This window comes from Arthrobacter sp. 05T442, assembly GCF_056395945.1.
The window spans coordinates 57,672-114,935 of the sequence record NZ_JBFTKM010000002.1 but is presented as its reverse complement, the minus strand read 5'-3'; the positions used below and the strand labels follow the sequence as shown (position 1 = coordinate 114,935).

Annotated in this window: 47 protein-coding genes, 2 tRNA genes, 2 pseudogenes and 1 riboswitch (2 of these 52 running past the window's edge); of the genes and pseudogenes, 19 read left to right on the top strand and 32 right to left on the bottom strand. The window is 66.2% G+C overall.

The features are described from left to right. The 8 genes and pseudogenes from ppsA to AC1DES_RS03590 form a co-directional block, all read right to left on the bottom strand. On the bottom strand, positions 1-68 hold the 5' portion of the coding sequence (gene ppsA, locus AC1DES_RS03625) for a phosphoenolpyruvate synthase (protein ID WP_476894311.1). Its footprint begins 2,335 nt before the window's first position; only the first 68 of its 2,403 coding nucleotides appear in the window; the start codon lies at positions 66-68; the stop codon falls past the left edge of the window. 151 nt (positions 69-219) lie between these two features. Further along, a complete protein-coding gene (locus tag AC1DES_RS03620) occupies positions 220-1,038 on the bottom strand; it encodes a pyruvate, water dikinase regulatory protein (protein WP_476894310.1) in 819 nt (272 codons plus the stop codon). 27 nt (positions 1,039-1,065) lie between these two features. Then, positions 1,066-1,482 carry a GNAT family N-acetyltransferase gene (locus AC1DES_RS03615; RefSeq protein WP_476894309.1) on the bottom strand — a complete coding sequence of 139 codons (417 nt, stop codon included), beginning with the start codon at positions 1,480-1,482 and terminating at the stop codon, positions 1,066-1,068. A 500-nt stretch (positions 1,483-1,982) separates the two neighbouring features. Further along, a pseudogene (locus tag AC1DES_RS03610) lies at positions 1,983-2,628 on the bottom strand (PfkB family carbohydrate kinase); the annotation flags it as partial. Then, positions 2,617-3,352: pseudogene (locus tag AC1DES_RS03605) on the bottom strand (IS30 family transposase); the annotation flags it as partial. The pseudogenes AC1DES_RS03610 and AC1DES_RS03605, both read right to left, overlap by 12 nt. Positions 3,353-3,469: 117 nt before the next feature. After that, entirely contained in the window at positions 3,470-6,019 is a 2,550-nt protein-coding gene (locus AC1DES_RS03600) for a GH32 C-terminal domain-containing protein (RefSeq protein ID WP_476894498.1), read from the bottom strand. Between the two features lie 355 nt (positions 6,020-6,374). Beyond that, positions 6,375-6,668: a putative quinol monooxygenase gene (locus AC1DES_RS03595; RefSeq protein WP_476894497.1), complete on the bottom strand. Its 294-nt coding sequence runs from the start codon at positions 6,666-6,668 to the stop codon at positions 6,375-6,377. Positions 6,669-6,722: 54 nt separating this feature from the next. After that, complete coding sequence (locus AC1DES_RS03590) at positions 6,723-7,721, bottom strand: LacI family DNA-binding transcriptional regulator (RefSeq protein ID WP_476894496.1); 999 nt, start codon at positions 7,719-7,721, stop codon at positions 6,723-6,725. A 165-nt stretch (positions 7,722-7,886) separates the two neighbouring features. On the opposite strand from AC1DES_RS03590, the gene AC1DES_RS03585 reads away from it, so the two are divergent. From AC1DES_RS03585 to AC1DES_RS03570, 4 genes are all read left to right on the top strand, one after another. Continuing rightward, the gene (locus AC1DES_RS03585; RefSeq protein ID WP_476894308.1) at positions 7,887-9,005 is read left to right on the top strand and encodes a substrate-binding domain-containing protein; all 1,119 of its coding nucleotides are present in this window, start codon (positions 7,887-7,889) and stop codon (positions 9,003-9,005) included. A 93-nt stretch (positions 9,006-9,098) separates the two neighbouring features. Continuing rightward, positions 9,099-10,145 (top strand): ABC transporter permease, encoded by a 1,047-nt coding sequence (locus AC1DES_RS03580; protein WP_476894307.1) that lies wholly within the window; start codon positions 9,099-9,101, stop codon positions 10,143-10,145. Further along, on the top strand, positions 10,142-10,936 hold the full coding sequence (locus tag AC1DES_RS03575) for an ATP-binding cassette domain-containing protein (protein ID WP_136323685.1): 795 nt from the start codon (positions 10,142-10,144) through the stop codon (positions 10,934-10,936). The genes AC1DES_RS03580 and AC1DES_RS03575 overlap by 4 nt, the downstream gene beginning before the upstream one ends. A 104-nt stretch (positions 10,937-11,040) precedes the next feature. Then, on the top strand, positions 11,041-11,991 hold the full coding sequence (locus AC1DES_RS03570) for a carbohydrate kinase family protein (RefSeq protein WP_476894306.1): 951 nt from the start codon (positions 11,041-11,043) through the stop codon (positions 11,989-11,991). Between the two features lie 466 nt (positions 11,992-12,457). Here AC1DES_RS03570 and AC1DES_RS03565 read toward each other — a convergent pair whose 3' ends face one another. From AC1DES_RS03565 to AC1DES_RS03525, 9 genes are all read right to left on the bottom strand, one after another. Next, the gene (locus AC1DES_RS03565; RefSeq protein ID WP_476894305.1) at positions 12,458-13,456 is read right to left on the bottom strand and encodes an aldo/keto reductase family protein; all 999 of its coding nucleotides are present in this window, start codon (positions 13,454-13,456) and stop codon (positions 12,458-12,460) included. A 74-nt stretch (positions 13,457-13,530) separates the two neighbouring features. Further along, positions 13,531-15,036, bottom strand: a complete 1,506-nt coding sequence (locus tag AC1DES_RS03560; RefSeq protein ID WP_476894304.1) for a glycoside hydrolase family 32 protein — start codon at positions 15,034-15,036, stop codon at positions 13,531-13,533. Between the two features lie 101 nt (positions 15,037-15,137). Then, complete coding sequence (locus AC1DES_RS03555) at positions 15,138-16,058, bottom strand: carbohydrate kinase family protein (RefSeq protein WP_476894303.1); 921 nt, start codon at positions 16,056-16,058, stop codon at positions 15,138-15,140. 114 nt (positions 16,059-16,172) lie between these two features. After that, positions 16,173-17,123: an ABC transporter ATP-binding protein gene (locus AC1DES_RS03550; protein ID WP_476894302.1), complete on the bottom strand. Its 951-nt coding sequence runs from the start codon at positions 17,121-17,123 to the stop codon at positions 16,173-16,175. Next, positions 17,120-18,157 (bottom strand): ABC transporter ATP-binding protein, encoded by a 1,038-nt coding sequence (locus AC1DES_RS03545; protein ID WP_476894301.1) that lies wholly within the window; start codon positions 18,155-18,157, stop codon positions 17,120-17,122. Before AC1DES_RS03545 ends, AC1DES_RS03550 begins: the two co-directional genes overlap by 4 nt. A 3-nt stretch (positions 18,158-18,160) precedes the next feature. Beyond that, positions 18,161-19,099, bottom strand: a complete 939-nt coding sequence (locus tag AC1DES_RS03540) for an ABC transporter permease (RefSeq protein WP_476894300.1) — start codon at positions 19,097-19,099, stop codon at positions 18,161-18,163. Between the two features lie 13 nt (positions 19,100-19,112). Next, complete coding sequence (locus AC1DES_RS03535; protein WP_476894299.1) at positions 19,113-20,090, bottom strand: ABC transporter permease; 978 nt, start codon at positions 20,088-20,090, stop codon at positions 19,113-19,115. 138 nt (positions 20,091-20,228) lie between these two features. Further along, positions 20,229-21,905, bottom strand: a complete 1,677-nt coding sequence (locus tag AC1DES_RS03530) for an ABC transporter substrate-binding protein (protein WP_476894298.1) — start codon at positions 21,903-21,905, stop codon at positions 20,229-20,231. 53 nt (positions 21,906-21,958) lie between these two features. Next, on the bottom strand, positions 21,959-22,999 hold the full coding sequence (locus AC1DES_RS03525) for a LacI family DNA-binding transcriptional regulator (RefSeq protein ID WP_476894297.1): 1,041 nt from the start codon (positions 22,997-22,999) through the stop codon (positions 21,959-21,961). 703 nt (positions 23,000-23,702) lie between these two features. Here AC1DES_RS03525 and AC1DES_RS03520 point away from each other — a divergent pair. After that, the gene (locus AC1DES_RS03520) at positions 23,703-26,519 is read left to right on the top strand and encodes an ABC transporter transmembrane domain-containing protein (RefSeq protein ID WP_476894296.1); all 2,817 of its coding nucleotides are present in this window, start codon (positions 23,703-23,705) and stop codon (positions 26,517-26,519) included. 240 nt (positions 26,520-26,759) lie between these two features. Here AC1DES_RS03520 and AC1DES_RS03515 read toward each other — a convergent pair. After that, a tRNA-Ser gene (locus AC1DES_RS03515) sits at positions 26,760-26,849 on the bottom strand. Between the two features lie 138 nt (positions 26,850-26,987). Here AC1DES_RS03515 and AC1DES_RS03510 point away from each other — a divergent pair. From AC1DES_RS03510 to AC1DES_RS03495, 4 genes are read left to right on the top strand one after another with little or no spacing between them, the layout of a single operon-like run. Then, positions 26,988-28,034 carry a zinc-dependent alcohol dehydrogenase gene (locus AC1DES_RS03510; RefSeq protein ID WP_476894295.1) on the top strand — a complete coding sequence of 349 codons (1,047 nt, stop codon included), beginning with the start codon at positions 26,988-26,990 and terminating at the stop codon, positions 28,032-28,034. Between the two features lie 4 nt (positions 28,035-28,038). Beyond that, positions 28,039-28,437 carry a 6-pyruvoyl trahydropterin synthase family protein gene (locus AC1DES_RS03505; RefSeq protein ID WP_476894294.1) on the top strand — a complete coding sequence of 133 codons (399 nt, stop codon included), beginning with the start codon at positions 28,039-28,041 and terminating at the stop codon, positions 28,435-28,437. Between the two features lie 10 nt (positions 28,438-28,447). Further along, on the top strand, positions 28,448-29,605 hold the full coding sequence (locus tag AC1DES_RS03500) for a glycosyltransferase (RefSeq protein ID WP_476894293.1): 1,158 nt from the start codon (positions 28,448-28,450) through the stop codon (positions 29,603-29,605). 4 nt (positions 29,606-29,609) lie between these two features. Beyond that, positions 29,610-30,851, top strand: a complete 1,242-nt coding sequence (locus AC1DES_RS03495; RefSeq protein ID WP_476894292.1) for a DNA glycosylase AlkZ-like family protein — start codon at positions 29,610-29,612, stop codon at positions 30,849-30,851. Between the two features lie 34 nt (positions 30,852-30,885). Here AC1DES_RS03495 and AC1DES_RS03490 read toward each other — a convergent pair whose 3' ends face one another. Further along, positions 30,886-31,389: a nucleoside deaminase gene (locus AC1DES_RS03490; RefSeq protein ID WP_476894291.1), complete on the bottom strand. Its 504-nt coding sequence runs from the start codon at positions 31,387-31,389 to the stop codon at positions 30,886-30,888. A 75-nt stretch (positions 31,390-31,464) separates the two neighbouring features. On the opposite strand from AC1DES_RS03490, the gene AC1DES_RS03485 reads away from it, so the two are divergent. From AC1DES_RS03485 to AC1DES_RS03470, 4 genes are all read left to right on the top strand, one after another. After that, positions 31,465-32,295 (top strand): phosphatase PAP2 family protein, encoded by an 831-nt coding sequence (locus AC1DES_RS03485; RefSeq protein WP_476894290.1) that lies wholly within the window; start codon positions 31,465-31,467, stop codon positions 32,293-32,295. Between the two features lie 12 nt (positions 32,296-32,307). After that, positions 32,308-32,943, top strand: coding sequence for a uracil phosphoribosyltransferase (gene upp / locus AC1DES_RS03480; protein ID WP_120954329.1), 636 nt, complete (start codon positions 32,308-32,310; stop codon positions 32,941-32,943). Positions 32,944-33,043: 100 nt separating this feature from the next. Further along, on the top strand, positions 33,044-33,421 hold the full coding sequence (locus AC1DES_RS03475) for a VOC family protein (RefSeq protein ID WP_476894289.1): 378 nt from the start codon (positions 33,044-33,046) through the stop codon (positions 33,419-33,421). Between the two features lie 79 nt (positions 33,422-33,500). Next, a complete protein-coding gene (locus tag AC1DES_RS03470) occupies positions 33,501-34,181 on the top strand; it encodes an HAD-IA family hydrolase (RefSeq protein WP_476894288.1) in 681 nt (226 codons plus the stop codon). Positions 34,182-34,205: 24 nt separating this feature from the next. Here AC1DES_RS03470 and AC1DES_RS03465 read toward each other — a convergent pair whose 3' ends face one another. From AC1DES_RS03465 to AC1DES_RS03440, 6 genes are all read right to left on the bottom strand, one after another. Beyond that, the gene (locus tag AC1DES_RS03465) at positions 34,206-36,209 is read right to left on the bottom strand and encodes an ArnT family glycosyltransferase (protein ID WP_476894287.1); all 2,004 of its coding nucleotides are present in this window, start codon (positions 36,207-36,209) and stop codon (positions 34,206-34,208) included. A 6-nt stretch (positions 36,210-36,215) separates the two neighbouring features. Further along, positions 36,216-38,162 (bottom strand): glycosyltransferase family 39 protein, encoded by a 1,947-nt coding sequence (locus AC1DES_RS03460; RefSeq protein ID WP_476894286.1) that lies wholly within the window; start codon positions 38,160-38,162, stop codon positions 36,216-36,218. Continuing rightward, a complete protein-coding gene (locus AC1DES_RS03455; protein WP_476894285.1) occupies positions 38,163-39,590 on the bottom strand; it encodes a bifunctional glycosyltransferase family 2/GtrA family protein in 1,428 nt (475 codons plus the stop codon). A 173-nt stretch (positions 39,591-39,763) separates the two neighbouring features. Then, a complete protein-coding gene (locus tag AC1DES_RS03450) occupies positions 39,764-40,498 on the bottom strand; it encodes an aggregation-promoting factor C-terminal-like domain-containing protein (RefSeq protein WP_476894284.1) in 735 nt (244 codons plus the stop codon). Next, a riboswitch (cyclic di-AMP (ydaO/yuaA leader) is annotated at positions 40,497-40,657 on the bottom strand. (Overlaps the previous gene by 2 nt.) A 128-nt stretch (positions 40,658-40,785) precedes the next feature. Further along, a complete protein-coding gene (locus AC1DES_RS03445; protein ID WP_476894283.1) occupies positions 40,786-42,351 on the bottom strand; it encodes a HAMP domain-containing sensor histidine kinase in 1,566 nt (521 codons plus the stop codon). Between the two features lie 3 nt (positions 42,352-42,354). After that, entirely contained in the window at positions 42,355-43,095 is a 741-nt protein-coding gene (locus tag AC1DES_RS03440) for a response regulator transcription factor (protein WP_476894282.1), read from the bottom strand. A 237-nt stretch (positions 43,096-43,332) separates the two neighbouring features. On the opposite strand from AC1DES_RS03440, the gene AC1DES_RS03435 reads away from it, so the two are divergent. The 4 genes from AC1DES_RS03435 (at position 43,333) to AC1DES_RS03420 (ending at position 47,156) form a co-directional block, all read left to right on the top strand. Next, entirely contained in the window at positions 43,333-44,229 is an 897-nt protein-coding gene (locus AC1DES_RS03435) for a hypothetical protein (RefSeq protein ID WP_476894281.1), read from the top strand. 588 nt (positions 44,230-44,817) lie between these two features. Beyond that, entirely contained in the window at positions 44,818-45,681 is an 864-nt protein-coding gene (locus AC1DES_RS03430) for a winged helix-turn-helix domain-containing protein (protein ID WP_476894280.1), read from the top strand. 254 nt (positions 45,682-45,935) lie between these two features. Beyond that, on the top strand, positions 45,936-46,463 hold the full coding sequence (locus AC1DES_RS03425; protein WP_476894279.1) for a SixA phosphatase family protein: 528 nt from the start codon (positions 45,936-45,938) through the stop codon (positions 46,461-46,463). Positions 46,464-46,592: 129 nt separating this feature from the next. After that, positions 46,593-47,156, top strand: a complete 564-nt coding sequence (locus AC1DES_RS03420) for a hypothetical protein (protein ID WP_476894278.1) — start codon at positions 46,593-46,595, stop codon at positions 47,154-47,156. 49 nt (positions 47,157-47,205) lie between these two features. Here AC1DES_RS03420 and AC1DES_RS03415 read toward each other — a convergent pair whose 3' ends face one another. From AC1DES_RS03415 to AC1DES_RS03395, 5 genes are all read right to left on the bottom strand, one after another. Beyond that, positions 47,206-47,913, bottom strand: a complete 708-nt coding sequence (locus AC1DES_RS03415; protein WP_476894277.1) for a hypothetical protein — start codon at positions 47,911-47,913, stop codon at positions 47,206-47,208. Positions 47,914-47,937: 24 nt separating this feature from the next. Next, positions 47,938-48,570, bottom strand: coding sequence for a TetR/AcrR family transcriptional regulator (locus AC1DES_RS03410; RefSeq protein ID WP_476894276.1), 633 nt, complete (start codon positions 48,568-48,570; stop codon positions 47,938-47,940). After that, positions 48,567-50,612 (bottom strand): YhgE/Pip family protein, encoded by a 2,046-nt coding sequence (locus AC1DES_RS03405; RefSeq protein ID WP_476894275.1) that lies wholly within the window; start codon positions 50,610-50,612, stop codon positions 48,567-48,569. The genes AC1DES_RS03410 and AC1DES_RS03405 overlap by 4 nt, the downstream gene beginning before the upstream one ends. After that, the gene (locus AC1DES_RS03400; protein WP_476894274.1) at positions 50,609-51,292 is read right to left on the bottom strand and encodes an ABC transporter ATP-binding protein; all 684 of its coding nucleotides are present in this window, start codon (positions 51,290-51,292) and stop codon (positions 50,609-50,611) included. Before AC1DES_RS03400 ends, AC1DES_RS03405 begins: the two co-directional genes overlap by 4 nt. A 223-nt stretch (positions 51,293-51,515) precedes the next feature. Then, the gene (locus AC1DES_RS03395; RefSeq protein WP_476894273.1) at positions 51,516-52,988 is read right to left on the bottom strand and encodes a dihydrolipoyl dehydrogenase family protein; all 1,473 of its coding nucleotides are present in this window, start codon (positions 52,986-52,988) and stop codon (positions 51,516-51,518) included. 121 nt (positions 52,989-53,109) lie between these two features. On the opposite strand from AC1DES_RS03395, the gene AC1DES_RS03390 reads away from it, so the two are divergent. Beyond that, positions 53,110-53,844 carry a FadR/GntR family transcriptional regulator gene (locus tag AC1DES_RS03390; protein ID WP_476894272.1) on the top strand — a complete coding sequence of 245 codons (735 nt, stop codon included), beginning with the start codon at positions 53,110-53,112 and terminating at the stop codon, positions 53,842-53,844. Between the two features lie 164 nt (positions 53,845-54,008). Here the strand turns inward: AC1DES_RS03390 and AC1DES_RS03385 are convergent. Beyond that, a tRNA-Arg gene (locus tag AC1DES_RS03385) sits at positions 54,009-54,082 on the bottom strand. 277 nt (positions 54,083-54,359) lie between these two features. Between AC1DES_RS03385 and AC1DES_RS03380 the strand changes: the two genes are divergently transcribed. Next, positions 54,360-56,192, top strand: a complete 1,833-nt coding sequence (locus AC1DES_RS03380; protein ID WP_476894271.1) for a phosphoenolpyruvate carboxykinase (GTP) — start codon at positions 54,360-54,362, stop codon at positions 56,190-56,192. Between the two features lie 418 nt (positions 56,193-56,610). Here AC1DES_RS03380 and AC1DES_RS03375 read toward each other — a convergent pair whose 3' ends face one another. Continuing rightward, positions 56,611-57,264: the 3' portion of a globin domain-containing protein gene (locus tag AC1DES_RS03375; protein ID WP_476894270.1), read on the bottom strand. Its footprint extends 507 nt past the window's final position; 654 of the gene's 1,161 nt are visible here — the last part of the coding sequence; the start codon falls outside the window, past its right edge; its stop codon occupies positions 56,611-56,613.

Here is a 57,264-nt window from a genome sequence, read left to right as displayed (position 1 = left end):
TTCTTGCCGCCGACCCGATCCAGGTCCTTGAGTCCGAGTTCTGAGAACCACAGGATATCTGTCGTCATAGTTACTGCTCCTTTGCAGAGGGTGGCATGCAGGGGCGCCGCCCCGCTCGCGGCGATTGCCGGTTGATGGGCGCAAGTCCTGTCCACAGTGACAGGTCTTTAGCGCTGTTTCCACATGACGTGCGCCACACGGGGTTTGTGAAAATTTTCCCTAATGCTTGAGGTTCATCCGTTGCAGGATTGTCGCCGCCATCTCCTCCACGGAGACGCTGGCTGAATTCAGGTACGGAATCCCATGTGAGACGTACAAACGCTCGGCGCTGCGCAGCTCGAAGCCGCACTGCCGCAGCGAGGCATACGGTGAGCCCCGGCGCCGTTCGGTGCGGATCTGGCTGAGCCGCAGGGGGTTGGAGGAGAGGCCGAAACACTTCGAAACGAAGGGCCTCAGTGGCTTGGGGAGCCCCTCCTTTTCAAAGTCCTCGTCCACCAGAGGGAAGTTGGCGGCGAAGATCCCGTGCTGCAGCGCCAGGTACATCGTGGTGGGTGTTTTGCCGCAGCGGGACGGCGCCACCAGGATGACCTGCGCCTTTTCGAGCGCACGCAGGCTCTGGCCGTCGTCGTGCTCCATGGCATATTCGACGGCGGCCATCCGGGACTGATAGCGCGCCGCGTTCCCAAGGCCGTGCGCCCGTCCGGGTTCGCCGCTGGCCGGCGTGCCGAGGGCGTGCTCCAGCTGTCCGACATGGGTCCCGATGAGGTCCACGATGATGCCCTTGCACGTCGCCAGGGTCTGCCGGATGTCGGTGCTGACCGCAGTGGAAAAGACGATCGGCTGGAGGCCGGTGGCGGCGAGGCCGTCGATGATCTTGACGACGGAGCGCGCCTGTTCGGCTGTGGTGATGAAGGGGATTGTGATGCGGTCAAAATTGTTCTCGGGGAACTGCGTCAGCAAGGTGTTGCCGAGCGTTTCTGCCGTGATGCCCGTACTGTCCGAGAGGAAGTAGACCGGGCGGGGAGCGTCATTGGTCATGAACGCATTCTCCACCACCGCGCAGCCTCATTCCCCACCCACGAGCCGCCACATTCCGGTCAGGCCCGGCTGAACGGCGAAACCCGTGCCCAAATACAACTGTTCCGCCTCAGGGGTGGAGAAGAGCCCGAGGAAGGCTGTTCCCCCGGCCAGCGCCGTCACTTGGGCACGGAGCCGCTGCATGATGGTCGTGCCCAGGCCCCGCCGACGATGCTGCGGGTGCACGGCGACGTCCTGGACATAGAAGAAAAAGGCCCCGTCCCCGACGGCGCGTCCCATGGCCACGATGTTTCCGCCCTCGTCCAGGACCACCGTGCCGCAGCAGGATCCCGCCAGCGAACCGGGCATGGCCTCCCAGCGGAAGGAGTCCTCCCAGCCGACGTGGCCCGCCAGTTCCCGGTGTTCGGTGACGGTCGCCACACGGTCAATGGTTGTGTAAGACATGGGAAGAATCGTGCCATGCAGGAAGCGCCGGGTGCCTCCACCCCGGGGTGGACACGCCAGGAGGGCGGGTCCGCACGCGACCCAAGGTTTTCCCAAGGTTAAATCACGCCAGCGCATTGCGAAGTGCCCGGCCCGGATTTAGCCTGACGGTGGGACGTGCACTCCGACATCGCTTGAATGTCCGAGCAGCCAACGTCCCGCCACGGATGGTTCCATCGCAGCCGAGTGATGGAGCCGTCCGTGGCCCGTTAACGGCGGCTGGTCAACGGCGCCGACGGGCTAAGCGCCCGTATTTCATCTCACGGACGAGTTCTGAAGGACTCCGCCGTGGGTGACCGAGTTCCCATAGGCCAGTTAGCTGATGTGCATGCCGGAGGAACCAGGTTTGCGGTATTCCATTCTCGTAATGCGTTTCGGAGACAGATGCTGCCGGCGGCTGCCGGCGCGGAAGCAGTGCAGGTGGATTTTGACTTGTCGGAAGGATGGTCTTGGGACCCGTATTAGGATGCTGGCTGCAGATGGGTCCGGAGTTCCTGTAGGGTCGGTGGATTTGCGCCCGGGCGCCGCACGGTGATGGCGGCGGCCATGGTGCTGTGCGTACCCGCTGTTCCAGGACAGCGGGCGCGAGGCCATCGGTCCCGCGGGTGAGGAGTCCCAAGATGAGGGCTGACATATACGAGTCGCCGGCGCCGATCGTGTCAGCGACCCCGGATTCTATTGAAGGGATGAACAGCTGCGTTGCAGCGGTGGCGAGCAGTGAACCCCGTGAGCCTTTGGTAATGGCCGCCAGCCCCGCACCCAACCCCAGGATATGCGCGGCGGTGTCAGCCAAGTCCTTCCGGGGGTAGAGCCATTGGGCGTCCTCATCGCTGAGTTTGACGACGTCGGTCAGCTGAACCAGGTCCTCGAAGATGGACTTTGCCTCGGCATGGCTGCGGAGCAGGGCAGGCCTGATGTTGGGGTCATAGGTGATGATGCATTCGTGCCGGCACTGCTGCAGGAGTGCCCTGACCGCGTCCGCGCCCGGTTCGAGAAAAGTGGCGATCGATCCGGCGTGACCTTCGGGACATAGGCGGGAGCGACCGGTTCCAGAACCCAGGAAATGTCGAAGTCGTAGCTGGCGGACCAGTCCGTGGCGAGCGTCGCCCTCCCAATGCCCTGGCACCGCACGGTCCTGAACCTCCGCGGGACGCTCGGAGATATTGATCATCCCCGTGATCAGGTTCTTCCGCTGGCCGGCCTTCCTGCAGGGCTGCCTGAGTGCACGTCCGGTGCGTAAACACGCGGCCAGATCACGGTTGAGTGCTCCGCGGGACTTAACGTAGAGGGACTGGTAGATGGTCTCAGGTGACAGCCGCATCTCCGGCTCATCGGGAAACTCAACCCGCAGGCGTCCTGCGATCTGCTCCGGCGAGTACTTCTTTTTCAGGTCCTCCTCCACCTTCGCACGCAACACCGTGTTCGTGTGCAGTTTCGCCGGTTTCGGCCGCGAAGCCCGCTCATACGCCAGAGCGTGAGCCGACGTCGCCCGGTAAGGCAACCCGGCCACCGAATTGCGCCGAAGCTCCCTAGACACAGTCGAGGCAGATCTGCCGGCCACGGCCCCGATCCAGCGCAGCGAGTGTCCCTGGGCGCGCAGCACCGCGATCACTTCACGCTGGGCGAAGGTCAGGCACCTGCCCTTCAAATCCCGGCCCCGGCGTGGCCTGACACCCCCGGCCTCGGCCAGGACCCGTCGCCCAGTCCGCCTGCCCGTATTGATCGGCACAACAGCCTCAGTGATGGAATCACCGGCCTGCATCCCGGCCCAAAACAGCTGCAGAAGATCCGGTCTTACGTAAATCGAATACCTCGCCATGGCAACACCCATCCGCTAAGTGTTGCAATCACCGCAAGAACCCAAGAAAGGCTGAAGGGACTGAACCCGGTACGGTACCGGGCTCAGTCCCTTCAGCCGCAACTCTTAGGGAACAAACCAGACGTTGAGTTACTTCTTTTCTGGGAGGAACATGGCCCTGTCCAAGGGTGTTACGGTGAGTGATTTGAGCTGGGCGGTCCCGCCTTCTGCGAAGAGGGCCATCTTGTCGGCTCCGGCGTTGGGGAATACCTGGTCAGTGATGGTCCGCAGACCGTTCTGAGCGAATACCTCTACGGATGAGTGGTCGAGATAGATCCGCATGGTGATGTTGCCGTTCTTGTCCAGGACAATGGAAGCGTTCTCAACGGAGGCGAATGCCGGGTGGAATACCGTGTTGCCGGATTTCGTACGGTCGACGAACATTTTTCCGGTCGTGGCGTCGTAACCGATGACTGTTGAGGAGTTTCCGTCGCCCAGAACGGTGATGCCGGATTTTTTCGCCGTAGTGGGGGCGAAAGTAATGTCCACCTGCTGGACCTGTCCCGAGGCCGCAGCCGGCAACTGGTGGGCCCCTGCGGAAATCGGGCCGCCCTTGTTGTCCTTGTAGGAGACTTTTCCGTCGAGTTTGTCGACTTGCTTCACAGCGCTTTGGCTCAGCCGGGGGCCGTCGGGGGTCTGCGTCAGGGTGACCTCGCGAGGAAGTGCCATGGCGCTGCGCCACGGGCTGGTGGGGATGTCGTTCGCATAGTCCCAGTTGTTCATCCAGCCCAGCATGACCCGCTTGTTATCGGGCATGTTGCCGAAAGACACGCTGGCGTAGAGGTCCCGACCGTAGTCCAGCCAGTCGTAGGACTGCAGGCGGCTTGTCGCTGCTGTGGAACTCGCCATGAATTCGTCAGCGAGGATATGCCCCCAGCCGAATCGGTTGTTGTCGACGACTTTGATCTGCGCCTGTTGGCCAACGAATTCCTTAACATTCCAGGATGCCCAGTCCAGCGATTCACTGTCGTTGCCTGTGGCCGTGCGGACCACCTTTCCGTTGACAACCAGGTTCACGGTCTCTTCATCGGACCTGGGAACAGCGGCGGTGTCGGTGAGCATGACATGGTCAAGGGTCAGGTGTCCCCACCCGCCGGTAGCTTGGTCAACGACCCGCAATTGTGCATTCTGTCCCGCGAATTCTGAGACGTCCCAGCCCTTCCAGTTCATGACTCCGGAATTATCTCCTGCCAGGGAACGGACCACCTTTCCGTTGATGAGCAACTGGACAGCCAGGATCTGTCCAGAGTCCGCAGAGCGGTTGCCGCCGCCGACAAGCATGCTCATGAAATTCTTGGTGAGGGGGAATTCCGGTGATGTCAGGGTGCCCTGCCGGTCATCGCCGGGTGTGGTTCCCGTCTCGAAAGTGTTGATCCGCTTGGTCCCGATGAAAAAGTCCCCGCCACTACTAGCGGGCTGGAAGTTGGGTGTCAGATCGCCGGTTCCGGTCCAGCCTGAGTCGGCCAGTGTGGTACCTGCGGGAACCTCGAAGCCGTTGAATTTAAGCTCCCCCTCGGGTGGTGTGTTGTCCAGCTTGTCGGAGACTCGAGGGTGCTTGCCGCCACCCACGAGGAAGTTCAAATAATCGTCGGACACCGTAAAGGTTGGTGACTGCATGGACCCAAGCGGCCAGTCACCGTCATTGAATGAATTGATGAGGCCTGGGGCGCCGAAGCCGGACACCGGGCTCTGGCCGGCAATTGCACCGGAGGCGGGGGCATTACCGAAGGGCCCGTTCTTCCAGTTGCCCGGCTCGTTGTTCACGGTCCAGCCGTTGTAGCTTCCGTCGTTGAATCCGGCCAGAACCTTGCCGGGAGGAAGGGTATCCACGGGTTTGGTCGTCTCGGAGGTGAAGGTGGTGCCGTCGAAGTTGCCCACGAAGTACTGGCCGGCGGAGCCGCCAGCCACGCCGCCGGGGTTGACGTTGACGACCATGACCCACTTGATGTTGTTCTTGTCGCCGTCCACGGCCAGGGGGAACATGTCGGGGCATTCCCATTGGCCGCCGGTGGCGTTGGCGGGCCCGAATTCGCTCAGGGCCGTCCAGTCCTTAAGGTTGGCGGATTTGTATAGTACGACCTTGTGGTCCTGGGCTTCGACCGCCGTCATTACCCAGTAGCCGCCGCCCCCTGGCTTGTCGTACCAGAAGACCTTCGGGTCCCGAAAATTGGCGGAGTTCCGGTTCAGCACCGGATTGCCGGAGTATTTGGTCCAGGTCTGGCCGTCATCGAGGCTGTAGGCCAGAGACTGAGCCTGGAGACCGTGGTTCGGGGAGGCGTCCTTGTAGGCGCTGGTGAAGACAGCGATCATCGGGGGGTTCTTTTTTGTGCCGAAGCCGGACGTATTGTCCTTGTCCACAACGACGCTGCCAGAGAAGATATCCTGCTGAGCATCGGCCGAGATGGCCAGGGGTTGCTCCTTCCAGTGGACAAGGTCCGTGGACGTGGCGTGGCCCCAGGACATGTTCCCCCAGGTGTTACCGGAGGGATTGTGCTGGTAGTACATGTGATAGACACCCTTGTAAAAAACAAGGCCGTTCGGGTCGTTCATCCAGTTTTTTGCGGGCGTGTAGTGAATGGCCGGGCGGTAGGGTTCATCACCGAGCCCTGTCGCGGCCGACGCCGAGAGGGAACCCGCCATGGCCGCGACCAGCGTCAGTCCTGCGAGTTTTAGTGCAGAAACGGCATGCGTCCTGCGGGTGGTCGTTCTTATCATCTGCTTGTTTCGCCCTTCGTTGCGCGTGCCTGCGATAGACAACGTTGTCAGTGCGATGGACAGTAAGTTATGTACAGCAGACAAGTCAACGATTCTGACCGGCCTATGTATGAGAGCGCAGTCCCTCTACTTAGGCAGGGTTACGCATAGGCGGGGCATCCGGCATTCCCCTCCAACGGACGGATTGGAAGGGTGCTTTTCGGTACGTGGGGTCCATCCACTCCCTTCAGGGGACCCGGACGCCGTCATATGGAAGGGTGCCGGGGGTCGTGGCCGCCGGCTATTCCACCGGTAGGAGCCAGGTTAGCTCCGAGCCATCGCCTTCGATGTGGCGGGCCAGTTCCTCATTGAATCTGGCGCCGTAGTCGGCGCGGATGTGTTCCTGGAATGCGGCTTCGTCACGGTAGACCTCGAAGACAAAGTACTCCCGGGGATTTTCTTCCCGCGTATAAGGAAGGAAGAGCTGGTTGCCCTCTTCTTGACGGACGTGCCGGGTCAATTCGAGCATCATTTCCGCGACACGGGCTTCGCTGCCCGGTTTGACGGTGAACTCGGCGTACAGGGTTTTGGTCATCATGATCCCTTTCAGGTCAGGGTGTTTGGCGGCTGTTCGGAAAGTTCCCCGGCGTCAGGCCGGAGGGCGTAGCTCTCCGGTGCCTCTTTGTATCAGCTCGGACGGGACAACATAGGTATGCGCAGGCTCCGGGTCGCCATCAATCCTGGCCAGCAGCCGTTCCGCTGCCAGCTTCCCGATTCGCTCGGGGTGCTGGGCGATGACCGTCACGCCGGGATCCATCATGTCGGCAAGGGTGAAGTCATCGAACCCGATCAAGGCCACGTGTTTGCTTAGCCCGAGTTCTCTGAGAGCACGCATGGCGCCGAACGTGATGAGGTTCTGGCTGGAGAATATCGCCGTGGGTGGTTCCCCGGCAGTGAGAAGTTCCAGCGTGGCCAGCCTCGCCGATTCCTCGTCGTGAAGGTTTTCACGGACGGGAACCGTCGAGGTGGGAATTCCGTGCCGGCCGATCTCCTCCATGAACCCCCGCCGGCGTTCGCGCGCGGTCTGGATGTCTGTGCGGTCCCCCAGATAGGCGAGCCTGGTGTGGCCGTGGCTGATCAGGTGTGCGGCCGCCTTGGCGGCGCCGGCGGCGTTGTCGGTTACGACAGCATCTGCTTCCATTCCTACCGGCTCACGGTCGATGAAGACCAGGGGCAGATCACGGGAATGCTCCGGGATTACGTACGCCTGGCTTCGGGCGATTGGTGTGAGGATGAGCCCGTCGACGCGCCGGCCAAGAAACGCTGTAACAATTGCCTGCTCCCGCCGGGGGTCATCATCGAGACTCGCGGCAAAAACGGCTATCCCTCTGGTCCCCAGCGCATCTTCAATTGCCCGGTTGATCTCGCTGCTGAAGGGGTTGGAGACACTTGGCAGCAGGAGTCCGACGGAGAGCGTTCTCCTGCCCGCGCGGCGCAGGCTGCCGGCCGCCATGTCCAGCTGGTAGTTGAGTTGCCGGGAAGCGCTGAGCACCTTTTCCCGGGTGGCTTCCGACACGCCGGGTTCGTCATTGATCACCCGGGAGACGGTCTTGATTCCGACGCCGGCAAGGGCAGCCACGTGGCGCATCGTCGGACGACTGGCGGAAAGGGCCGGCTGGCTACGATCGGACATCGTTGTCAAGAAAATCGCTCCTTCTAAGCTGCGTCTATTGACTCTCAAGTGTGATGCTGGTTACATCGTACATGACATCGTTGTCGAGGCCAGTGAGGGCCTCAAACATCAGGAGATTCAATGTTGAGTTCCACAGCGCCTCGTTCAACAACCACCCGCCTCTTGTCTGCAGCAGCAGTCCTGACTTTGGGAGCGCTCAGTCTTACTGCCTGTGGCGGAAGTTCCACCGGGACGTCTGCCAGCGGAGGCACCGCTGACGCAAAGATCGGCGTATCGCTGATCGTAAAGACCACGTCCAACCCGTACTTCGTAGCAATGGAAGACGGCGCGAAAAAAGCAGCCGAGGGGGGCAATATTGATCTGAAGCTGGCAGCCGGCAAGTCCGACGGCGACGAAGACACCCAGATCCAGGCGATCGAGAATGCCATCTCCAAGGGCGACAAGGGCATCCTCATCACCCCGAACGGGCCCGCCGTTGTCGACGCGATCAAGAAGGCCCGCGACGCAGGCTTGTACGTGATCGCTCTAGACACCCCGCCGGACCCGGCCAGCGCAGTGGACATCACCTTCGCGACCGACAACTTCGCGGCCGGCAAACAGATCGGGCAGTGGACCGCGGCGCAGCTGGATGGCAAGAAGGCCACTATTGCCTTGGTCGATCTGTTCAGCGACAAGGTCGTTTCGGTTGACTACAACCGCGATCAGGGATTCCTGACCGGAATGGGCATCGACACCGCCGACAAGACGAAGAACGGTGACGAGGCCAAGACCGGCAAGTACACGGGCGGTAAGGGCGGGGACTACGAGATCGTCGGCAGCCAGGCCTCCCAGGGCGCCGAGGACGGCGGCCGGACCGCGATGGAAACCCTGCTGTCGAAGAACCCCAACATCAACGTCGTCTACACCATCAACGAACCGGCCGCTGCGGGCGCCTACGAGGCGCTGAAGGCTGCGGGCAAAGAAAAGGGCGTGCTGGTCGTCTCCATCGACGGAGGCTGCACCGGCGTGAACAACGTCAAGTCCGGAATCATCGGCGCCACCGCCCAGCAGTACCCCGTCAAGATGGCCCAGCTGGGCGTCCAGGCCATCCACGACCTGGCCACGTCAGGCAAGAAGCCCTCGGTCTCAGCGGGCCTGGACTTCTTCAACACCGGCTCCGCACTGGTCACTGACAAGGCAGTTTCCGGGCTGGATAGCATCGACACCACGGCCGCTTCCCAGATCTGCTGGGGCAAGTAACCCCTCTCTTTGCGGGGGAACGTGCCAAGGCGTCTCCCCGCAGCTCGCAGCACGACAACAGTTACCGAACATGGAAGTTCAGGAGTAATTCAAGTGACCCAGCAACAGACCGCCGGCCCGCCGAGCACCGGGCATGCTGATTTGGCCGAGGAATTCCTCGACCGCCAGACACCTCTCAGCAGAATCCGCAACATTCTCCACCGCTACCCGGCCCTCAGCCCCGCCATTGTCCTGCTGATCGCAGTGGTGGTCTTCGGTCTCCTCAATGACCGCTTCCTGCGGGTAGAGAACCTGTCCCTGATCACGCAGCAGGTAGCGGTGGTGGGCACCCTGGCCATCGCGCAGACCCTCATCATCCTGACCGCCGGCATCGACCTCTCCGTCGGCGCGGTCATGATCCTGTCCTCGATGGTGATCGCCCAGCTCGCGGTCAGCAACGGTATTCCCGGGCCGCTGGCACTCGTTGCAGGTCTCGCTGTCGGTCTCGCCGCCGGCGCGCTCAACGGCTTCCTGGTCACAAGATTCCGGCTTCCACCGTTCATCGTCACCCTCGGAACGCTAAACATTTTCGTCGCCCTAACGCTGCTCTACTCAGGCGGCAGCACGGTCCGCGGATCCGCGATGCCAGGTGTCCTCACCTGGCTGGGAAGCACGTTCCCGATCGGGCCCGTCCGCATCTCCACAGGCGTCGTCATGATGCTCCTGCTCTACGCCGTTGTCGCCTTCATCCTGGGCAAGACGGCCTGGGGACGGCACGTCTACGCCGTGGGCGATGACAAGGAGGCGGCCCGTCTCGCCGGCATTCCCGTCAGCCGCGTCCTCATGAGCGTCTACCTTGCCGCAGGAGCAGTTCTTGCCGCCGGCGCCTGGATCCAGATCGGGCGCACCAACGCCGCCAGCCCAAACGCCGGGGTGGATCTGAACCTGGACTCCATCACCGCCGTCGTGATCGGCGGAACCAGCCTCTTCGGCGGCCGCGGCTCCATCTGGGGTTCACTGCTCGGAGCGCTGATCGTCGGAGTTTTCCGAAACGGCCTCTCCCTCGCCGGCCTGGACGTCCTGTACCAGACCCTCGCCGTAGGCATCCTGATCATTGTTGCTGTGTCTATCGACCAGTGGATCCGAAAGGTCAAGTCATGACCATGACAGAATCTGCAGCCTCCCATACCGCCACCCGCGAGCCCATCCTCAAGGCCAGGAACCTCGTCAAGACCTTCGGCCGCGTCGTCGGCCTCGATGGCGTCAGCCTGGACCTCTACCCGGGCGAAGTGCTGGCCGTCATCGGCGATAACGGTGCCGGCAAGTCCACGCTGATCAAGTGCCTTACCGGCGCCGAAATACCGGACACTGGAGAACTCTACGTATCGGGGAAGCAGGTGCACTTCAAGCGGCCGCAGGACGCCCGGGTCCACGGCATCGAAACGGTCTACCAGAACCTCGCCGTCTCACCGGCACTCGATGTTGCCTCGAACCTGTTCCTCGGCCGTGAAGAGCGACTCCCCGGCCCCTTGGGGAGCCTGTTCCGGATGCTCGACACCAAAGGCATGCGCCGGAAGGCAAAGGAAGAGCTGACCCGTCTGGGCATCTCCACCCTCCAGGACGTCACAGTGCCGGTCGAGAACCTCTCCGGCGGCCAGCGCCAGGCCGTCGCCGTCGCCCGCGCCGCAGCGTTCGGTTCAAAGGTGGTAGTGCTGGATGAGCCGACGGCGGCGCTCGGGGTTCGGGAATCGAACCAGGTCCTGCAGTTAGTCCGGGACCTCCGGGACCGCGGCCTGCCGGTCATCCTGATCAGCCACAACATGCCCCATGTGTTCGACGTCGCGGACCGCATCCACATCCAGCGCCTGGGCAAGTGCGCCGCCACGATCACCCCGCAATCACACACCATGACCGACGCAGTTGCGATCATGACCGGTGCAGCCACCGCCTGAACAGCTGCCGCCTGCCACTAATCAGTCCGCGGACCCCGTTTATCGGTCCGCGGACTGACGTGGCTCGGACAGGCCCCGCCACCAGCTTCCACGAGAGACAGACCATGGATTACCTCAAGACAGCCCGGCACGACGCTCACCAGATGCTCGACGTTATGGTGGTAGGCGAAGCGCTGATCGACGTGGTCACCACGTCACACGACAAAGTGGAACACCCGGGCGGCTCTCCGGCCAATGTCGCCTATGGACTCGGCCGCCTCGGCGTAGCCACCGGTCTGCTCACGGCCATCGCCCAGGACGCGCGGGGGACCTCCATCGAAAACCATCTCCGCAGCGCGGGAGTCACACTCCTGCCAGGATCAAAATCCCTCGCCCGGACGGCATCGGCAACCGCAACCCTTGAACCCGACGGCTCCGCCAAGTACGACTTCGACATCACCTGGGACCTTGCCCCGACAGCCCCCACCTACTTCCCAAAAATACTGCACACCGGGTCCATCGCCACGTTCCTTAGTCCCGGTGCAGGCGCCGTGAAATCGCTGCTCGAGCAGGCGCACAAAGACTGCATGATCACGTATGACCCGAATATCAGGCCCGCCCTGCTCGGCAGCCACGCAGAAGCGAAAGCCACGTTCGAAGAGCTCGTGCCCTTAACCGACGTCGTTAAACTCAGCGACGAGGACGCCCGGTGGCTGTACCCTCACAAGAGCCTGGACGAAACTGCAGCCCACATCCTCGGTTTGGGTGCCGAACTTACCGTCACCACCCTGGGCGCCGACGGCTCACAATTCACCACCTCCGCCGTTAAGATCAGCATTCCTGCCGTGAAATCCACAGTTTCCGACACTATCGGCGCGGGGGACTCCTACATGTCCGCACTGATCCTGGGCTTTCTCACCCGAGGAACCGAAGGCTTCGCCCCAGCTGTCCTGGAGCAGCTCGGACACACTGCAGCTGCAGCCGCGGCCATTACCGTACAGCGCCCGGGAGCGAACCCCCCCACCCTGGAAGAACTCAACATGGCGCTCGGAGCCCTTCCGGGCGTGTCCGTATAGCAGTGGGGTACGCCTTACCTTGACGTGTATCGGGCCGAGGAAGACCACCGGCGAGCCCAACAAGCGGTACTGCCAGGCGGGCCTTCCCCCAACGATCTGCGTCCACGAAATAGCGTCCCCTGACGGTCTGGAGCCGAACACGCGCCCCGTGCGCTGCGATTTCACGCACGTAATGCCCCTCCGCGCTCAGCCAGAACCGGATCTCGTCCGCGCTCGACAGCGGGATATCGGCCCCTCTCGGTCCGTGTGTGGTAGCACGTCGATCACCGCTGGCCTGATCTCCGTCAGCACGGACTTGGAGCCGTCGCGTAGTCGGCTTTTGCTCATGATCAGTCCCACCCGCCCGGTGCCAGGCCAATCCGGGTGCGCCCTTGTTCACACACTCGCTCAGACATCCCAGGCCGCCAGACGCCGTTATTGCCGTCAGACGGGCCTATGGCTTTCCTGCGGAGATCCGTTTGTCGTTTCATGGGCGAGATTTGAAGGACTCCACTTTCGCGGGGTCATGCTCAGCGACCGGGTCCAGGATGTCGTCGACCTGTGCCAGCAGTACGGGGTCCAGTTTCACTCCGGCTGCGGTGGCGGTGTCTTTGAGCTGTTCCGGGCGGGAGGCGCCGACGATGGCGGCCGAGACGTTGGGGTTTTGCAGTACCCAGGCGACTGCGAGTGCCGGCATGGACAGGCCTGCGTCCGCGGCCAGCGGTCTGAGCTGCTGGACGCGGGTGAGGATGTCCTCGGTCAGGTAGCGGTTGTCTGACTTGAGCTTGCCGTTCTCGCCTGTGAAACGGGATGCTGCCGGCGCAGCTTGGCCGGGGACGTATTTTCCGGTCAGGACGCCCTGTGCCATGGGTGACCAGCAAATCTGTCCCAGGCCCAGCTCCTCGCAGGTGGGGACGACTTCTTTTTCGATGACCCGCCAGAGCATGGAGTACTGGGGCTGGTTGGAGACGACGTGGATGCCAAGTTCCCGGGCGAGTGCGACGCCGGCGCGGATTTCGTCCACGGTCCATTCGGAGACGCCGATATACAGGGCTTTTCCCTGCCGGACGACGTCGGCGAAGGCCTGCATGGTCTCTTCCAGCGGCGTGTCGTAGTCGTAGCGGTGGGCCTGGTAGAGGTCCACGTAGTCGGTCTGCAACCGCTTCAGCGAGCCGTTGATCGATTCCATGATGTGCTTGCGGGACAGCCCGCGGTCATTCCGACCCTCGCCGGTGGGGAAGTAGACCTTGGTGAAGATCTCGACGCTTTCGCGCCGCACACCGGCGAGAGCTTCACCGAGCGTGTGTTCTGCGCGGGTGCCAGCGTAGGCGTCGGCGGTGTCGAAGGTGGTAATGCCCAGATCCAGGGCCTGCCGGACGCAGGCCGTGGCCTCGTCCTGGTCGATTTGCTCGCCGTGGGTGACCCAGTTCCCGTAGACCAGCTCGCTGATGTACATTCCGGATGAACCAAGTTTGCGGTATTCCATGCTCGTGTTTCTTCCATGTCTTGTTGCTACGGCCGTATTCCGGTTTGCGGGGTGCCATCTGTGGCCCGCTTGGCCTATGCCAGGGGCGTGATCGTCAGGCTCTCGAGTGTTGCGGAGCCGCCGTGGGCGTAGATGGAGACTCCGGTGCTTGTTTTGTCCGGGAATATCAGGTCGGTGAGCACCAGCTCGCCGCGTTGGGCGAAGACTTCAACGGAGCAGTGGTCGACGTAGATCTTCAGGCTGTATCGGCCGTCCCGGGGGTCAACTGGCGCGGTGTCAACGGAGGCGAATCCATCGTGGAAGCCGGTGTCGCCGGAGACGGCCCGGTCGAGGATGAGTCGGCCCTGGGCGGGATTGATGCCGATTCGGGTTCCTTCCGCGCCGCTCCCTCGAACGATGAGGCCGAATTCTTCGGCCGTCCCTGCCGTGAACTCGGCTTCGATGAGCTGAACCGTGTCTGTGGCGGCTGGGATCGGGCGTGTTTCCTCAACTAGACGGATCGGGCCGGCCTTAACTGCCGGCGCCTGATCGCGGCATACGGCTTCCTCTACGACGTTCTGGACCAGCCTGGTGCGGCCGCCAACGGTGGCAAGGGAGAGTTCCCGGGGCAGAGACATTGGGCTCCGCCAGGGTGAAGTCGGGATCTGGTTGGCATAGTCCCAGTTGTTCATCCAGCCGATCATGATCCGTCGGCCGTCAGGAGCGTCGTTGAAGGAGACGGCGGCGTAATAGTCCCGCCCCCAGTCCAGCCAGTTGTATTCCTGTAGGCGGTCGGGGTCCTGCTCCCCGCTGGTGACGGTGGAGTCGGAAGTGAAATTGACGCCGTCGAAATCTCCTGTGAAGTATTGCCCGGCTGACCCGCCGTTCGGGCCGCCGGGGTTCAGATTCACCGTCAGGACCCATTTCAGCTCCAGCGGGTTGCCGTCCACGGGCAAAGCGAACAAGTCCGGGCATTCCCAGATGCCGCCGGTGGCGTTAGCAGGGCCGAAATCGCTCAGGTGTTCCCAGGTTTTCAGGTCCTCGGACTTGTAGAGGACTACTTTGTAGTCGTGGGCCTCGACGGCCGCCATCACCCAGTAGGAGCCGGCCCCGCCGTCATAGCGGAAGACTTTTGGGTCACGGAAGTTGGCAGAGTTGCGGCTGAGCACGGGATTGCCAGCGTATTTTTTCCAGGTGAAGCCGCCATCCAGACTGTAGGCCAGCGACTGCGCCTGGACGCCGTGCAACGGCGAGGCTTCCTTGTAGGCACTGGTGTAAATGGCCACCAGCGGGGGCGCCGTCTCGGTGCCGAACCCGCTGCTGTTTTGGCTGTCGAACACGATGCTGCCGGAGAATATGTCCTCCTGCTCGTCGCAGGCAATCGCGACAGGCTGTTCGGTCCAGTGGGCGAGGTTCTCCGACGTCGCGTGGCCCCAGGACATGTTTCCCCAGGTGTTTCCGAAGGGGTTGTTTTGGTAGTAGAGGTGGTAGAGGCCCTGGTGGTGGATCAGGCCGTTGGGATCATTGAGCCAGGTGTTTCGGGCCGTGTAGTGCAGGGCGGGCCGGAAGGCTTCCGGGTGTGTGGTGGTCGCGGCCGTCATGGGAGGTGCACTCGTTTCAGGTTCGGAATGGGGCAAAGAAAGGGCCAGGATCTGACGGTGATCGTCAGGTTGGCCGCGGTGTTGGAGACGGAAAGCGGTGGTCAGCTGACCAGGGCCTGCATTTCCGCCAAGGAGGGCAGGTCCGCCCCTGGACGGCCCACCGTAATGGCGGCTGCCATGGATGCCGTGCGGGCGATCTGTTCGAGAACGGGCGGAGCCAGGCCCTCGCCTCCGCTGGTCAGGAGCCCCAGGATGAGGGCCGCCATGTAGGCATCCCCTGCACCGATGGTGTCCGCGACAACGGTTTCCACGGAGGGGACACTGATTTCTGTCTCTGCGGTGAGCAGGAAGGATCCTTCTGATCCGCGGGTGACCACGACCAGATCCGTGCCGAGTCCGCGTATGTGGCGGGCAGCCTCCTCCGGCGATTTGCGCGGATACAGCCATGCGGCGTCCTCGTCGCTGAGTTTCACTACGTCGGTGAGGGGAACGAGCTCTTCGAAGATGGTTCTGGCTTCGTGTTGGCTGCCGAGCAGTTCGGGCCGGATGTTCGGGTCATAGGTGATGGTGCTGATTCCTGCGCAGTGCTGCAGGAGGGAATTCACGCCTGAGGCTCCCGGTGCGAGGAAGCTGGCGATTGACCCGGTGTGCAGGAGCGTGGGCAGGTACGTCGGGGCCACCGGTGGGAGCTCCCAGACGAGGTCGAAAATATAGCTTGCGGACCCGTCGTCGGCCAGTGTTGCTGTGGCAGTCGATGTTGCGGCGGCGGACTGGCAGCCCGGGAGGATATAGACGCCTGCACCGCTGAGATGGCTGCTGATGGCGGCTCCCCGGCTATCGGTACCGATTGATGTCAGGAACCCGGTTGAAACATCTAGACGGGCAAGTCCGTAGGCCACATTGGCGGGTGAGCCCCCCGGGTGCTCGGTGACGCCGTTCCCCGTGTGGACCACATCGATAAGTGCTTCGCCGATAACGATCACCTCGGGTTGGGCGGACAGTGTGGCAGGGGGGTTCGTCATGGGGTTCTTTCTGGGTTTTCGGCAGCCTGCAGTGAAGCTGCGCGCGGCTAATAATTTCGCGGGGAAAGCGGCCTCTCGGACGGCGGATTGGGCCGTCAGCCGGGGAGGGTGACGTCAGCGCGCGGATTCCGGTACTTTCAGCGCCCAATGGGATGCGCTGAGGGTGATCCGTTCGCCGGTGCCCCGGGGAGTGTTCCGTCCTGGTGCGTCCCTCTTCGCTGGGCGGACGGTGTGGGTCCTGCGGGCGTCGGGTACCGCGGAGAGCAGCAGCTGTGTGTACGGGTGATGGGGGGCGGCCATCAGCTCGATGCTCTCGCCGCCCTCGACCAGCTCCCCGGCGCACATCACCATGGTTGTGTCCGCGATGTAGCGTGCGGATGCGAGGTCGTGGGTTATATACAGCATGGACACCCCCCGTTCATCGCGGAGTTTGCGCATCAGATTGAGAATGCCGATGCGGACCGAGACGTCGAGCATCGAGGTGGGTTCGTCGGCCAGTATGATTTCCGGTTCGACGGCCAGGGCTCTGGCGATGGCGACGCGCTGCCGCTGTCCGCCGGACAGCTGATGGGGGTATCGGTCCAGCATCTGTTCGCCCAGGCCGACTGTTGCCATTAGTTCACGCAGTTTGAGTTTGAGGGCCTGCGGGCTGTCGTTTTCTCCGTGAAGTTGCAGGGGACGCGTCAGGAAGTGTTCGATGCGGTGTGCCGGGTTGAGGGATCCGAAGGGGTCCTGGAAGACCATTTGGACCTTACTTCGGTATTTCATCGACGCCCGGCGACGTTCGGTGGCAAAGATGTCTTCTCCGTCGAGGATGAGCTGGCCCCCTGTGGGTTGTTCGAGGCGGGCGAGGATCCGGGCGATGGTGCTCTTTCCGCTGCCGGATTCCCCGACGAGTGCCACAATCTCGCCGCGGTTGATGTCAAAGGAGACGTCGTTGACGGCACGTACGGTCGAACGGAAGGGAAAGCTTCCCAGGTGGTAGTCCTTGCTCAGGTTGCGGACTTGGACCAGGGGCCCGGTCGCCGTTTCCGGGCGGGATGAGGTGCTGTGTGCGGGGATCATCGGGGTGACCTTTCGCGGGGGAGGACATATTCGGGTACGCGCAGGCAGGCCGCATCGTGGTTTTCGGCTCCTGGAAGGAGCCGCGGCTCGATGGTGCGGCAGGCATCTATTGCCAGCGGGCACCGGGGGTGGAAGCGGCACCCGGTGGGGGGGTGGGCCATGTTTGGCGGGGCGTCCGGGATGCCTGTCAACTCCACTCTCGGGCCGGTCAGCGGAGGGAACGCTCCCATGAGGGCGTTCGTGTAGGGGTGGAGAGGGTTGTCCAGCAATTCCTTGGAGGGAGCGATCTCGACCAGCTTGCCCGCATACATCACCGCCATGCGGTGGGAGAGCTCGACCATGAGGGAGATGTCGTGGGTGATGAACAGAATGGAGAACCCAAGCCGCTGCTGAAGTTCCTTGATCTGGTGCATGATTTCCTGCTGAACGACCACGTCCAGGGCCGTGGTCGGTTCGTCCATGATGAGAAGGGAAGGTTTGAGCGCCAGTGCTATCGCGATCACTGCCCGCTGGCGCATTCCGCCGGAGAGCTGGTGGGGGTAGGACTTGAGGCGGTCAGGGCTGATGTCGACAAGTTTCAGCAGCTCCGCGGCACGTTCGCGGGCGGCGTGCTTGGGCATCCTTTCGTGCGTGGTGAAGACATCGATGATCTGATCACCGATGGTCATGACGGGGTTCAGGGAGTTCATCGCGCTTTGGAAGACCATGGCGACGTCCCGCCACCGGGTGCGTCTCAGTTCTTCTTCGCCCAGGTCCAGGAGATTCCTTCCGGCGAGCTCGATGGACCCGCCTGTGATCTTTGCCGGGGTCTGCAGAAGCCGCATGATCGCGTTGGCGATGGTGGACTTGCCGCAGCCTGATTCGCCGGCGAGGCCGAACACTTCTCCGGCGCCGATATCGAAGCTGACACCATCCACGGCGGTGACGTTTCCGCTCTCCGCCGTGTATTGAACCTGCAGGTTCTTCACGCTCAGCACGGGGCCGGCCGGGGGACGGCCGACGTTTCCCCGGTCCTTTTCAGTCAGGGTTTCCATCTGTCAGCCTTTCTTTTCCGCGCGCAGGCGAGGGTTGGTGATCTCATCAACGGCGTAGTTGACCATGGCCAGGGCAAATGCGACGACGGCGATGGCAACACCTGAGGGCAGAAGCACCCACCAGTCGCCGGTCATCAGGGCGCCGTCGTTGTTTGCCCAGTAAAGGTTGGTTCCCCAGCTGACGGACCCGGTATCGCCGAGCCCCAGGAACTCCAGGCCGGCCTGGGCGCCGATGCCGTAGATGACGCAGCCGAGCAGGGTGCTCATGACGATGGAGGCCATGTTGGGCAGGATTTCCCGGAACATGATGCGCCAGGCCTTCTCGCCGGTCACAACGGCCGCGGCCACGAAATCCTTGCTGCGCAACGACAGGGCCTGGGAGCGGAGCACACGGGCGCTGCCTGCCCAGCCGGTGATGATCAGGACGATGACGACGGTGACGGGGCCCGGCGGCAGGAACGCGGCGAGAACGACCAGGAGCGGAAGTCCGGGGATGAGCAGGAAGATATTGGTCAGCAGTGAAAGTAATTCGTCGATGGCTTTGCCGAAGTAAGCGGAGGCGATGCCAACCAGACAACCGATGAAGGTCGCCGCTAGACCTACGATGAATCCGACCGTCAGCGAGCTGCGCGATCCCCACAAGGTGAGGGCCAGCACGTCCTGGCCCTTGGAGGTGGTTCCGAGTAGGTGGTCAGCGGACGGTGCCAGGGACGCTTCGGGGCCGAAGTCGGAGGGGTTTCCCGGTGCCAGGAGGGGTGCCAGCACCGCCAGGAGGGCAAATATGACCAGGATGGCCAGCCCGAAGAGGGCTTTCTTGTTCGTGAGGATGCCGTGGACGAAGCCGCCGTGGGCCAGACGTCCGGGTGCCGGAGGTTCCGGTAGTAGGACGGCGGGGTTGCCGGCCGTGGTGGTCGCGGTAGGGGTTGAGTCTGTAAGTGACATAGGGGACCTGTTTCTAGCTGACCCGGACCCGGGGGTCCAGCCGTACGTAAATGATGTCGACCAGGAAGTTAGCTGCCAGCACGGCGGCGGTGATGGTGAGGAAGATGCCTTGGGTCAGCGGGTAGTCCAGCGCCTGGACGGAGGTCAGAAGCTGGTAGCCGATGCCCGGGTACGCGAACACGGTTTCGGTAAGGAGAGCGCCGCCGACGACGAAGCCAAGGGACATGCCGAACGACGTCACGGAGGGCAACATGGCGTTCCGGGCAGCGTACTGGAACATGATCCGTCCCGGACGTAGTCCCTTGGCCCGGGCCATCGTGATGTAGTCCTCAGCGGTGGTGGCGATCATCGTGTTGCGCATCCCCAGCATCCACCCGCCGATGGAGACCAGGACAATGGTCAGGGCCGGGAGGATCAGGTGAGTAGCGACGTCGCCGATGTATTCAAGGGAGAACGAGGGGCTGAGGCCTGTGGAAAAGGCATGGCTCAGAGGCAGCCAACCCAGGGTTATCCCGAACAGATATAGAGCGGCCATGGCCAGCCAAAAATAGGGAAATGATCCTACGAAAATCAGCAACGGAGGAAAAACGGAATCCAGGAACTTTCCCCGCCGCCACGCTGCCAGAACGCCGAGGAAATTGCCTAGAATGACGGCAATAACCAGGGAGGTGCCGCCGAGCAGGAGGGTCCATCCGATTTGTGATCCGATCACCTCCGAAACGGGGGACGGGAACCTGGAGAGCGAGATGCCCATGTCCCCGCGGAAGATGTTCCCGATGTAGGCGAGGTACTGCTCCCAAAGGGGCCGGTCGTCCAGGCCGAAGAGCCGCCGGAGCGCATCCACCTGGTCCGGGCGCATCTGAGCCTGCACCTGGGAGAACATTCTGCTGACAGGGTCCCCGGGCATCAGCCTGGGGAGGAAGAAATTCAAGGTGATGCAGGCCCAGAAGGCGATGATGTAGAACCCCAGGCGGCGGAGGAGGAATACCATGATTCCGCTTCTTTCTTGATGATTGTTGCGCCGCCCGGGGATCGGTCCGGGTCCGGCAGGTGGTAACGGTGCGGGTGCCGTGTGTGCGGCGGCTTTGGTGGCTGTCCGGGTTCGGTTGCCCGGACAGCCACCAGATGGCTACTGCGCCGGCTTGAGTGAGGTCAGAACCAGCACTGTGGTGGCGGAGCGGGCCGAGAGAGTGGCATACGGGTTGTCGTTGCTGGGCCAGCCCGTGAATCGCTGGTCGGTGTAGGCGCCCCATGCCGGGCCCGAGAACAGCGGGATCACCGGGGCGACGTCGTTGAAGCGTGTCTCGAGGGAGTTGACGAGGGTCTTCTGCGCTGTCGGGTCGGCCGTTGCCGCCAGCTTGTCCAGGGTTGCGGTCGCTTCCTGGTCACCGAATCGGTGGTAGTTTTCGTTGGCCTTTTGGCCGACCGGTACAACAACGTTCTGTGACATTACGCCGCGGTAGAACTCATACGGCGTTGCGCCGGCGTTGCTCCAAACGATGCCGCTGTCGAAGGATCCGTCAGTGTATCCGGAGACGACCTGGGACCAGTCCGGGGAGTTGACCTCGACTTTCACGCCAAGTTTTTCCATGTTCTTGGAGATGATCTGGCCGACGGAAAGCCAGTCCGAAGATGCCGATCCTACAGAGAACTTGAACTGGAACGGCTTGCCGTCCTTGAGGATGCGGATGCCGTCGGTTCCCTTCTTGTAACCGGCTTCATCGAGCATCTGGTTGGCTTTGTCCACGTTCAGCTTGGTCCAGTCGCAATTGTCAACGATGCTCTGGTCCCGCCAGCTGGCGTAGGTGTCGCTGAGGCCGGTGCAGTCGGCCGGATGCGTGTAGCCCGACATGCCCAGGTTGTCGACCTGATCGCGGTCCACGGCCATGCTGAGTGCTTTGCGTACGACCGGATCGTTAAAGGGGGCCTTGGTGGTGTTCAGCTGCCAGTTGATCGTGCCACCGGTCGTGGGGTACCAGAAGTGCCGGTGTGCCGGATCTTTGTCGACAAAGGTTTTCTGGATGTTGGGGATGAACTGGTCGCTCCAGTCCACGTCACCGTTCTGCAAGGCGAGGTTGGCCCCGGAGTTGCCGGCGAAGGCCAGCATCCTGATGCCGGTGAGCTGCTGTTTCTCCGGCTGCCAGTAGTTGGGGTTCTTATCCAGTTCGAATGACTGTGTCTGGAAATGGGAGACCTGGGTGTAGGGGCCGGTGCCTACCGGATTGTCGTTGGTGGCCTTGGCCGGATCCGCGATCTGGGACCAGACATGCTTGGGGGCGATGACCTGCTGGCCGACTTCGTAAAGCCCGGGAGCGTAGGCCTTGTTGAAATCGAAGCGGACGGTGTGCGCATCGACGGCGGAGACCTTGGCCAAGTAGTCGAATCCGCCCTGAATCTTCTTCTGAAGGTCAAAGGTATACACAACGTCATCGGCAGTCAGGGGTTGTCCGTCCGACCACTTAACCCCGTCGCGGAGCGTGAATGTCACTCCCTTGCCGTCTTCGTCCGCCTTCCACGAAGCGCCGAGCCACGGTACAGGCTCCCCCTTCACGGGATTGACGATCAGCAAGGGTTCGAAAACCGACTGCTGCGTCATCGGAAGGGCATTCGGGGAGAACGGGTTGAAGTTGCTGGTGAACGTTGCGGTGTCCTCCCGGGGGATTGTCAGGAGCCCGTTGGACGCGCTCCCACCCTTGGCTGTGCTCCCGGATGTGTTTCCGGCGCCGCAGCCGGTGAGAGCCAGCGCGCCGATCGCCAGTGTGGCTGCAACAACGGTCAGTGACCTCTTGGGGTTGATTTTGGGCATGAGGGAGCTCGTTTCGTCGGTGAAAGGGAGATGAGGTTAGCGGGAAGTGAACATCAGAACGCCGGGACCGGCAGGCGCACGGATGTACGCTCCACCAGAGGGCATTCGACAACGCGTTGGAGCGGGGCCAGATCACGGTTCGCTGCCAGTTTGGCCAGCATCGCGACGCCGGTTGCCCCCATTTGCCGGAACGGCAGCGCGACGGTCGTCAGGCTTGGCCGCAGGTAGTTGGCGATGATTTCCTGGTTGTCGAAGCCAACCACGGAGATATCGTCACCAATACGCAGCCCCCGTTCCTTGATGGCGTCGTAAGCGCCCATGGCCATGCGGTCAGTGGCGCAGAATATCGCTGTTGGGGGCCGGGTGCCATCCAGGAGGGCAGCTGCTGCGCGGTAGCCTTGGTCTGCCTCGCCGTCCTCGTTGATTACCAAGCTCTCATCCAGGCCGATGCCTGCCTGTTCAAGTGCTCGGACGTAACCGGCCCGGCGGCCGATGGCGGCCGGAATGACGGGATCAAGGTTGATGAGCCCTATCCGGTCGTGTCCGGCCCGGATGAGCCTCATCGTGGCAACATAGCCACCCTGAGCCTCATCCGGAATGACGGAATGCAGTTTTGTTGCTTCGTCAAAGCAGTGAACCAGGACCGTCGGCACTTCTTCCGCAACTGCAGGCAGCCGCACACCCCTATGCCAGCTTGTTGCATAGATCAGACCCTCGACGCGGTGCTCGAGCATCGTCTCGATGGCCCGCCGGTCGGCGTCACTGCTGCCGTCGGTGCTGGCGATAAGAAGCGTCTTACCCTCCCGAGCGGCCTGTTCCTCGGCGCCGCGGACAATGTTGGCGGCATATGGCGCGACCACGATTTCCGTGATCAGCCCGTAGAGCTTGGTCTGCTTGGATGCCAACGCGCGGGCTCCCGCGTTCGGGCGGTAGCCCAGGTCGGTCACAGCCTGGTGGACGCGGTCACGGGTTTCTTCTGGAATGCCGTTTCCCGTTCCGCCATTCAGGACAAAGGAAACCGTCGTCCGAGAAACTCCGACATGGTTCGCGACATCCTGCATCGTCACTTTGGCCTGCCGTGGGTTCGTCTCCATTGACCGTCCGATGTCTGGTGAGTAGGGATGAATATTGGATGAGAGTCTAACCGAATCTACTGTTGCGCGTTACTAACGCGCGTTAGTTGATGTGAGATAGAACATATCCTGCGTTTGGTTGGGGTGTCAAGCACTGTGGCCGCCACCGTAACAAGCATTCGTCTGCCTGCGTAGCGGGTGACAGCGCACGTTGATGGCGCCGATGAGCTGTGAGCCGAGGATCCACCGGATCGATACGCGGTTCAGCGGAGCTGAACTCGCGTTGGTCGAGAAGGCGGAGACTGGGCGGCCGTGCCTCCTCCGGTTGTTCTCACTGCGGTGCAGCTCAGGGTGCTGGACGCTGCCCGGGTCGACGTGAAGCGGGCCGGAGTGAATCAACCAGTTGAGTCGCCTCGGGCATCGGGGCGTGCTGAACCTCGGGGCCCTCACCCCCGTGGTCGACGAACTGCCGGAGCATCACGAGCGCATGGTCAAAGCGCTCAGCGCGAAGGAGTACCCGTGAGCATCACGACGGGGCTCCAATCTATGACCTGGGCACCAGCGCGGCCTAGACAGGCGGCGGCGTAGGCGGTACACATTGAGCGGGCCATCTGCGTACAGGGGGAGGGTGCTCAATGGGGATCGCCGACATCTCGGATCTGCGGGAGACGGACACCGTTGAGCCGCGGCCGGGTGCAGAGACCCGCTTCAACCCCGTCGCCGCATGCGGTCGCTTCGCCCGGCGCTGCCGGCGCTGGGGCTTCCCCGGGCGACGGCGTCCCAGATGTTTGTGACTTTTTGGCGGTTCCGCCGCGCCTTGGCACCGCGTGCCGCGGCGTTGGCCGCCGGAGCCGCCCTGGTGGTCCTCGCGGCTGCCCTCCAGGTGGCCATGCCGTGGCCCCTGAAGGTCATTGTCGATGATGTGCTCAAGACTCCTGGCGCTGCGAGCCAGAACGAGTTTCTGCGAACGTTCGGGGCGGCCGGGCTGGAAGGTCAGCAGCTGCTGTTTGTGGCAATTGCGTGCCTGTTGGTGTTCACCCTGGTCAACGCGGCGGCCAACTATCTTGGGGCGCGGCTGCTCAACGGCGTCGGAGAGCGGGTCATGGCATCCATCCGCTCCGAGGTGTTCACCCACCTCCAGCGGCTGTCCCTGTCCTTCCACGACAAGCAGAGGCTCGGGGATCTGGTGACGCGGGCGACCACGGACATCGACTACGTGCGCGCCATGATCATCTCAATGCTGGCGGTCCTGGTACCCAACATCCTCATTCTGGCTTTCATCACGACGATCTGCGTGGTGGTTGATCCGGGCTTCGCCATGATTGCCCTGGCGGTCTCACCGGTGCTGTTCGCGACGGTGCTGATGTACCGCCCCCGCATCAAGGCGGCGTCCCGGGCCGCGAGGAGGAGGGACAGCGACATTGCCTCCACGATGACGGAAACCTTCTCCTCGGTGCGGGTTATGCAGTCCTCCTCCAGCGAGGCGCGTCATGAGGCCGATTTCCAGCTCCGCAATGCCGCGCGGATGAATGCGGGCCTGAGACTGGTCCGGCTCCAGGCAGCACTGTCCCCGCTGGTGGATGTCATCGTCACATTCGGCACCGTCGTCGTGCTGTGGGCGGGTGTGCAGCGGGTGCTGGACGGTTCGATGACGCTGGGACTGTTGCTGGTCTTTCTGGCGTACCTTAAGGCCCTTTACGATCCGATGAAGGAACTTTCCAAGCTGACGACGGTCATGAGCCGGGGTCAGGTCAGCGCGGAGCGGCTCCAGGACGTCCTCAGCACCGCCCCGGCAATAGCGGACCCCCCTGGTGCCCCGCCGGCGCCGCGGCTGGCGGGCCTGGTGGAACTGCGAGATGTCGACTTCCACTACGACGGTTCCGAGGTGCTGCACAGGATTAACCTCCGTGTGGAGCCGGGCCGGATGATTGCGCTGACCGGGCCCACCGGTGCGGGCAAGTCAACGGTGGTCAGCCTTATACCGCGGCTCTACGACGTGACGGGCGGCGCCGTTCTCCTGGACGGCATGGACGTCCGCGAACTCCAGTTGGCCACGGTGCGCCAGCAGATCTCGATGGTCCTGCAGGAATCCATCCTGTTTCACGGCACCATCTATGACAACATCGCCTACGGATCGGACACAGCCACTCCCGAACGGGTTTTCGCCGCAGCCCACGCCGCGCACGTCGACGAATTCGTTGATCAGCTGCCGCTGGGCTATGACACCCCGGTTGCCGAGCGGGGCGTCAGTCTCTCCGGCGGACAACGCCAGCGCATCGCGATCGCCCGGGCCCTGGTCCGCGATACACCGATCGTCATTCTTGATGAACCCACCTCCGGCCTGGACGCCATCTCCGAACAATACGTGATGGAGGGCATGGACCGGCTCATGGCCGAACGGACGGTCATCGTCATCGCACACCGCCTCTCCACTCTCCGGCGTGCGGACAAGATCTACGTGCTGGACAAGGGGCAGGTTGTGGAAAGCGGTAACCACCGGCAACTCCTCGCCGCCGGCGGTCTCTACAGCCGGCTCGACGGGCTGCAGGGGGCCCAGGGAAATCCGGTCCTCCCGCGGCCTGCTCCCGGCGCGATCCGCGAGGTGACGTCGGCCAGGCCCAGGACCTCCGGAGCCCTCCCCTGGCGGATCGGAAGGGAGGGCGCGCTGGAGGTGCTGTTGGTCCACCGGCGCAGGCATCAGGACTGGTCCATCCCCAAGGGAAAGGCCGAACCGGGCGAGTCAGACCAGGAATGTGCGCTGCGGGAAGTCGGCGAAGAGACGGGTCTCGTCTGCCGGCCCGGTTCGGAGCTGCCGCAGGTGACCTATCTGGACCACCGCCGGCGCCTCAAGACGGTCCGCTACTGGGCCGCCGTGGCCCAGGGCGGCGTCTTCTCGGCCAACGATGAAGTGGACGAGGCCCGCTGGTTCAGCCTTCCTGCGGCGCTGCGCACCCTGAGCGAACCACGCGAAAGGCCCGTGATTCTCGCCCTGGGCGGGGTCCTGGAGCGGGAGCTTGGGATCCGTGCGGTGCCGGCCCGGGACAGGATGCTGTTGCTTATTCGCGGGGCCACAGCCACACCGCGGCACCTGTGGGACCACTCCGAAATTACCCGGCCGCTGGCCCACGAAGGACGCACGACGGCCCGCTCCCTCGAGGGCCTTGGCTCGTTCTTCGAGATAAACCGGATCCTCTCCGCGCCTGCAGCCCGGTGTATCGACACTGTTGAGGCGCTGGCACGCCGTGAATCCCTGACAGTGGAAGTGGCCAGCGATCTTTCCGATGGCCGTATTGAACGGGCGATGCGGCTCGTCGACAATGCCCGCGGCACGGGGACGGTGCTGTGCACGCATGAGGATGTCATCTCCTCGATCCTGGACCGCCTGGCCGCGCGCGACCGGACAGCCCTTGACAGCCGCGCCGGCCGCCGGCGCGGCTCGGTCTGGGCCCTGACTGGGGACAAATCACGCTACACCGGCGCGTATTATCTCCCCATGCCCGAGGCGGTCGGCCTGCCTGAACAGTGCGCGACCGGCAATTGACTGTCCACCGCTGCGCTAGAGGGCGCCCGCACGTCCTTGGGTCCTCGACAGGCGACCGCCCCGCGAGTGCGGATGAACCGCGGACACAGAGGTTTAACGTCGGGGCTGAAGCGCAAAGCTGTTGGCTGGGCGAGAGCGCCCTAGGGAAGTTTTGCCAATTCCTAGTCAATGAGCCAGTCCCGGGCAAAGCAAAGGCCCCTGCTTCCCTTCTAAACAAAGGGAAGCAGGGGCCTCGCTACGTGGCGGTGACGGTGGGATTTGAACCCACGTTGGCTTTGACACCAAACAACATTTCGAGTGTTGCACCTTCGGCCGCTCGGACACGTCACCAACCTGTATAGGGTACCGGAGCAGGGCGCGGTTCCCCAAAACGGCTCCGGAAATCCCGACCGGTGCCGGCTTGCCGCGACTCGCCGGAGTCAGCGTCCTTTCCCCGTGCACAGGCGGGGCACTAGATTCGAAAGCACCATGATCACTCCTGAGCAGCAGACCACGGCCACCGCTTACTGGACCGTCGGACCGGAAAAGGGCGAGCTCCGGCGCGAGGACCTGGCGGCCCCCGGACCCGGGGAAGCCCTCGTCCGTACCCTCTTCACCGGCATCAGCAAGGGCACGGAACTGGTCGTCCACAATGCCCGGGTCCCTGACTGCGTCGCCGGGGCCATGGCCGCCCCCCACCAGGAGGGGGCCTTCCCGTACCCGGTGAAGTTCGGCTACCTCTGCGTGGGCATCGTGGAGGAAGGACCGGCAGACTGGCAGGGCAGGACCGTCTTCTGCCTGTACCCGCACCAGGACCGCTTCATCGTGCCGGTCGCGTCCCTCACCGCGGTCCCCGACGGCGTCCCGTCCCGCCGCGCGGTGCTCACGGGAACGGTCGAGACCGCCGTCAACGGGCTCTGGGAAGCCGGCCCCCGCCTGGGCGACCGCGTCGCCGTGATCGGCGCCGGACTCGTCGGCGGCATGGTCGCCAAGCTCCTGGGCGGCTTCCCGCTCGGCCGGCTGCAGCTGATCGATATCGACCCTTCCAAGCGTGCTTTCGCGGACGCGCTCGGCGTCGACTTCAGCCACCCCGACGACGCGCTGCCGGACTGCGACATCGTAATCCACTGCTCCGCCTCGCAGGAAGGCCTCCAGCGAAGCCTGCAGCTGGTGGGCGACGAGGGCGAGATCATCGAAATGTCCTGGTACGCCGACCGCAGCGTCACGCTGCCGCTGGGGGAGGACTTCCACGCCCGCCGGCTGTCCATCCGCGCCAGCCAGGTCGGGGCCGTGGCCCGCTCCCGGCGGCACCGCCGCACGAACGCGGACCGGCTGGAGCTCGCCGTCGCCTTGTTGCAGGACCCGGCCTTCGACCTCTTCCTGACCGGCAGCTCCCCGTTCACGGAGCTGCCCGACGTCGTGCGGAGTCTCTCCGACGGCACCCTGGATGCCCTGTGCCACGTCATCGAATACCCCGATGTGGAACACCGAGAACACCCCGCCACCGATGCCCCCACAACCGAAACCTCGAGGTAACACCGTGTTCAGCCTGACTGTCCGCAGCCACTTCATGATCGCCCACAGCCTGCCCAGGGAAGCGTTCGGACCCGCCCAGGGACTGCACGGGGCGACGTTCGTCGCGGAGGTGGCGTTCCGGCGTCGGGCCCTGAATGAGGACGCGATTGTCCTGGACATCGGCGAGGCCGGGAAGGTGCTGGATTCGGTCCTCGACGGGCTCAACTACACAAACCTGGACGAGCACCCAGATTTCGCCGGGAAGCTGAGCACCACCGAAGCCCTGGCCCGGTACATCGCCGAGGCGGTGGCAACCCGGATCCGCGGCGGCGCTGACGGCCGCGAGCTGGCGGGCCTGGACGTCACGCTGCGTGAACACCCCGATGCCTGGGCCGGCTATTCGCTCGACTTCGACGCCAGCTAGGACCCGCACGGTGCAGGGACCGGATCTCAGCATCCGGCTGGTGGTGCCCGGGAACGTGCGCCACAACTCCGGCGGGAACGTCTACAACGCGGCGCTCGCCCGGGAGCTTGCGGCCCTGGGCGCGGAGGTGGAGACCTGCCCGTGCGACGGCGACTGGCCGGTGGGCAGTGCAGAGGACCGCCGGCGGCTGGCCGGACTCCTGCGCGCCCCTGCCGGTGCGGGCCGCTCGGTGATATTGGTGGACGGTCTCCTGGGTTGCGGAGCCCCGGCGGAGCTGGAGGCGGCCGCCGCGGCGGCCCAGCCCGTCTGGATCCTGCTGCACATGCCCCTGGGCGACCAGCCGGGCCTGGAACGCCGGGCCCTGAATGCAGCAGCCGGCGTCATCTGCACCAGCGGTTCGGCGGCGGCCGGCATCCGGACCAGGCACGGGTTCGACGGCGCCCGGGTCGCCCTGCCGGGCACCGACGCCACCCTGCCCGCACCCGGCTCGGAGCCGCCGCATCTGGTGTCCGTGGCCGCCCTTCTGCCGAACAAGAGCCAGTTGCTCCTGCTGGAGGCGCTCGCACGGCTCAAGGAGCTGGACTGGACCGCGGCCCTCATCGGCTCTGACGACACGGACCCCGCCTACGCCGCGCAGGTCCGGGAACGAGCGGATTCCCTGGGACTCAGGGACCGCGTCCGCATCCCGGGGGAGCTGCGTGGTCCCGCAATGGAGGCCGAATGGGCCGCCGCTGACCTGAGCCTGCTCATTTCCCGGGCCGAAACGTACGGCCTGGTGGTCACGGAGTCACTCGCCCGCGGCGTGCCCGTGGTGGTGCGCGAGGGCACGGGGGCCGTGGAGGCGCTCGCGGCCGGCGCACGGACACGCAGCCGGGTGCCCGGGTGTCTGGTGGACGACGGCGGGCAGGACGAGGGCGCGGAAGCCCAACTGCCGGGCGCCGCCGTCCTCCTCGCCGAGGATCCCGCGCCGCTGGCGGACCTGCTGCGCCGCTGGCTCACCGAACCCGTGCTCCGCGCGCGCTGGCGGGCCGCGGCAACGGCTGCGCGGGGCCGCCTGCCCGGCTGGGATGCCACCGCCCGGACCGTGCTGGCCGCCGTCGGCCCGGACGTATCCGGAAAGCCGGGCGCCTCAATTGATTCCGCCGGCGGACAAGCTGTTGGACAATGACCCCATGACTACCGAGCCCCTGACCACAGAACTGCCGGCCCCGCAGACCCTGACCCCGGAGCGGCTGCGCGCCTGGGCCTGGCACAAACAAGGCCTGGACGGTTCGCTGGCCGGCTGCACCGCGGAGCAGGTCTTCGCCCGCGCCGGGTGGGCGCGGTCCGTGGGCGGGGCCAACCCCTACCTCACCCTCTTTGCCCGGGCCGGCATCCGCCGCGAACAGGTGGACGCCGACGTCGCCGCCCGCCGGATCCTGGAGCTCCCCACCGCCCGCGGCTGCACGTATGTCCTGGGCCGCGACGACTTCGCCTGGGCCCTCACGCTGGGCGAGGATGCCGCCGGGGCCTTCCGGGTCCTGGGCCGGTTGGGCGTGGACCGCAGCGAAATCACGCTCCTCGAGGAACAGGTGCTGCACGCGCTTGCCGAAGCCGACGGCCCGATGGACCCCAAGCAGCTCAAAGAGGAGCTGGGCGATTCCGTGCGCAATCTCGGTGAAGAAGGCAAGAAGAAAGGCGCCACCACAACACTGCCCACGACCCTGGGGATCCTGCAGTCGCAGGGCAGGATCCGCCGCGTCCCGGTCAACGGGCGCCTGGACCAGCAGCGCTACGCCTACGAGCTCTGGGACCTGCCGCCCAGCACCCTGGACGGCGACGCGGCCCGCGCCGAGCTGATCCGCCGGTACCTGGGCTGGACCGGCGGCGCCACGCTCAAGCAGTCCCAGTGGTTCACCGGGTTCACCGTCGCGCAGAGCAAGGCGGGGCTGGCCGCCGTCGGTGCCGTGGAGGTGCCCACCGCCGCCGGTGCGGTTCTCTTCATGATGCCCGACGACGTCGAGCGTCTCGCCGCCTTTGAAGAACCCGCCGAAGAGCAGATCCAGCTGCTCGCCGGAACGGATTCACTGGCGCTGCTCCGCCGGAACGCGGCAGCACTGCTCGCCGAGGCGGACCCCGACGGGGAACGCATCGCAAAGAAAGTGCTGGCCTCCCTGGCGCTGCAGGCCGACCTCCCGGACCATCCCGTCTTGGACCGCGGCCGGATTATCGGGCTCTGGCAGTACGAGCCCGGCAAGGAGCGGATCGTGTCGTGGCTGTTCCACGGTGCCACGCCCGCGGTGACCCGGCGGATCTCCGAGGTTGAAGCCTGGATCCGCGACGATCTCGGTGACTTCCGCGCCTTCAGCCTCGACTCACCGGCCGGGCGGCAAAAGCGGATCGACGCCCTCGCCGCGTCCGCCGCCGCGGGGTAACGCGGGGACTGGATGCGGGCCTCACAGGAAAGGCTCACCCGCTCCGGTGATCGGCGAAGAAGTCCCGGAGCAGCGCGGCGCACTCCGGCTCCCGGACCCCGGCATACACTTCCACCCAATGGTTCAGCCGGCGCTCGCGGAGGATGTCGAACACAGAGCCTGCGGCTCCGGCCTTTTCGTCCCAGGCGCCGAAGACGACCCGCGGAATCCGGGCCAGGACAATGGCGCCGGCACACATGGCACAGGGCTCGAGCGTCACCACCAGGGTGCAGTCCTCCAGCCGCCAGCCGTCGCCCGGTTCGCCGTCCCGCGCCCGCAGCTGCTGCAGCCGCGCCGCGGCCTCCCGGATGGCCACCATCTCGGCGTGCGCCGTCGGGTCCCCGAGTGCCTCGCGTTCATTGCGCCCGGAACCGAGCACCCCGCCGTCGGGCCCGATCACGACGGCGCCGATCGGTACGTCCGCCGTGGCCAGTGCCCGGCGGGCCTCGGCGATGGCAAGGCCCATCCATTCGGCATGGCGGGGCTCCGGGGCAGTCATGGGTCAATGATAGTTTCGACCATAAGCAAGCTGTGCCCCTGAGCCGGGGAAGCACCAAGAAGTCGGGAGACGGCAGTGAGTACCAGGACCGAAAGCTGGTTGAACCAGCGCTGGGGCAGGTGGGTGGTGCCTTATGCTGCCCTGTGGATCACGATGCTCATTGGCGGCGTGGTGGTGGTGGTCCTGGCCTTGCTGGGTGCGGAGGTCTACGACAACGTCGTGGATTCGGTCGGATTGGCGAACCTGGACAAGCCCACGCTGGCGTTCATGGAACAGTTGCGGACCCCCGGCCTGGACAGTTTCGTCACGGGTTTCACCAACATTGGCGGCGGGATCGGCATGCCCATCCTGGCCAGCATACTGACAGCTTGGCTGACGTTCATCACGCGCACCTGGCGGCCCCTGATCCTCGTGGGCGGCGCTGCAGCCGTCTCCACCACCGCGACCGCCTTGGGCAAGAAGCTTGTGGGCCGGACCCGGCCGGATCATGCCGACGCCGTTCCGCCGTATGAAAACTCACCGTCCTTCCCCAGCGGCCACACGCTGAACTCCACGGTGGTGATCGGCGTGGTGGTCTATCTGGCCTGCCTGCAGGTGAAGAGGACGATCGAGCGGGTCGGCCTGATCACCGCGGGTGTGATCTTCGTCTTCGCCATGGGCATGAGCCGGGTTTTCCTGGGCCATCACTGGATGACCGACGTGATTGTCGGCTGGGTGCTTGGACTGGCGTGGCTCGGGATCGTGATTCTTGCGCACAGGCTTTTCCACGTGCTGCGGCACCGTGAACACGCGGGTCCCGCACCCACGTTCGACCACCCGCTTACCAGCCATGGCGCCCGCGCGGCCAACGCCAAGGACGGGACCGATGCATCCGGTCCCGCGGGAGGCCCGCCAACGTCCGGGTGATAGTTTTGACCCATGCGCACTCTCGTTGTGGACCACCCGCTGGTCGCCCATAAGCTCACCGTTCTGCGGGACAAGAACACCCCGTCCCCGGTCTTCCGCCAGCTCACCGAGGAGCTCGTCACGCTCCTGGCCTATGAGGCAACCCGCGATGTCCGCACCGAGCCGGTGACAATCGAGACGCCGGTCAGCACCACCATCGGCACCGCCTTCACCAAGCCCACCCCGCTGGTGGTTCCGATCCTCCGCGCCGGGCTCGGCATGCTCGAGGGCATGACCAAGCTGGTGCCCACCGCCGAGGTCGGCTTCTTGGGCATGGCCCGGGACGAAGAGACCCTGGACATCATCACCTACGCAGAGCGGCTCCCCGAGGACCTCACGGACCGCCAGATCTTCGTCCTGGACCCGATGCTGGCCACCGGCGGAACCCTGCGCGAGGCCATCAAGTTCCTCTTCAAGCGCGGCGCCTCCGACGTCACCTGCATCTGCCTGCTCGCCGCCCCCGAGGGCCTGGCCAAGCTGGAAGAAGAGCTGTCCGACGCGAACGTGACAATTGTCCTCGCGTCCATCGACGAGAAACTGAATGAGAAGTCTTACATCGTGCCCGGCCTGGGCGACGCCGGAGACCGCCTCTACGGGGTCGCGGGCTGATCCCGCCCGGCTGACCCGGCCCGGCTGACCCGGTCGTCCCACGCGCCAACGGGCCTCCGGTATCTTCCGGATCTTTCGATTCGCGGCTAGCCTGTGCACCATGGACTGGAAACTTGAACTCGTCTTCGTCCCCGTGTCCGATGTCGACCGCGCCAAGGACTTCTACGTCAACAAGGTCGGCTTCAACGCCGACTACGACGAGCGGCCCATGGAGGGCATCCGCTTCGTGCAGCTGACGCCGCCCGGTTCGGGCTGCTCGATTGCCATCGGCGAGGGCCTCAATGACGCCCCTCCCGGCACGGCCCCCAGCCTTCAGCTCGTGGTCAGCGACATCCAGGCCGCGCACAAGCAGCTCAAGGACAACGGCGTGGACGTCAGCGACGTCGACGTCCAGGACTGGGGGCACTTCCTCTATTTCGCCGATCCTGACGGCAATAAATGGGCGGTGCAGTACATCCCCGGCCGGCCCAACGGCTGATCCTGCCGGCTTGCGCGCGGCGACGGCTCCTCCCTCCGTCCGCGCCCAGTGAAGCAGGGGCATGGGGCAGGATGGGATCATGAACCTTCCATCCCGCCGCAGCGCTTCGACCCTGACCGTCCGCGCCATCCTGTTCGATATGGACGGCACGCTGGTCGATTCCACGGCCATCGTGGAGCGGGTATGGACCACCTTTGCCGGGCGCTACGGCCTGGATATCGGGGAGATCCTGCGTTCCTCCCACGGGGTCCAGGCGATGGATACGGTCCGCAGGTTTGCCCCGGCGGGTGCGGACGTCCATGCCCTGGCGGCCGAACTCGGCAAGATGGAGCTGGCCGAGACCCGCGGCATTGTCCCGGTGCCAGGCGCTCTGGAGCTGCTGGCGAGTCTCCCGCCGGACGCCGTCGCGCTGGTGACGTCCGCGTCGCGGGACCTGGCCGCGGTCCGGATGGCGGCCGCGGGGATCGGCGTCCCGGCTGTCTCGGTCACGTCCGAGGACGTTGTCCGGGGCAAACCGCACCCTGAGGGATACCTCCGGGCCGCCGCCCTGCTGGGAGTGGACCCGGCCGACGCGGTGGTGTTCGAGGACGCCCCGGCAGGCATCGCCGCGGGACTCGCCGCCGGCATCCGGACCGTGGCGGTTGGATCCAACGCCGGCGAATTGCCCCCCGGCGTGCTCCACATCCCCGACTACTCCGAGATCTCCGTGACCACGCATGTGACCGGCGCGGGCGTGCGCACCCTGTCCTTCAGCTTCTAGGGTCCGCGTGGTCTAGGACCGCACCTACCCCGCCAGCAGGTACACGGTGGTGCCGTCCATGGTCTGCGCCTTGAAATTCGACTGCACCCAGCCGGCAATCCGGACCGCGTCGTCGGACCCGGATTGGCCCTGCATCATCCGCCCGGCGATGAAGTAGTGGATCTTCCCTTCGGCCACGAGCTGCTGGAACTGCGCCAGGGTGGGGGCGGGATCCGTGCCGTTGAACCCGCCCACGGCCATGACCGGCAGCTGGGTGGCCAGCTGATAGCCGGCGGCATTGTTGGACCCCACGACGGCGGCCGCCCAGGTGTAGTTCCCGACGCCTGTTTCCAGTGCGGCCACCAGCGCTGCCGAGGGGGTGCTGGCCCCGAGCAGGCCGCCCATGCCGCCTGCCCCGCCTGCGCCGGGGCCCCGCGCGATGCCGGTCGCATTCCCGGTGGCGTTCCCCTGCCCGCCCAGGACCGCCGGGATTCCGGCGCCGCCCCGGCCGGATACTGACGGCCCGGCGCTGACAATCGAGCCGCTGTGGGCCGTCGAGGCCGTGGCGAGCGAGTACGCCAGCGGCCCGGCGAGGGACGCGGCGACGGCGACTGCCGCCGTCGTACGCCGCAAGATGCCGGACGAGGCGGGCCGGCGGACCGTGACGCCGGCCAGCACCAGGGAGCCGGCCGCGAGCGCCGCAAGGAGCGCCACCCAGGCCAGCCACGGCACGAACGCCGTGGTGCGGCCCAGCAGTTCGGAGGCCATGAACCCCGCGGCGATGATGGCGGTGGCGAGGACGGCCGCGGCGACGGGCTGGTCCCGACGCTGCCAGAGCAGGATGCCGCCCAGCCCGGCAAGCCCTGCAATCCCGGGCGCCAGGGCCACCATGTAATAGGGGTGGATGATCCCTGCCATGAAGCTGAAGGTCAGTCCGGTGACGGCCACCCAGGAGCCCCAGATGATCACGGAGGCCCGCACGGCGTCGGTGCGCGGCGCCCGGCGGCCCAGCCACAACAGGCCGCCCCCGAGCAGCAGCACCGAGGGCAGCAGCCACGCGACCTGGCCGCCGAATTCGCTGTTGAAGAGCCGGAACAGCCCCGGCGTGCCCCAGCCGTTGCCGCCGCCCACACTCCCGGTCTCGTCGCCGCTGAGCCGGCCCAGCCCGTTGTAGCCGAGCGTCAGTTCCAGGATGGAGTTGCTCTGGGAGCCGCCGATGTATGGCCGGGCGCCCGCGGGGACGAGCTCGACGGCGGCCAGCCACCACCCGGCTGCCACGGCCATCGCCGCGCCCGCACCCAGCAGGTGGAGCACGCGTTTGCCTGTTCCGGCTGGAGCGGCAAGCAGATAGGCCGCGGCGAAGCCGGGGACAACCAGCAGCACCTGCAGTTGTTTGGTCAGGAACCCGAAGCCCAGGAACACCCCCGCCAGCAGGAGCCAGCGCAGTCGTGCGTCCTGGATCGAGCGGAGCACGGCGTAGGCGGCTGCCGTCATGAGCAGCACCAAGAGGGCGTCGGGGTTGTTGAACCGGAACATGAGCACGGCCACCGGCGTCAGGGCCATGACCGCGCCGGCCAGCAGTCCTGCGCGGTGGGCGAGTCCGGCGTCAGCCGTGGCCGGAGCGGCTGCCCGGCGCACGGCCAGATAGACCAGCCAGACCGTCCCGACCCCCATGAGCGCCTGGGGCACGAGGACGCTCCATGAACTGAGTCCGAACAGCCGCACGGACAGCCCCATCACCCACAGCGAGGCAGGCGGCTTGTCCACGGTGATGGAGTTGGCGGCGTCCGAGGAGCCGAAGAACCAGGCTGTCCAGTCCTGCGATCCGGCCTGGGCCGCCGCGGAGTAGAACGCGTTGGCCCAGCCGGAGGCGCCGAGATTCCACAGGTACAGGGCGGCGGTGGCCAGGAGCAGCCCGGCCAGTTCCAGCCGCGGCCGCAACGGCTCGGACCAGGCGGCGGCACCCGCCGTGCGCGGGAGACGGCCCCCGCCCGCCGTTCGGGGCCGGAGCAGGGTGGAAGCCGGGAGGGGGCGGAGGGTGTCAGTCATGGCGGCCTAGGCTCCCAGCTTGTAGACGGTGGCGGTGCCGACCGTCTGGGCCTGGAAGTTGGCCGCGACCCACGTGGCCACCTCCGAATTGCCCCCGCGGCCGCCCGCGCCGCCCATCCCGCCCATCCCGCCGGAGATGAAGTAGCCGATTTCGCCGCGATCCACCATGGCCTGGAACTGGGCCAGCGTCGGGTAGGGGTCGCCGCCGTTCCAGCCGCCGAGCGCAATTACGCTGGTGCCCGTGGCGAGTTCCAGGCTTGCGGCCTGCGTGGCGCCGGAGACGATGGCGGACCATTTGGTCCCCGTGGACTTGAGCAGCGTGGTCAGCTCGGAGGAGGCGCTTTCGGCGCCCAGGGGACCGGCGCCGCCGCCGAACGCCCTGGCACCGGCCGCCGTCGGGCCACCCATCGCAGAGGCGGTGGGTCCGGAGGTGGGAATGGAACCGGCGTGCGGCTGGGCCGCCGTCGCCAGCGTCCAGGCGGTGCTGCCGAGGGCGCCGGCGAGCAGGGAAAGGATCACGACGCCGGCCGTGGCGGCCTTGCGGAACCGGCCGGGAAGTCCCGGGAAGTGGTCCACCCGCAGGAGCAGCGCCGCGGCGGCGAGGACGCCGAGGGCCACGGCGATCACGCGCATTCCGGGCAGCCAGGCCGGGTCACGGCCCAGGAGCACCGCGGACCAGACCGAGCTCGCCAGGACCGTGACGGCCAGGACAACCCGTGCCGGCCAGTACGCCCGGCCCCGCCACAGCTCCACGGAGCCGATGCCAACGAGGGCTCCGATTGCGGGCGCGAGGGCCACGGCATAGTACGCGTGCACCGTGCCGCTCATGAAGCTGAAGATCCCGGCGGTGACCACGAGCCAGCCACCCCACAGCAGAAGCGCCGCGCGGGTCTTCGAAGTCCGATCTTCCCGGCGGGTGAACCACAACCCGGCGACGAGCAGGACCAGGGCCGCCGGCAGCAGCCAGGAGACCTCCCCGCCGAAGCTGGCGCCAAACATCCGGGTGATCCCGGCCGTTCCGCCGAAACCGACGTTGCCGCCGGGCATCCCGCCGCCGCCCGGCATCCCGCCGCCGGAGCCGGTGATCCGGCCCAGTCCGTTGTAGCCGAACGTGAGCTCCAGGAAGCTGTTGTCCTCGGACCCGGCCATGTACGGCCGGGCCGACGCAGGGGTCAGTTGGAACAGGGCAACGTAGCTCCCGGCCACCACGGTGATCCCGGCGGCTGCGCCCAGCAGGTGCAGCAGCCGCCGGCCCAGGTTGGTGGGGGCCGCCCACAGGTAGGCAAGAGCGAGGCCGGGCACGATCAGGAAGCCCTGCAGCATCTTGCTCAGGAAGGCCAGCCCGATCACGGCGCCGGCGGCGGCGAGCCAGGCCCAGCCGGCCTTTTCGATGGCCCGCGTGGTCAGGTAGGCGGCCAGTACCAGGCACAGGGTCAGCATGGCGTCCGGGTTGTTGAAGCGGAACATGAGCGCCGCCACCGGCGTCAGCGCCAGGGCGCCCCCGGCCAGCAGGCCGGCGGCCGGCCCGGACACCCGCTTGACGGTCAGGTACAGCAGCCCGACGGCGGCCACGCCCATGAGTGCCTGCGGAATGAGCATGCTCAGTGGGGAGAAGCCGAAGATCCGTCCGGCCAGGGCAGGGATCCACAGGGCGGCCGGCGGCTTGTCGACGGTGATCGCGTTGCCTGCGTCGAGGGAGCCGAACAGCAGGGCCGTCCAGTCCTTGGTGCCGGCCTGGATGGCCGCGGCGTAGAAGGAATTGGCGTAGCCGGTGGCCTGCAGGTTCCAGAGGTAGAGCACGGCCGTGAGGACCAGCAGCACGGCGGCCGAGGGCCGCACCCAGCGCAGCTGGTTCCCGAACAGCAAGTGGTCTTGGCGGTTCCGTGGTGCTGCCGGCGGCGCGTCCGGGGTGGAGACTAGGGGCGCGGCGCTGGGGCTGATGGTGGCTGTCATCTACTTGGCCGTTTCTGTGCGGGGGCGGGAAGTGTCAGTGGTCCCGGACGTCGGGAGGGCCGTCGTAGGGGCCCGGTTGCGGAAGACCACCAGCCGGAACAGCAGGAACTTCACGGCGGTGGCGGCCAGGTTCGCCGCCGTGAGCGTGATGATCTCAAGCCAGCGGTCGGGCTGCCCGGAGGAGGCGCCGTGCACGACGGCGAGGGTCCCGGAGGTCAGCGCCAAGCCGATGCCGAACACCAGCAGGCCCTCGAAGTGGTGGCGGGCAACCTGGCTGGGGCCCTGGATGCCGAACGTGAAGCGCCGGTTGGCGGCGGTGTTGGCCACGGCGGTGGTGAGCAGCGCGAGGAAATTGGCGAGCTGCGGGTCCATGAGGCCGCGGCAGAACAGGAAGATTGCCAGGTAGGCGAGGGTTGATGCAACCCCGATGCTGCCGAAGCGGACGAGCTGGCCGAACAGGCTTCCGCCGGGGCTTTGCTCGTGGGCGCGGGAGGCTGCGGGGAGAGGGCCGCGGGCGAGGGCGGCGCGCAGTTCCGGGACGGGGATGCGGCCCGAGACGAGGTCCCGACTTAACCGCGCCATGCCGCGCAGGTCGGCCAGGGCGGTCTGGACGATGTCGACGCTGGACTGGGGATCGTCGGTCCAGTCCACGGGGACTTCGTGGACGCGCAGCCCGCACTTTTCGGCCAGCACCAGCAGTTCCGTGTCGAAGAACCACGCCTTGTCCAGGGTGTGCGGGAGGAGCTGCCTGCCCACGTCCGCCCGGATGGCTTTGAACCCGCACTGTGCGTCGCTGAAGTGGGCGCCCAGGAAGGAGTGCAACAGGAAGTTGTAGCTGCGGGAGATGAATTCCCGCTTGGGCCCGCGGACGACGCGGGAATTGCGGGTCAGGCGGGTCCCGATGGCCAGGTCCGAGTGGCCGGAAATCAGCGGCGCCAGCAGGGGACCCAGGGCCGCCAGATCGGTGGACAGGTCAACGTCCATGTAGGCCAGGACCGGTGACGGCGAGGCGAGCCACACGTTGCGCAGTGCATTTCCGCGGCCCTTTTCGGCCATGTGGACCACACGGACCTCACGGAGTTCGCGGGCGACGCGTTCTGCCGTCTTCAGCGTTCCGTCGGTGCTCGCGTTGTCCGCCACCGTGATCCGGAACGTGTGCGGGAAGGAACCAAGCAGATAGGCGTGCAGCCGGCGCAGGCACTCTTCCAGGTCCCGTTCTTCATTGAAGACCGGGATGGTCACATCCAGGACCGGTCCAGCGGTCCGGGTGTCGACGGGGGAGCGCCGGCAGCCTGCTTGAGCTGCGCGTCCGGGGGCGGCACTCGTGTCGGGTGCTCCGGCCAGGGAAAGCCTGGCCGGAGCGGCCTGTCCGGCCGGCATCGCCGTCGGATGCGGCAGGGGTCCTGGGGCCTGGTCTGTGAACGTCATGGTTCAACAGTGACGGCGTCCCATATGAGGGGTTTAGGCCAAAGCTGTGCGGTGCCTGTGGAAGTCCGCCAAGGAAAAGCCGGCAGTCCCAAGAAGCAGGCAAAAAAAGCAGCAGACCCCGGATCCTCGGATCCGGGGTCTGCTGTGAGGGGCGGGCGTTGCCTCTTCCGGCCTTAGTACCAGCTGTTGGCGTAGTGGAAGTTTAGTGCACCGCACGGGGAGCCGTAACGCTGCTTGACGTAGTTCAGGCCCCAGTTGATCTGGGTCCGGTAGTTGGTCATGTAGTCTGCGCCGGCGCTCGCCATCTTCTCGGCCGGCAGCGACTGGACCACGCCGTAGGCGCCGCTGCTAGCGTTGGTGGCGGTCGTCTTCCAGTCGGACTCCCGGGTCCAGAGCTTCATCAGGCACTGCATCTCGCTCGGGGCCCAGCCGTAGGTGCCGAGCTGGGCCGCAGCGTAGGCCTGCGCGCCGGCCGGGTCGTCGACGGCTACCGGGGGAGCCGGGGCCGGCGCAGGGGCCGCCGGGGCCGCGGGTGCCGGTGTCTCGACCGGCTTCACTTCTGCCGCCTGGGGCGCGACGTTTCCGGCGGTCGGCGCAGCCTGGGCCCCGACCCGGACCCTGTCGAAGTTCAGGTGCGTCAGCGGGTCAGCGCTGGTGGATGCCTCGGCGCTTGCCGCGCCGGCGTTCGGTCCTGGGATGTCGGCGGCCTGTCCGGCGGCGCCGACGCCGATCAGCACCGCGCAGGCCGCAGTGACAACGGCGGCCCGGCGGCCGGTGGACCCGATGTTTGAGGCGAACCGGAACAGGGGTGAAGCGGGCTTGGCCGGCTCGGCGCGGTGGCGCGACCTGGTGGAAAGGGGTTTTCGCGAGACGCCCTCAGGGCGCGTTTGTACCTTGAATTCAGTCATGATCGCCTCTCAACGCCGGCGGAGTTAGCTGTCGGGTTCGGATAAGGTCATCCGGCCGCACGGAAGATCACGTGTCGGCTTCACCCCAAGGGCGCAAGTGTGCAGAATGCCCGGGAACTCTGGGTCCCCCGCCTCTGCCTGGTCCAGCGGAATCCGGGAAGCGGCAGAGTTTAGCGTCCGTCCGGATATGCGGCACCAATGGCAGCCGCACCCCAAAAACGCTACAGCATTCGCGAGCTTAAGTCACATTTCGATAACAGGAACCGCTTCGGCGGTGCGTCGGCTTGCTACGCGAGCCCCGGCGTGGGGGCTGCGGGAAGGCGCACGGCGAACTCTGTCCGGCCCGGCCGGGACGTGACTTCGACCGTTCCTCCGTGGGCCTCCACGATCGACTGCACAATGGACAGCCCCAGCCCGGAAGTCCCTTCGGAGGTGGGTGCCGCCGTCGCGGGAGGAGCTCCGGTGCCGGACGCAGCTTGGGTCTCCGCGGTCCCGGCCGCCGGGTTTTTCCGCGCGGCATCTGCGCGTGCGAAGCGGGCGAAGACCCGGCCGATGAATTCGGGGGCGATCCCGCTGCCGTTGTCCGTCACGGTGACTACGGCACTGCCGTCTGCCGAACGCATCACGCCGGTGACCACGGTGGTCCCCGGGCCGGTGTGCTTGCGAGCATTGGACAGGAGGTTGGCGAGCACCTGGTGGAGCTGGGTCGCATCACCGCGCACCACCACGGGCTCCTCCGGGAGTTCCAGGTGCCAGACACGGTCCGGGGCCATCACCTTCTCGTCGCTGACCGTCTCGATGGCCAGCTGGGTGAGGTCGACGTCGCTGAGCTTGAGCGGCTGGCCCTCGTCCAGGCGCGCCAGCAGCAAAAGGTCCTCCACCAGGGTGGTCATGCGTTCGGACTGGCTCTGCACGCGGGCGAGCGACTTCTCGCCGTCGGGGGTGAAGTGCTCGGTCATCCTCATGAGCTCGGTGTACCCGCGGATGGCGGTGAGCGGAGTGCGTAGTTCGTGTGAGGCGTCGGCCACGAACTGGCGCACCTTCATCTCGCTTTCCTGCCGTGCCTCGAGCGCGTTGGAGACGTTGTCGAGCATCTGGTTCAGTGCGTAGCCCACGGCGCCCACTTCCGTGCCCGGATGGGCGGCCGACGCCGGGACCCGCACCGCCAGTGCCACTTCGCCGGCGTCGAGCGGGAGGCGCGAGACCTTGGTGGCCACCTCGGACAGCTGTTCGAGCGGCTTCATGTTGCGCCGGATCAGGGCTGTTCCGGCGAGGCCGATCAGCACCAGGCCGCCCGCGGACACCACCACCATGGTCCAGACCAGCGACGCCAGCGTGTTCTGTTTTTCGGCCAGCGGGAGCCCGGTGACGATCACGTCGCCATACGGTGCCTGCACGGCGGTGAGCCGGTAGGCGCCGGCGGACAGGGTGCGGTCCACGGGGATGCCGTTCGGCGTGAGTGCCAGGAGCACGTGGTCGTCGTCGGGGGAGAGGCTCCTCCGGCTGGCATCCTGGGCGAGGAAGCCGGCGCTGCTGACGGCGCCGCCCAGGATCCGGGCGTTCAGCGTGCCGACGCCCTGCCCCCGTGCCTCGAGGGGATCCGGGCGTCCGCCGGAACCGCCGGGCGAGGGCCGGCCGAACTCGCTGGAACGGTGGGACGCCTCATCGAGCTGCGTGTCGAGTTGCCGGGTGAGGAACAAATCCATGGAGGCGTAGCTGAACAGGCCGACGGCGCCGCAGATGGAGACGAGCAGGGCCATGGCGACGAGGACCAGACGGGTGCGCAGGTGCCAGGTGGACGGGTCGCGCCAGTCGCGCCCGGGGGCACGGATCTCACCGGAGAGTGTGGGCACAGATCACTCCGACGGCTTCAGCACATAGCCGGCGCCGCGCACGGTGTGGATCATCGGGGGGTGGTTGGCGTCGACCTTCTTGCGGAGGTAGGAGATATACAGTTCAACGATGTTGGCCTGTCCGCCGAAGTCGTAGTCCCAGACGCGGTCCAGGATCTGGGCTTTGCTGATCACGCGCTTGGGGTTCTCCATGAGGTAGCGCAGGAGCTCGAACTGCGTGGCGGTCAGATGCAGCTCCTGGCCCGCCCGGGTGACTTCCCGGGTGTCGACGTTGAGCACCAGGTCTCCCACCACGAGTTCCGCGGTGTCCATGGCGGCCACCCCGGACCGCTGGACCAGCCGGTGCAGGCGCAGCAGCACTTCCTCCATGCTGAACGGCTTGGTGACGTAATCGTCGCCGCCCGCGGCAAGGCCCGTGATCCGGTCCTGGACGGCGTCCTTTGCCGTCAGGAACAACGCCGGCACTTCGGGTGCGAAGGCGCGGATCCGGGTCAGGAGTTCCACGCCGTCGAACCCCGGGAGCATGACATCGAGTACCAGCACGTCAGGGCGGAACTCCTTGGCAAGCTTGACGGCTTCCGGGCCATCCGCGGCGACGGCGACGGACCAGCCGGCCATCCGCAGGCCCATGCTCATCAGTTCGGACAGGCTGGGTTCGTCGTCCACCACGAGCGCGCGGATGGGGGAGCCGTCCGGATGCGTGAGCTGGGGAAGGTTGTTGGTCATGGAGTGCGAAGTGGCCATGGGACAACTCTCCGTTCTGCCGATTTGGTGCGGCTTTGGGAACCCTGTGCGGCGCCTGTGAATCCCAGCCTAGCGAGCTGGATGGGTCTGCGGGCGCTTTTGGCCCTCTCCCGGCCCGCGCCCGGTCACAGCCCCGGCTGTCGAGCCGCACAGCACAGGCACAGGATCGCCCAGCACGCTGGATGCACAACGACCCGGGATGGAACAGCGGTCCCGCACCCAGAAGAGGAGAACACCATGAGCGGTCAGCAGCCCGGTCCTGTCCCCGAAACCACCCCCGGCGGCACGCCGGCCCCCGTGGCGACGCCGGTCAACACCCAGCACGCGGACGTATCCTTGGCGCCTGCACCTTTCGCGAACGCACAGCACGACGCCGGGCGGCCCGCACCTGCGGAAGCGCCCGGCTGGGGTGCGCCGCCCCAAAGCGCCGAAGCGCCCGGCTGGGGTGCGCCGACCCAAAGCGCCGCAGCGCCGGGCTGGGGTGCGCCGGGCGCCACTCCCGCTAAGGCCTCCACGGGCAAGCCCTGGACCCTCAAGCGGGGACTCGCCGTCGCCGGTGCCGCCGTGGTGCTGGCCGCCGGGGCCGGCGTCGGGGTGTACGCCCTTTCATCCAGTTCCGCGGCAGCCGATGGAACGACGCGCGGAGCGGCAGGAGGATTCGCCGGCCCCGGCGGCCAGGGTTCCGTGCAGGGCGGCCCGGGGTCTGCCCAGGGCGGCTTCGCCGGGGGCGGCGCGCAGGCCCAGGGCGGCCCCGGCAATGCCGCTCCCGGCGGGGCGGCCGGGATGGCGGGCGGCCTGTCCGCGGCGGTGCACGCCGAATACGTCGTCCTGCAGGGAAGCGGGTACGTCACCAAGGCCGAACAGCTGGGCATTGTGACGGACGTCAGCACGACGTCTGTCACCGTCAAAAGCAGCGACGGATTCACGCGCAGCTATGCCCTGGGCGGCGATGTGGTGGTGAGCAACCTGCAACAACGACGTCAGCAGGCCGGAGGCAGCACAGGCAGCCAGCTAAGCGTTGCCGACATTGTCGCCGGTGGCACGGTGCGGATCGTTGCGGCAAAGGACGGCTCGGACTATACGGCGGAGTCGGTCCTGGTCGTCGCGGCGACGGCAACCGGGCAGTCGAACTGAGTCCGGTCCGGACCCGCCGGGCGAACCGCCGCGCAGGCGGATCGGGCTGAGCCGAAACCACCTTTACTGCCGGGCCCTCCGGGGTCCGGCAGCATGCCCACTCCGTGGACGGCGGGAGCTCATGAATCGGGACGGGCAGTTTCTGCCGATTTCCAATACAGTGAATTATTCATAAGAGTTGCCCAGGTTTCCCGAAGAAGATTCGGGGAATGGCGCACACTGACCGGCCGGTCGGAAAAACACTTGTTATTTTATTGACACGGCAGAATTGTGATCTAAACTACATTCCTGCATTTCGTCTCACTATGTGGAACCTAGAGTCCATTGTTACTTGCAAGTTTTCATTGTTACGTTGCACACTTCAATTGTGAACAAGAACTCAACAGCACCTGCAGCCGCAGCTTCCTGGATCAGCCCACCCGCTGATACCGAGATGCGTTGTTGTCGAATGCACGCCTAACTTTTACACCCCAAGAGTTTCTAGGCATTCGCCCCCAGCCCAGAGTCGGGCGCCCCTCCCCAGTTTCATTGCGGGGAAACTAGCATTCGAGCCGCGATGACGGCCATTCACATTGAGGTAAGCAATCCATGTCAGTTGCATCCGGATACGTCCACATCTCCGTCCGTAACGCCAGCAAGGCCGGCCAGACCTCCGGGATCCGTCAGGGCTTCGGCGGCCGCCCCGCCTTTGCGCCGGGCGCACCCGCCAACAGCTTCCCGGCCCCGGGCTATGCGGCACAGGGCTACAACCCGGACTCCTACGGCCAGCTCCGGGCCGTTCCGCCGGCGCCCGCCACCGCCCCCACCCCCGTGATTGCCACGGGCAACGGCAGCCCGGTCCGTCCGGTCGCCAGCGACAACGTCGCCCGCGGCTTCGTCCTGTACATGGGTATCGACGAGGAAACCGCGGCGGCTGCCGGCACCTCCATCGCCAAGCTTGCCCAGGAGATCCGTGCCTACGCGCAGTCCCTCGTTGCGGGTGCGGAAAGCTACGCTGCCGTCGCCGTAGCGCCGGCCAGCACCCCGGGTTCCGCCCTCGACGTCGTCCGCTCCACCTTCGGCGACCCCACTGCCGGTGCCCGGCAGCGCGCGGAGACCGCCCGTCTCCAGCAGCCGCAGGACCCGCGTCCGTCCGGCGTGCTCATCGACCTGGCCCGCCGCGAAGTGGCGCTCGACGGCGAATCGCTGAACCTGACTTTCAAGGAATTCGAGCTCCTGAACTACCTTGTCGAGAACGGCACCCGCACCGTCGGCCGCGACGAACTCCTCGAGGGCCTGTGGCGCAACGCCGAAGAGGTGCCGAACGAGCGCACCATCGACGTCCACATCCGCCGCCTGCGCTCCAAGCTCGGGCGCCTTGCCAACACCGTGCGTACCGTCCGCGGCCAGGGCTACCGCTTCTACGAGCACCCCGAGGTTGTTGTCTGGGCCGCTCCGGAATACTCCATCTAGCGTCCGGCCCACGCAAAGCGTCCGTCCCTGTCGCAGGGGCGGGCGCTTTTGCCTTGTCCGGAAGCTCAAGCGGCTTTCCGGCGCGCGGCCACATTCCCGCCGCGACGGACGCGGTGGGTGGACTGCCTGGGCAGCATGTGTCTCCGCGGCTGCGGTTGCCCGGCACGTCATGCTGGAAGTGACGTTTGTCCTGGCGGACTGAGCGCCCGGCGGCCGCGCGCTCACGGTGACAGCCCCCGCACTAGGATTGGCTCATGAGCGCCCATCACATCAAACGACTGGTGATCATGAGGCACGCCAAGGCCGACTGGCCGGGCGGCGTCGCCGACCACGACAGGCCGCTGGAAGAGCGCGGACACAGGGACGCCCCTGTCGCCGGCAAGTGGCTGCTCAAGCACGGCGTGGTTCCGGACTTCATCCTCTGCTCCAGCGCGCTCCGCACGCGGCAGACCTGCGTCTGGGTGTGCAACGAACTCGGTGACAAGGCTCCGACGCCGAAGCTTGAGGACGGCCTCTACGGCGCCTCGGCGCTGCGGATGTTGTCGGTCATCAACCACGTTCCGGACACCGTGACCACGCTCATGGTGATCTCCCACATGCCCGGGGTGCAGGACCTCGTCATGCACCTGGCCTCTCGGGATTCCGACCACGACGCATACATGGACGCGGCCAGCCGCTATCCCACCAGCGGCCTGACCGTGCTTGAAACAACGAAGTCCTGGGCCGAGCTGGACGGGCAGGATGCCCGGCTCACGCACTTCAAGGTTCCCCGGTCCAAATAGCGGCCCGGTTGTGCGGAGCTGCGGAGCCGGAAGCCATGGCGACGCGCCCCGTTCTGCGGTTTACTGATCCTGTTCGCTCATATGGTTTTTTGAGCGAGGGAATTCGACCCGGAGAAAAGGTGGATCATCGTGGATTCAGGGCAGCTCATAGGAATTATCGTCGCCATCGTCGTGGTCTTGGCGATCGTCGTGGTCGCCGTCTTCCTCAGCCGCAAACGCAAGGTGGCCGCCGACCGGAACCGGGCTGCCGAGATGCGCGAGGCGGCCAAGGCCGACGAGTTCTCCGCCAGGGAGCGCGAGGCCAAAGCGGCCCGTGCTGAGGCTGATGCCAAGGAAGCCGAACTCGAGGCCGAACGTCTGCGCAAAGACGCCCGCGGCCGTCAGGAGGAGGCGGAGCGCGTCCGCGCCGGAGCCCAGGAACAGCTGCGGAAGGCTGACGAGGTGGACCCGGATGTCGTCACCTCGGACCGCGGCGACGCTGCGGGGCGAGGCGAGACCCCCAATGAAGAAGTGCCCAGGGAGGAAACGTCCACGGAAGGGGCGCCCGGGGAACTGCGCCGGGACCGCGCCGCACGGGACCAGGCCGCCGGCGAGGACCGCACCCACGGACCGGGCAGCCAAAGCGACGATCGCGCCAGGGACGCGTCCGCCGGGGATGATCCCACCACGGGTAACCGGCCCCGGAACCTCTAAGGGCCGGACCCGCCCCGCGCCGGCGGCGTGATGCTGTGCGGTGCGGGGCTCAGCGGCGGGGCGTCGACCTGGCTGCCGGCCGGGCGGGTGACTTTGCCGGGGATTTCGCCGGAGACGCGGCCGCCGGCTTGGCGCCGGATCCGCCCCTCGAGGCTGTCGCAGGACGCTGGCCCGCGGCGGAGGATGGGGGTTTCGTGGCCGGCCGGGGCGCGGACCGCGGAGTTGCCGGCCGCCCGGCGGCACCGCCCGCCGTCGGACGCCCGGCGGATGCCCTGGTCGGCGCGGTCCGGGGTGCCGCACTCTTCGCCCGGTCCCTTGAGGCCGCCGGAGGGCGCCGCGCTGCGGCACCGGGCGGGCGGGTGCCGCGGAACCTGCCGGGCACGACGGTTCCAGCGAACAGGAGCAGCAGGGTCCCCGCGCCGGCGGCCGCTGCCAGATAGAAGTACAAATCCGGGTGCTCGGTATCGACCCGGGTGGACAAGGCGTCGGGATCCGGATTGAAGGCGAGCCCCCACTGCCGCAGGAAGGCGATGCCAAAGGCGATAAACAGGATGCTGCCGACGCCGCTCGCGGCCAGGGTCTTGTGCCGCCGCCGGATCAGCACCTCCGCAACGCAGGCGATGTAGGCCAGGGCAGCGGCGCCCATGAGCCACAACCCCACCGTCTCGTTGAGGGTGATCGCGGTGAGCACCAGCAGTGCCAGGGCAGCGAGCATCGCTCCGATGGCAGTCTTGCCGCTGTTACCCATGTGGCGCATGTGAACAATCATCCCTGAGTGAGGCTACTTCACGACGTAGCCGCGCATGGAAGCCATGATCGCGGCGACGCTCTGCTGCCGGGTCCGCTCCGGATTGTACGTCTGGCGGTCCAGGCCCACCACGAAGCAGGCCCCGAAGATGGCGGTTTCCAGGCTGCCCCGGGAGACCTCGGGGTCCACGGGGTAGGCGGCCGCCACGGCGTCGATCGCGGCACCGATGACCGCGAGCAGCAAGGCGCGGAGCTCGGCAAAGGTGTCCTGCCACTCGCTTGGTGTCCGCCAGTTCTCACTGACCCACAGCCGGGCAAAGGACGGATACTCGGCCATGAAGTCCATGGCCTGGCCGACCATCTCATCCATGGCGGCCAGGGGATCGGCGGATGGGTCCCGGACGCTCAGGAGACGGGCCAGGAGAATTTCCACGCCGTGGCGCAGGAGCTGGGCAATCAGATCCGATTTGCTCCCGAAGTTGTAATACACCGTGCCCTTGGACACGCCCGCGGCCGCTGCTATCTCATCGACCGTCACCCCGGCGGCACCCCGCTCGCCGATCAGCTCCATGGACGCCTCGAACAGTTTTTGTTTCGTGGCGTTGGTGCGGCCGGGCCGGAGCTTCTTTTCCGCCTCGCCGGAGCCGGCCGGGCTGCTGGTGGTCATACGGCGATCTCCGGTTTCAGCGACTTGAGGGTCCAGAACTTGTTCTTGCGTACGGCAACGGTTGACATTGCCAGTCCCAGCAAAGTGTAGCCAACCAGCCCCACCATGGTGGGCAGGATGATGGAGAGCTCGGCACCGTAGATCAGGTGCCGCATACCGCTGACCACATAGCCCATCGGAAGGAGCTGGTGCACCACATGCAGGGGCTCCGGCGTGGTCTGCCACGGGAAGGTGCCGCCGGAGGACACCAGCTGCAGCACGAGCAGGATGAGCACCACCAGCTTGCCGGGGGATCCGAGCAACGCCACCACGCCCTGGATGATCGCGCTAAAGGCCATGGCGGCGGCGAGCATCAGGAACCACATCAGGACGGGGTGGGCGGGGTTGAGCCCCAGCCCGACGTCCACGACGAGCGTGAGCAGGCTTGCCTGGACGGCCGCGACGGCCAGGAACGGAAGCCAGCCTCCGGCGGCGATCTTCCACGCCGGCGCATTTGAGGCCAGGGCGCGCTGCGTGACCGGGCGCATCGCCTGGACCAGCATGAACACGCCGATCCAGAGGGCGAGGGTGAGGAAGAACGGTGCCAGTCCCGCGCCGTAGGATCCGGCCTTGGCCTGCGACACGTTGCTGACGGTGACCGGGTCTGCCATGACCTTGGAGAGGCTGTCCTTCTGTGCGTCGTCCGGGTTCGGGACCTTGCCGGCGCCCTTGGCCAGTTCGGTGGCAAGGGTTCCGGCGCCGTCGGACGCCGTGGCCGCACCGCCCTCCAGCCGGGCCGCGCCGTCGTCGAGTTTTTGCGCGCCCTCGGAGAGCTTGCCGGCGCCGTCGAACGCGTTCTGCTGCCCGGCGGCGAGTGCCGCGGCTCCGCCGGCAAGCTGCCCGGCGCCGGTGGAAGCCTGGCTGACGGCGTCACCGAGGGCGGGTGCCGCGCCTGCCAGTTTCGAGGCACCGGCGCTCACGGCCGCGGAACCGTCCGCCAGTTGCTGGACGCGGGCGGCCGCCGCCTGGAACTTCGCGGCGGAGGCTGAAGCAGGCGGCGCGGCAGTGGCGTCGAACCCGGCCACCACCTGGTCCGCCTGCGCCTGGCTGATGACGCCGCTGGTGACGAGTTGGCTGGTGGACGCCACCACCCGGCCCCGCTGGGCCTGTGCCGTCGCCTGTTCCGCAGCGCCGAGCTGCCCGGCGATGCCTTGCACCTGGGCGTTCAGGGCGGCGTTGCCGGCGGCCACCTGGGCGGCGCCGTCGGCCAACCGCCGCGTGTCGGCAGGCAGCGTGGCCGTCTTGTCCTTGAGTTGCGCCAGGCCGCCGCTGAGCTGGGCCGCTCCGGCGTTGAGTGTGTTGGCGCCGTCCCGGAGGCGGAGCTGTCCGCTGTACAGCTCCGCGGCGCCGCTCTTGAGCTCGCCGGTGCCCTGGTGCAGGGCCACCGCTCCGTCGTGCAGCGTGGCGACGCCGTCGGCCAGCTGCCCGGCGGCGTCGGAGGCCTTGAGCATCTGGGCGTGGATGGTGCCGAACCCGGTGAGGAGCTGGTTGGCGGTTCCCTCGCCCACCTCCTTGGCGACCGTGGAGTGCACGGACGTGGTGAGCTTGTCCACGATGGTGCTCAGGAGGTAGTTGTTGGCGTCATTGGTGGTGACGTTAAGCGTGGCCCGGTGGGCGGCGTCGAAACTGCCGGGGGACACCAGGTTCGCGGAGAAGTCCTGGGGGATCTTCAGGGCAAAGGCATACTTGCCGCTGCTCACGCCCTGGTCCGCTTCCTGGGCGCTGGAGACGGTCTGCCAGTTGAAGTTGTGGGCGTCCACGAGGCTCTCGGCGACCTTCCGGCCGGCCTCCAGCCGGGTGCCGTCGGCCGACGAGGCGCCCGCGTCCTCGACTACCAGGGCGGCGTCGATCTGGTTCAGCTTCCCGTACGGATCCCAGTTGGCGTAGAGGTAAACGGCGCCGTAGAGCAGCGGAACCATGGCCAGGGCCAGGATGGTCAGCTTGGGCAGGAGGCCGCCCGTCATGCGCTTGAGTTCGGAGCGGGCCAGCCGCAGGACAGTCACTGTGCATCCCCTGATTCGGAATCGGGCGTTTCGGGCAGGACGTCCCCGTCGGGTGACGGCACGGCGTTGCCGATGACGGCGGCGGGGCCGCTCCAGCCCTCCGGGACGCGGGTGACGGTGGCGACGACGGCGAGTGGCCGCCCGGCGTCGTACGCCAGTTCAGTAAGGCGCGGCAACCAGTCGGCCGGATCTGCGCTGTGCCGGTCGGGAGAGTCGACGACGAGGAGCTCGGTATGCGGATCGGCAAGGGCGAGGGCCGTCAGCAGCTCCAGCCGCCTGCCCGCCGGAAGCTGTTCGGTCCAAAGGCCGGCGATGTCCGCAAAGCCGCTGGCCTCGAGCCAGGGTGCGCTGCGCAGAGGACCACGGTAACGGCGAGGGATGAGGGCCAGGTCTTCGGTGACGAGGTCGCGGACGCTCAGGTGCTGTTCGGGTTCGTTGACCCCGGGGGCGTCCACCACGGCGCTCGCCTGCCGGAGGGTCTTGATTCCTGCCGCGCCATCCCATTCGAGGCCGCCCGCGGAAGGCTTCATCCGCCCGCTCAGGGTCAGGGCGAGGGCGGTGCGCTGGTCCTGCCGGGGTCCTTCAACCAGGAGGAGCGTGCCTCGGTCGGCCTGCACGGTGGTGGGCGGGAGCAGGTCGTCCCGCCGGCCGTTCACGGAGAGTTCTTGTGCGCGGAGCAAAGCGTGCCTTTCGCAGGAATGATGTCTGCTTCAAGGCTAACTAAACTGACCGGTCAGTTCAAATACAATTCGTCCGATGTGATGAACCAGACGGACTGTGGGCCACGGACGCCCGGGGCTGGGGACTCGGGCGCGTCGCGGGGCCCGTGCCGGCCCGGGGCCCCTTGGGGAGTCGTGCGCCCGCGGGGGCCGGGGGCCGCGGCGGCCCGGGAACCCGGTCGCGTCAGAGCCCGTACTCCTCGAGCAGGCGGAGCCAGACCTCGCTGATCGTGGGGTAGGAGGGCACGGCGTGCCACAGCCGGTCCAGGGGTACTTCGCCCACGATCGCGATCGTCGCTGCGTGCAGGAGTTCGGCCACATCGGGACCGGCAAAGGTGGCGCCCAGCAGGACCTTGCGGTCCTCGTCGATCACCAGCTGGGCCCAGCCCTCGTAGTGCTCGGAGTGCAGTGAGGAGCCGGCCACCTGGATGGGAAGCTCCACGGAGGAAACGCTGAGGCCGTCCTTTTGCGCCTGGTCTACCGTCCGGCCGACATTGGCCAGTTCGGGATCGGTGAACACCACGTTGGGAACCGCGTGGTCATAGGCGGTCCCGGCGAAGCGGCTCCACGGAGCGGGCTCGCCGCGCAGCTCCCCCTTGGCGCGGGCGGCAATGGCGTCGCCGGTGGCCCGGGCGCCGTACTTGCCCTGGTGGGTCAGCAGGGCCTTTCCGGCGGCGTCGCCCGCTGCATAGAGCCATGGTCCGGCGCTGCCGTCCGGTTCCGTCGAGTTGTCGGTTGCCTGCTGGACTAGGCCAGTGGAATCGGTGGCGAGACGGAGGGGCCGCCCCTCGGCGGCGGCAAGTCCAACGCTTTCCAGGCCGATACCTTCCAGGGCGGGGTGCCGGCCGGTGGCAACAAGCAGTTTGTCGGCAGTTACGGTGGCGCCGCCGTCGAGCACCAGCGTGAACGAGCCGTCGTCATTCTCGCTGACGCTTCGGGTGCCGGTGTGGAGGTGGAGTTCAACGCCGTCGGCGCGCAGGCCGGCTGCGACCAGTTTGGCGGCCGGCTCGGGGAAGGCGCCCAGGAGCCCGCCGCGGGCCACCAGGGTCACGGCAGCCCCGAGGCGCGCGAAGGCCTGGGCGAGTTCGACGCCGGCCACGCCGCCGCCGAGCACGGCCAGCCGGTCGGGGATCTCGCGGGCGGACGTTGCCTCCCGGGTGGTCCAGTACTCAAGATCGGCTAGCCCGTCGACGGGCGGCAGGTTGGGGGCGGAGCCCGTTGCCACCACGACTGCGTGCCGGGCCGAGAGCGAGTAGCTGTTGCCGTCCAGGCCTGCCACCTCCACCTTCCGCGGGGCGGTGAGCCAGCCGTGGCCGCGGATCAGTTCGATCCCGGTGTCCTCGACCCACTTGGCCTGGCCGTCATCCTGCCAGTTCGCAGTGAAGTAGTCCCGGCGTTTCAGCACGGCGGCGGCATCCAGGGTGCGGGTCACGGCCTGTTCTGCACCCGGGACGGTCTGCGCGCCATGAAGGGCCGTGCCGGGCCGCAGCAGCGCCTTCGACGGCATGCACGCCCAGTAGGAGCATTCACCGCCCACAAGTTCCGCCTCCACCAGCACCGCGGTCAGGCCGCCCCGGACCACGCGGTCCGCCACGTTCTCTCCCACGGCGCCTGCGCCGATCACGATGACATCGAATTCCCGCTGCTGTGCCGTCATGGCAACAGCCTACGCCGGGGCTCTGGGCGGTTCCGGGGGTGCGCCTCTTTCCACCGGGACTCTGGGCAGGCCGGTGGGCCTTCGCTACTGTAGGGAGCACAGATGGGGGAGGGGAAGCTCTGTGACAGCAGCCAATATTGTGCCTCAGGCGCGGTTTAGCGCGCAGGCCAGGCTTCGCGCTTTGCAGGAGGAGATCATGGAGCTGATCCTGGAGCGCGGGCTTGTTGCCGGGGATCCGCTGCCCACCGAGAACGAGCTGTCCGCAGCACTCGGCGTAGGGCGCAACACGTTGCGGGAATCGCTGAAGGTACTTCAGGCCCTGGGTGTCATAGAGATCCGCCATGGGTTCGGCATGTTCGTGGCGCAGTCCAATTTCGATGCCTTGACCGACGGGCTCACGTTCCGTGCACGGTTGTCGCTGCGGCACCACGGGCAGGAAGCCTTGCAGATCCTGGACGTCCGGCAAGCCTTGGAATCGGGGCTGGTCGGCGCCGCCATGGAACAGATAACCCCGCAGCAACTGGCGGCCGTTGAGGAGTCCGTGCGCCGGATGGAGGCGCTGGCCGGTGCCGGGGAGCAGTTCGTTGAAGCCGACGCGGAATTTCACCGCCGGCTGTTTGAACCGCTGGATAATGACCTGCTGAAAAGTCTGATGGTCGTCTTTTGGAAGGTCCACCGCAGGATCCACGTCGAACTTGGCGGCACGGACGCTGTCGACCTCACGGCGGCCGCTGTGCTGCACCGGGACATCTACGAGGCCGTTGCCACGTCTGACAAGGTGCTGGCTGCCGAGCGGCTCAGCAGCCACTTTGACGGGGTGCGCCGCCGCATCATGCAGTTTGGTTCCGGGGCCTGAGCCCCCGGACGTAAGCCGCCGGATCGCGGAGCCGTTTATACCCAAGGCGCAGCACGCGTCTATGCGGGTCCTTGAGCGGGCGTGCCTGAACACTGGTGCTTGAACAGGCGCGCTCAAAACAAAAAAGATCCGCACCGGCGGACCGGTGCGGATCTTTTGTTCTGTGCGCCCAGAGGGATTCGAACCCCCGGCCTTCTGTTCCGTAGACAGACGCTCTATCCAGCTGAGCTATGGGCGCATTCTCGGCTCGTGGAGAACTTCTCGCTCCCCGAACCTCGAATTACTTTACGCGAGGGGGGACCCAGTTACAAATCGAAACACGTGTAATCTGGACGACTAGACCGGTCTAGGTGACCTTAGTCACTTAATGTGGTCTTGCGGGCCGGATGTTTCCCTGAATTCACGCGGATTTTGGGTCCCGGCGGCCCGGTCATCCCACATCCTGGCCCGAAATGAGGTCCGGCGCGAGCCCTAGCATTTAGGACACACGACTGAACCCGAGGAAGGGAACCGTAATGGGAGATCTGGCGCGACTGCCGTTGCTTGAAAAAGCACCCACCACACATGCTGCACTGCTGGCATGGGTTGAAGAGGTAGCTGAACTGACCCAGCCGGACCGTATCCACTGGGTTGACGGTTCCGAGCAGGAAAACACCCGGCTCACGGACGAGCTCGTCGCTGCCGGTACCTTGACCCGCCTCAACGAGAAGCTGTTCCCCAAGTCCTTCGCGGCATTCTCCGATCCCGCCGATGTGGCCCGCGTTGAAGAGCAGACCTTCATCTGCTCCGAGAACGAACGCGATGCCGGCTTCACCAACAACTGGATGGCGCCGGCGCAGATGAAGGAAAAGCTGCGCAGCCTGTTCGCCGGGTCCATGCGCGGCCGCACCATGTACGTCATCCCGTTCGTCATGGGCCACCTTGACGCCGAGGATCCCAAGTTCGGCGTGGAAATCACCGACAGCGCCTACGTTGTTGCCTCGATGCGCATCATGGCCAAGATCGGCACCGAGGTCCTGGACCGCATCACCGCCACGAACGCGTTCTTCGTCCCGGCCCTGCACTCCCTCGGCGCCCCGCTGGCGCCCGGCCAGGCCGACGTCGCCTGGCCGTGCAACCCGGACAAATGGATCGTGCACTTCCCCGAAGAGCGCTCCATCTGGTCCTTCGGCTCCGGCTACGGCGGCAACGCCCTCCTGGGCAAGAAGTGCTACGCCCTGCGCATCGCCTCGGTGATGGCCCGCGATGAGGGCTGGCTGGCCGAGCACATGCTCATCCTCAAGCTCACCTCCCCCGAGCAGAAGAAGTACTACGTTTCCGCGGCGTTCCCCTCGGCCTGCGGCAAGACCAACCTCGCCCTGCTGGATCCGACCATCGAAGGCTGGGAAGTCGAAACCCTCGGAGACGACATCACCTGGATGCGGATCGGCAAGGAAGGCGAGCTGCGCGCCACCAACCCGGAGGCCGGCCTGTTCGGCGTCGCTCCCGGCACCGGCTGGGGTACCAACCCCAACGCCATGCGCGCCATCGCCAAGGGCCACAGCATCTTCACCAACGTTGCCCTGACGGACGACGGCGGTGTGTGGTGGGAAGGCATGACCGATGAGGTCCCGGCGCACCTGACCGACTGGCAGGGCAACTCCTGGACTCCGGACTCGGACAAGCCTGCCGCACACCCGAACTCCCGCTTCTGCACGCCGATTGACCAGATCGACATGCTGGCCGAGGAGTACTACAGCCCCGACGGCGTGGAGCTCTCCGCGATCCTCTTCGGCGGCCGCCGCAAGACCACGGTGCCCCTCGTGACCGAGGCCCGCAGCTGGACCAACGGCATCTTCATGGGATCGACACTCTCCTCGGAGACCACGGCCGCGGCCGCCGGACAGGTCGGCGTGCTGCGCCGCGACCCGATGGCCATGCTGCCCTTCATCGGCTACGACGCCGGCGACTACCTGAAGCACTGGATCAGCGTCTCGTCCAAGGCCAACCCGGCCCGTCTGCCCAAGATTTTCCTGGTCAACTGGTTCCGACGCACGGCCGACGGCGGCTTCGCCTGGCCCGGCTTCGGCGACAACGCCCGCGTCCTCAAATGGGCCATCGAGCGCATCGAAGGCAAGGCGGACGCCGTCGAGACCCCCATCGGCTTCGTGCCGGCCGGCCACTCGCTGGACCTCACCGGCCTGGACCTGACCCACGCCCACGTAGAGGACGCCGTCCGCGTCGACCGCGAGGAGTGGGACACCGAGCTGGCCTCCATCGAGGAGTGGTACGCGAAGTTCGGCGACTCCCTGCCCGAGGCCCTGCGCTCAGAGCTCGAAAGCCTGAAGGAACGCATGGCGGCCCACTAGCGTCCCGCTGAAAAGACGACGGCGGCCCCGCACCTTGCGAAAGGTGCGGGGCCGCCGTCGTACCTACCGCCGTCCTGGACCGTGCGCCGCGTGGGCCGCCTGGGACGCCTGGGCCGCGTGGGCAGATCAGGGCGAATGACGGCGGCCGCGTGGGCAGATCAGGGCGAATGACGTCCGCGCATCCGCCCTGATCTGCCCATCAGCCGGGCCGGGACTTCGGTCCCTAGGCCGCGTTCCGGACGGATGTAGCCGCGCCCCCGAACCGCCCGCCGCCAGCGAGGCTTCAGGAGTTCCTCCCAACGAGAAGGGCCCCGCACCCTGCGAAAGGTGCGGGGCCGCCGTCTTACTCTCATCGATTGCTCCGCACCGGCCCTTTTGACCCCTGAAAAGGGCGGTTGCGGAGCAGTGGACGAGTACGTTAGCTGGCGAGCCAGATGTCCGGGCCGAAGACCTCGTAGTGGATCTTGGTGGCCGGGATGCCGGCGTTGATGGCCTCGTTGCGGATGTTCTTCATAAACGGCAACGGTCCGCACAGGTACAGGGAAGCGTTTGCCGGGAGGTCCACCTCGCGGAGGGACATGAAGCCCTGCTTGGCACCGGCGACCGGCTGCTCGAGCCAGAGCTGGAGGTCGGCCCCTTCGAGGCGTTCGACGTCATCCGTCATCTGGGAGCGCAGCGCCCAGCTGTCCAGGGTGCTTTCCGCGTGCAGGACCAGGACCTGGCGGTCCGAGCCCGACTCGGCGAGGGAGCGCAGGATGGACGCGGTGGGCGTGCAGCCGATGCCCGCCGAGGCCAGGACGACCGGGCCGTCGCCTTCCTTGAGCGTGATTTCGCCGTAGGGGTTGGAGATCTCGAGGACGTCGCCGACCTCCACGGTGTTGTGCAGCACGGGGGAGACCTCGCCGCCGTCGTCGAGCTTGGTGGTGAAGCTGCGGCTCGTCCCGGCGTCGCCGGAGAGTGAGTACTGGCGGACCTGGCGGAGCCCGTCCGGGAGGACCACCTTCACGCTGACGTACTGGCCCGGGAGCGCGGGCGTGACGGGGGTATCGTCGGCCGGTACCAGGGTGAAGGT

What these genes read in the sequence shown, in the direction of transcription:
- AC1DES_RS03620 (WP_476894310.1), bottom strand. Translation starts at nt 1,038, where the DNA reads ATGACCAATGACGCTCCCCGCCCGGTCTACTTCCTCTCGGACAGTACG.
- AC1DES_RS03615 (WP_476894309.1), bottom strand. Translation starts at nt 1,482, where the DNA reads ATGTCTTACACAACCATTGACCGTGTGGCGACCGTCACCGAACACCGG.
- AC1DES_RS03600 (WP_476894498.1), bottom strand. Translation starts at nt 6,019, where the DNA reads ATGGCGGGTTCCCTCTCGGCGTCGGCCGCGACAGGGCTCGGTGATGAA.
- AC1DES_RS03595 (WP_476894497.1), bottom strand. Translation starts at nt 6,668, where the DNA reads ATGACCAAAACCCTGTACGCCGAGTTCACCGTCAAACCGGGCAGCGAA.
- AC1DES_RS03590 (WP_476894496.1), bottom strand. Translation starts at nt 7,721, where the DNA reads ATGCGCCACGTGGCTGCCCTTGCCGGCGTCGGAATCAAGACCGTCTCC.
- AC1DES_RS03585 (WP_476894308.1), top strand. Translation starts at nt 7,887, where the DNA reads ATGTTGAGTTCCACAGCGCCTCGTTCAACAACCACCCGCCTCTTGTCT.
- AC1DES_RS03575 (WP_136323685.1), top strand. Translation starts at nt 10,142, where the DNA reads ATGACCATGACAGAATCTGCAGCCTCCCATACCGCCACCCGCGAGCCC.
- AC1DES_RS03570 (WP_476894306.1), top strand. Translation starts at nt 11,041, where the DNA reads ATGGATTACCTCAAGACAGCCCGGCACGACGCTCACCAGATGCTCGAC.
- AC1DES_RS03565 (WP_476894305.1), bottom strand. Translation starts at nt 13,456, where the DNA reads ATGGAATACCGCAAACTTGGTTCATCCGGAATGTACATCAGCGAGCTG.
- AC1DES_RS03560 (WP_476894304.1), bottom strand. Translation starts at nt 15,036, where the DNA reads ATGACGGCCGCGACCACCACACACCCGGAAGCCTTCCGGCCCGCCCTG.
- AC1DES_RS03555 (WP_476894303.1), bottom strand. Translation starts at nt 16,058, where the DNA reads ATGACGAACCCCCCTGCCACACTGTCCGCCCAACCCGAGGTGATCGTT.
- AC1DES_RS03550 (WP_476894302.1), bottom strand. Translation starts at nt 17,123, where the DNA reads ATGATCCCCGCACACAGCACCTCATCCCGCCCGGAAACGGCGACCGGG.
- AC1DES_RS03545 (WP_476894301.1), bottom strand. Translation starts at nt 18,157, where the DNA reads ATGGAAACCCTGACTGAAAAGGACCGGGGAAACGTCGGCCGTCCCCCG.
- AC1DES_RS03540 (WP_476894300.1), bottom strand. Translation starts at nt 19,099, where the DNA reads ATGTCACTTACAGACTCAACCCCTACCGCGACCACCACGGCCGGCAAC.
- AC1DES_RS03535 (WP_476894299.1), bottom strand. Translation starts at nt 20,090, where the DNA reads ATGGTATTCCTCCTCCGCCGCCTGGGGTTCTACATCATCGCCTTCTGG.
- AC1DES_RS03530 (WP_476894298.1), bottom strand. Translation starts at nt 21,905, where the DNA reads ATGCCCAAAATCAACCCCAAGAGGTCACTGACCGTTGTTGCAGCCACA.
- AC1DES_RS03525 (WP_476894297.1), bottom strand. Translation starts at nt 22,999, where the DNA reads ATGGAGACGAACCCACGGCAGGCCAAAGTGACGATGCAGGATGTCGCG.
- AC1DES_RS03520 (WP_476894296.1), top strand. Translation starts at nt 23,703, where the DNA reads ATGCGGTCGCTTCGCCCGGCGCTGCCGGCGCTGGGGCTTCCCCGGGCG.
- AC1DES_RS03510 (WP_476894295.1), top strand. Translation starts at nt 26,988, where the DNA reads ATGATCACTCCTGAGCAGCAGACCACGGCCACCGCTTACTGGACCGTC.
- AC1DES_RS03495 (WP_476894292.1), top strand. Translation starts at nt 29,610, where the DNA reads ATGACTACCGAGCCCCTGACCACAGAACTGCCGGCCCCGCAGACCCTG.
- AC1DES_RS03490 (WP_476894291.1), bottom strand. Translation starts at nt 31,389, where the DNA reads ATGACTGCCCCGGAGCCCCGCCATGCCGAATGGATGGGCCTTGCCATC.
- upp (WP_120954329.1), top strand. Translation starts at nt 32,308, where the DNA reads ATGCGCACTCTCGTTGTGGACCACCCGCTGGTCGCCCATAAGCTCACC.
- AC1DES_RS03475 (WP_476894289.1), top strand. Translation starts at nt 33,044, where the DNA reads ATGGACTGGAAACTTGAACTCGTCTTCGTCCCCGTGTCCGATGTCGAC.
- AC1DES_RS03470 (WP_476894288.1), top strand. Translation starts at nt 33,501, where the DNA reads ATGAACCTTCCATCCCGCCGCAGCGCTTCGACCCTGACCGTCCGCGCC.
- AC1DES_RS03465 (WP_476894287.1), bottom strand. Translation starts at nt 36,209, where the DNA reads ATGACTGACACCCTCCGCCCCCTCCCGGCTTCCACCCTGCTCCGGCCC.
- AC1DES_RS03460 (WP_476894286.1), bottom strand. Translation starts at nt 38,162, where the DNA reads ATGACAGCCACCATCAGCCCCAGCGCCGCGCCCCTAGTCTCCACCCCG.
- AC1DES_RS03455 (WP_476894285.1), bottom strand. Translation starts at nt 39,590, where the DNA reads ATGACGTTCACAGACCAGGCCCCAGGACCCCTGCCGCATCCGACGGCG.
- AC1DES_RS03450 (WP_476894284.1), bottom strand. Translation starts at nt 40,498, where the DNA reads ATGACTGAATTCAAGGTACAAACGCGCCCTGAGGGCGTCTCGCGAAAA.
- AC1DES_RS03440 (WP_476894282.1), bottom strand. Translation starts at nt 43,095, where the DNA reads ATGGCCACTTCGCACTCCATGACCAACAACCTTCCCCAGCTCACGCAT.
- AC1DES_RS03435 (WP_476894281.1), top strand. Translation starts at nt 43,333, where the DNA reads ATGAGCGGTCAGCAGCCCGGTCCTGTCCCCGAAACCACCCCCGGCGGC.
- AC1DES_RS03430 (WP_476894280.1), top strand. Translation starts at nt 44,818, where the DNA reads ATGTCAGTTGCATCCGGATACGTCCACATCTCCGTCCGTAACGCCAGC.
- AC1DES_RS03425 (WP_476894279.1), top strand. Translation starts at nt 45,936, where the DNA reads ATGAGCGCCCATCACATCAAACGACTGGTGATCATGAGGCACGCCAAG.
- AC1DES_RS03415 (WP_476894277.1), bottom strand. Translation starts at nt 47,913, where the DNA reads ATGCGCCACATGGGTAACAGCGGCAAGACTGCCATCGGAGCGATGCTC.
- AC1DES_RS03410 (WP_476894276.1), bottom strand. Translation starts at nt 48,570, where the DNA reads ATGACCACCAGCAGCCCGGCCGGCTCCGGCGAGGCGGAAAAGAAGCTC.
- AC1DES_RS03395 (WP_476894273.1), bottom strand. Translation starts at nt 52,988, where the DNA reads ATGACGGCACAGCAGCGGGAATTCGATGTCATCGTGATCGGCGCAGGC.
- AC1DES_RS03380 (WP_476894271.1), top strand. Translation starts at nt 54,360, where the DNA reads ATGGGAGATCTGGCGCGACTGCCGTTGCTTGAAAAAGCACCCACCACA.